At 46.9% G+C, this 57671-nt stretch carries 48 protein-coding genes (2 of these 48 only partly in view); 30 read left to right on the forward strand and 18 right to left on the reverse strand.

Annotated elements, in window-relative coordinates:
* From ACZ2XM_RS04090 to ACZ2XM_RS04110, 5 genes are all read left to right on the forward strand, one after another.
* A protein-coding gene (locus tag ACZ2XM_RS04090; RefSeq protein ID WP_490587111.1) for a capsular polysaccharide export protein, LipB/KpsS family crosses the window boundary here: on the forward strand, positions 1-1009 show its final stretch. The gene continues 2393 nt to the left of window position 1, outside the view; the window shows 1009 of its 3402 coding nt (coding positions 2394-3402); its start codon lies beyond the left edge, outside the window; the stop codon is at positions 1007-1009.
* Positions 1010-1144: 135 nt separating this feature from the next.
* Positions 1145-1432 (forward strand): glycosyltransferase family protein, encoded by a 288-nt coding sequence (locus ACZ2XM_RS04095; RefSeq protein WP_490587112.1) that lies wholly within the window; start codon positions 1145-1147, stop codon positions 1430-1432.
* 35 nt (positions 1433-1467) lie between these two features.
* The gene (locus tag ACZ2XM_RS04100; RefSeq protein WP_490587113.1) at positions 1468-2352 is read left to right on the forward strand and encodes a UTP--glucose-1-phosphate uridylyltransferase; all 885 of its coding nucleotides are present in this window, start codon (positions 1468-1470) and stop codon (positions 2350-2352) included.
* A 74-nt stretch (positions 2353-2426) separates the two neighbouring features.
* Positions 2427-4076 carry a glucose-6-phosphate isomerase gene (gene pgi, locus ACZ2XM_RS04105; RefSeq protein WP_490587450.1) on the forward strand — a complete coding sequence of 550 codons (1650 nt, stop codon included), beginning with the start codon at positions 2427-2429 and terminating at the stop codon, positions 4074-4076.
* An 82-nt stretch (positions 4077-4158) separates the two neighbouring features.
* Complete coding sequence (locus ACZ2XM_RS04110; RefSeq protein WP_490587114.1) at positions 4159-5538, forward strand: UDP-glucose/GDP-mannose dehydrogenase family protein; 1380 nt, start codon at positions 4159-4161, stop codon at positions 5536-5538.
* A 160-nt stretch (positions 5539-5698) separates the two neighbouring features.
* Here ACZ2XM_RS04110 and ACZ2XM_RS04115 read toward each other — a convergent pair whose 3' ends face one another.
* Together ACZ2XM_RS04115 and ACZ2XM_RS04120 are read right to left on the reverse strand one after the other, a co-directional pair.
* Positions 5699-7138: a phosphohexomutase domain-containing protein gene (locus ACZ2XM_RS04115; protein ID WP_490587115.1), complete on the reverse strand. Its 1440-nt coding sequence runs from the start codon at positions 7136-7138 to the stop codon at positions 5699-5701.
* Between the two features lie 293 nt (positions 7139-7431).
* Entirely contained in the window at positions 7432-8745 is a 1314-nt protein-coding gene (locus tag ACZ2XM_RS04120) for a nucleotide sugar dehydrogenase (protein ID WP_490587116.1), read from the reverse strand.
* A 171-nt stretch (positions 8746-8916) separates the two neighbouring features.
* On the opposite strand from ACZ2XM_RS04120, the gene mazG reads away from it, so the two are divergent.
* The 8 genes from mazG (at position 8917) to yjgA (ending at position 16974) form a co-directional block, all read left to right on the forward strand.
* Positions 8917-9792 (forward strand): nucleoside triphosphate pyrophosphohydrolase, encoded by an 876-nt coding sequence (gene mazG, locus ACZ2XM_RS04125; RefSeq protein WP_490587117.1) that lies wholly within the window; start codon positions 8917-8919, stop codon positions 9790-9792.
* Positions 9793-9864: 72 nt separating this feature from the next.
* Positions 9865-10251 carry a ComEA family DNA-binding protein gene (locus tag ACZ2XM_RS04130; RefSeq protein WP_490587118.1) on the forward strand — a complete coding sequence of 129 codons (387 nt, stop codon included), beginning with the start codon at positions 9865-9867 and terminating at the stop codon, positions 10249-10251.
* Between the two features lie 302 nt (positions 10252-10553).
* The gene (gene pcnB / locus ACZ2XM_RS04135) at positions 10554-12857 is read left to right on the forward strand and encodes a polynucleotide adenylyltransferase PcnB (protein WP_490587119.1); all 2304 of its coding nucleotides are present in this window, start codon (positions 10554-10556) and stop codon (positions 12855-12857) included.
* 16 nt (positions 12858-12873) lie between these two features.
* Positions 12874-13419 (forward strand): 2-amino-4-hydroxy-6-hydroxymethyldihydropteridine diphosphokinase, encoded by a 546-nt coding sequence (folK, locus tag ACZ2XM_RS04140; protein ID WP_490587120.1) that lies wholly within the window; start codon positions 12874-12876, stop codon positions 13417-13419.
* A 123-nt stretch (positions 13420-13542) separates the two neighbouring features.
* The gene (gene panB, locus ACZ2XM_RS04145) at positions 13543-14343 is read left to right on the forward strand and encodes a 3-methyl-2-oxobutanoate hydroxymethyltransferase (protein WP_490587121.1); all 801 of its coding nucleotides are present in this window, start codon (positions 13543-13545) and stop codon (positions 14341-14343) included.
* Positions 14344-14377: 34 nt separating this feature from the next.
* The gene (gene panC, locus ACZ2XM_RS04150) at positions 14378-15277 is read left to right on the forward strand and encodes a pantoate--beta-alanine ligase (RefSeq protein ID WP_490587122.1); all 900 of its coding nucleotides are present in this window, start codon (positions 14378-14380) and stop codon (positions 15275-15277) included.
* A 138-nt stretch (positions 15278-15415) separates the two neighbouring features.
* Positions 15416-16357: an RNase adapter RapZ gene (gene rapZ / locus ACZ2XM_RS04155; protein WP_490587123.1), complete on the forward strand. Its 942-nt coding sequence runs from the start codon at positions 15416-15418 to the stop codon at positions 16355-16357.
* A gap of 104 nt (positions 16358-16461) precedes the next feature.
* On the forward strand, positions 16462-16974 hold the full coding sequence (yjgA, locus tag ACZ2XM_RS04160; RefSeq protein ID WP_490587124.1) for a ribosome biogenesis factor YjgA: 513 nt from the start codon (positions 16462-16464) through the stop codon (positions 16972-16974).
* 182 nt (positions 16975-17156) lie between these two features.
* Here yjgA and ACZ2XM_RS04165 read toward each other — a convergent pair whose 3' ends face one another.
* Complete coding sequence (locus tag ACZ2XM_RS04165; protein ID WP_490587125.1) at positions 17157-17777, reverse strand: thiol:disulfide interchange protein DsbA/DsbL; 621 nt, start codon at positions 17775-17777, stop codon at positions 17157-17159.
* Between the two features lie 433 nt (positions 17778-18210).
* Between ACZ2XM_RS04165 and ubiG the strand changes: the two genes are divergently transcribed.
* The 4 genes from ubiG (at position 18211) to ACZ2XM_RS04185 (ending at position 21150) form a co-directional block, all read left to right on the forward strand.
* Positions 18211-18984: a bifunctional 2-polyprenyl-6-hydroxyphenol methylase/3-demethylubiquinol 3-O-methyltransferase UbiG gene (ubiG, locus tag ACZ2XM_RS04170; RefSeq protein ID WP_490587126.1), complete on the forward strand. Its 774-nt coding sequence runs from the start codon at positions 18211-18213 to the stop codon at positions 18982-18984.
* Positions 18985-19035: 51 nt separating this feature from the next.
* Positions 19036-19740: an HAD family hydrolase gene (locus ACZ2XM_RS04175; RefSeq protein ID WP_490587127.1), complete on the forward strand. Its 705-nt coding sequence runs from the start codon at positions 19036-19038 to the stop codon at positions 19738-19740.
* 191 nt (positions 19741-19931) lie between these two features.
* On the forward strand, positions 19932-20717 hold the full coding sequence (locus ACZ2XM_RS04180; protein ID WP_490587128.1) for a YciK family oxidoreductase: 786 nt from the start codon (positions 19932-19934) through the stop codon (positions 20715-20717).
* A 166-nt stretch (positions 20718-20883) separates the two neighbouring features.
* Positions 20884-21150 (forward strand): DksA/TraR family C4-type zinc finger protein, encoded by a 267-nt coding sequence (locus ACZ2XM_RS04185; protein ID WP_490587129.1) that lies wholly within the window; start codon positions 20884-20886, stop codon positions 21148-21150.
* Positions 21151-21348: 198 nt separating this feature from the next.
* Here the strand turns inward: ACZ2XM_RS04185 and ompR are convergent, their stop codons facing one another.
* Entirely contained in the window at positions 21349-22089 is a 741-nt protein-coding gene (gene ompR / locus ACZ2XM_RS04190) for an osmolarity response regulator transcription factor OmpR (RefSeq protein WP_490587130.1), read from the reverse strand.
* A gap of 329 nt (positions 22090-22418) precedes the next feature.
* Here ompR and ACZ2XM_RS04195 point away from each other — a divergent pair, with 329 nt between their 5' ends.
* Positions 22419-24989, forward strand: a complete 2571-nt coding sequence (locus ACZ2XM_RS04195) for a Tex family protein (protein WP_490587131.1) — start codon at positions 22419-22421, stop codon at positions 24987-24989.
* Positions 24990-25160: 171 nt separating this feature from the next.
* On the opposite strand, the gene ACZ2XM_RS04200 is transcribed toward ACZ2XM_RS04195, so the two are convergent.
* From ACZ2XM_RS04200 to ACZ2XM_RS04230, 7 genes are all read right to left on the reverse strand, one after another.
* The gene (locus ACZ2XM_RS04200; RefSeq protein ID WP_490587132.1) at positions 25161-25781 is read right to left on the reverse strand and encodes a hypothetical protein; all 621 of its coding nucleotides are present in this window, start codon (positions 25779-25781) and stop codon (positions 25161-25163) included.
* 327 nt (positions 25782-26108) lie between these two features.
* Complete coding sequence (locus ACZ2XM_RS04205) at positions 26109-26948, reverse strand: hypothetical protein (protein WP_490587133.1); 840 nt, start codon at positions 26946-26948, stop codon at positions 26109-26111.
* A 144-nt stretch (positions 26949-27092) separates the two neighbouring features.
* Positions 27093-28409 carry a saccharopine dehydrogenase family protein gene (locus ACZ2XM_RS04210; RefSeq protein WP_490587134.1) on the reverse strand — a complete coding sequence of 439 codons (1317 nt, stop codon included), beginning with the start codon at positions 28407-28409 and terminating at the stop codon, positions 27093-27095.
* A 244-nt stretch (positions 28410-28653) separates the two neighbouring features.
* Entirely contained in the window at positions 28654-28947 is a 294-nt protein-coding gene (locus ACZ2XM_RS04215) for a 4a-hydroxytetrahydrobiopterin dehydratase (protein WP_490587135.1), read from the reverse strand.
* A 262-nt stretch (positions 28948-29209) separates the two neighbouring features.
* Positions 29210-29485: a GNAT family N-acetyltransferase gene (locus ACZ2XM_RS04220; protein ID WP_490587136.1), complete on the reverse strand. Its 276-nt coding sequence runs from the start codon at positions 29483-29485 to the stop codon at positions 29210-29212.
* A 255-nt stretch (positions 29486-29740) separates the two neighbouring features.
* The gene (locus ACZ2XM_RS04225; protein WP_490587137.1) at positions 29741-31231 is read right to left on the reverse strand and encodes a fatty acid desaturase family protein; all 1491 of its coding nucleotides are present in this window, start codon (positions 31229-31231) and stop codon (positions 29741-29743) included.
* 230 nt (positions 31232-31461) lie between these two features.
* Entirely contained in the window at positions 31462-32748 is a 1287-nt protein-coding gene (locus ACZ2XM_RS04230) for a flavin reductase family protein (RefSeq protein WP_490587138.1), read from the reverse strand.
* Positions 32749-33296: 548 nt separating this feature from the next.
* Here ACZ2XM_RS04230 and ettA point away from each other — a divergent pair.
* The gene (gene ettA / locus ACZ2XM_RS04235) at positions 33297-34958 is read left to right on the forward strand and encodes an energy-dependent translational throttle protein EttA (protein ID WP_490587139.1); all 1662 of its coding nucleotides are present in this window, start codon (positions 33297-33299) and stop codon (positions 34956-34958) included.
* A gap of 186 nt (positions 34959-35144) precedes the next feature.
* Here ettA and plsB read toward each other — a convergent pair whose 3' ends face one another.
* Entirely contained in the window at positions 35145-37838 is a 2694-nt protein-coding gene (gene plsB / locus ACZ2XM_RS04240; protein WP_490587140.1) for a glycerol-3-phosphate 1-O-acyltransferase PlsB, read from the reverse strand.
* 397 nt (positions 37839-38235) lie between these two features.
* Here plsB and ybaK point away from each other — a divergent pair, with 397 nt between their 5' ends.
* Together ybaK and ACZ2XM_RS04250 are read left to right on the forward strand one after the other, a co-directional pair.
* Positions 38236-38709 carry a Cys-tRNA(Pro) deacylase gene (gene ybaK, locus ACZ2XM_RS04245; RefSeq protein ID WP_490587141.1) on the forward strand — a complete coding sequence of 158 codons (474 nt, stop codon included), beginning with the start codon at positions 38236-38238 and terminating at the stop codon, positions 38707-38709.
* 138 nt (positions 38710-38847) lie between these two features.
* The gene (locus ACZ2XM_RS04250) at positions 38848-39225 is read left to right on the forward strand and encodes a tautomerase family protein (RefSeq protein WP_490587142.1); all 378 of its coding nucleotides are present in this window, start codon (positions 38848-38850) and stop codon (positions 39223-39225) included.
* A 76-nt stretch (positions 39226-39301) separates the two neighbouring features.
* Here ACZ2XM_RS04250 and ACZ2XM_RS04255 read toward each other — a convergent pair whose 3' ends face one another.
* Both ACZ2XM_RS04255 and ACZ2XM_RS04260 read right to left on the reverse strand, forming a co-directional pair.
* On the reverse strand, positions 39302-39790 hold the full coding sequence (locus ACZ2XM_RS04255) for a hypothetical protein (RefSeq protein WP_490587143.1): 489 nt from the start codon (positions 39788-39790) through the stop codon (positions 39302-39304).
* A 200-nt stretch (positions 39791-39990) separates the two neighbouring features.
* Positions 39991-41811, reverse strand: a complete 1821-nt coding sequence (locus ACZ2XM_RS04260; protein WP_490587144.1) for an acyl-CoA dehydrogenase C-terminal domain-containing protein — start codon at positions 41809-41811, stop codon at positions 39991-39993.
* 840 nt (positions 41812-42651) lie between these two features.
* Between ACZ2XM_RS04260 and ACZ2XM_RS04265 the strand changes: the two genes are divergently transcribed.
* Positions 42652-43779 carry an FUSC family protein gene (locus ACZ2XM_RS04265; protein WP_490587145.1) on the forward strand — a complete coding sequence of 376 codons (1128 nt, stop codon included), beginning with the start codon at positions 42652-42654 and terminating at the stop codon, positions 43777-43779.
* 43 nt (positions 43780-43822) lie between these two features.
* Here the strand turns inward: ACZ2XM_RS04265 and aroE are convergent, their stop codons facing one another.
* Complete coding sequence (gene aroE / locus ACZ2XM_RS04270; protein WP_490587146.1) at positions 43823-44656, reverse strand: shikimate dehydrogenase; 834 nt, start codon at positions 44654-44656, stop codon at positions 43823-43825.
* Positions 44657-45165: 509 nt separating this feature from the next.
* Between aroE and ACZ2XM_RS04275 the strand changes: the two genes are divergently transcribed.
* Together ACZ2XM_RS04275 and ACZ2XM_RS04280 are read left to right on the forward strand one after the other, a co-directional pair.
* Complete coding sequence (locus tag ACZ2XM_RS04275) at positions 45166-45894, forward strand: hypothetical protein (protein ID WP_490587147.1); 729 nt, start codon at positions 45166-45168, stop codon at positions 45892-45894.
* Positions 45895-45940: 46 nt separating this feature from the next.
* Complete coding sequence (locus ACZ2XM_RS04280; protein WP_490587148.1) at positions 45941-46966, forward strand: aminotransferase class IV; 1026 nt, start codon at positions 45941-45943, stop codon at positions 46964-46966.
* Here the strand turns inward: ACZ2XM_RS04280 and ACZ2XM_RS04285 are convergent.
* The gene (locus ACZ2XM_RS04285; RefSeq protein ID WP_490587451.1) at positions 46906-47151 is read right to left on the reverse strand and encodes a DpnD/PcfM family protein; all 246 of its coding nucleotides are present in this window, start codon (positions 47149-47151) and stop codon (positions 46906-46908) included. The two genes, ACZ2XM_RS04280 and ACZ2XM_RS04285, sit on opposite strands and share 61 nt — an antisense overlap.
* Positions 47152-47254: 103 nt before the next feature.
* Between ACZ2XM_RS04285 and ACZ2XM_RS04290 the strand changes: the two genes are divergently transcribed.
* Entirely contained in the window at positions 47255-47749 is a 495-nt protein-coding gene (locus ACZ2XM_RS04290; protein ID WP_490587149.1) for a hypothetical protein, read from the forward strand.
* 39 nt (positions 47750-47788) lie between these two features.
* Here ACZ2XM_RS04290 and ACZ2XM_RS04295 read toward each other — a convergent pair whose 3' ends face one another.
* Positions 47789-48553, reverse strand: coding sequence for a DpnI domain-containing protein (locus ACZ2XM_RS04295; protein ID WP_490587150.1), 765 nt, complete (start codon positions 48551-48553; stop codon positions 47789-47791).
* 169 nt (positions 48554-48722) lie between these two features.
* Here ACZ2XM_RS04295 and mltG point away from each other — a divergent pair, with 169 nt between their 5' ends.
* Both mltG and tmk read left to right on the forward strand, forming a co-directional pair.
* Positions 48723-50033 (forward strand): endolytic transglycosylase MltG, encoded by a 1311-nt coding sequence (mltG, locus tag ACZ2XM_RS04300; RefSeq protein ID WP_490587151.1) that lies wholly within the window; start codon positions 48723-48725, stop codon positions 50031-50033.
* Positions 50034-50197: 164 nt separating this feature from the next.
* Positions 50198-50869, forward strand: coding sequence for a dTMP kinase (tmk, locus tag ACZ2XM_RS04305; RefSeq protein ID WP_490587152.1), 672 nt, complete (start codon positions 50198-50200; stop codon positions 50867-50869).
* A 121-nt stretch (positions 50870-50990) separates the two neighbouring features.
* Here the strand turns inward: tmk and ACZ2XM_RS04310 are convergent, their stop codons facing one another.
* Positions 50991-53093, reverse strand: coding sequence for a cation:proton antiporter (locus tag ACZ2XM_RS04310; protein ID WP_490587153.1), 2103 nt, complete (start codon positions 53091-53093; stop codon positions 50991-50993).
* Positions 53094-54040: 947 nt separating this feature from the next.
* On the opposite strand from ACZ2XM_RS04310, the gene ACZ2XM_RS04315 reads away from it, so the two are divergent.
* The 3 genes from ACZ2XM_RS04315 to dapA all read left to right on the forward strand — a co-directional run.
* Positions 54041-55414: a Do family serine endopeptidase gene (locus ACZ2XM_RS04315; protein WP_490587452.1), complete on the forward strand. Its 1374-nt coding sequence runs from the start codon at positions 54041-54043 to the stop codon at positions 55412-55414.
* A gap of 248 nt (positions 55415-55662) precedes the next feature.
* A complete protein-coding gene (locus tag ACZ2XM_RS04320) occupies positions 55663-56802 on the forward strand; it encodes a hypothetical protein (RefSeq protein WP_490587154.1) in 1140 nt (379 codons plus the stop codon).
* A gap of 381 nt (positions 56803-57183) precedes the next feature.
* A protein-coding gene (gene dapA, locus ACZ2XM_RS04325; protein WP_490587155.1) for a 4-hydroxy-tetrahydrodipicolinate synthase crosses the window boundary here: on the forward strand, positions 57184-57671 show its 5' portion. 418 nt of this gene lie beyond the right edge of the window; only the first 488 of its 906 coding nucleotides appear in the window; the start codon lies at positions 57184-57186; the stop codon falls past the right edge of the window.

Here is a 57671-nt window from a genome sequence, read left to right on the forward strand (position 1 = left end):
AGTAGGTAAGGCTTTTGAAACTTTCAAAGAGCTTAATATTGCATTGTTGATGAAGAATTATTTTCCAAATAAATATTTTAATGATATGAGGCTTTTAAAAGATAAAAAGAAGGTTTTATTTATCAGTATATTTGGACCGGGAGATGAAATCAGATTTGCAAGTATATATAATAGCTTAAGAGATAATTTATCAAATTCTGAAATAATAATATCTTGTAGTCCCAGGTTAAAAAATATCTTCCTAAACTCTTTCCCAGGCTTAGATTTTGTTGCTGTAGATAGACCTAGGAATGATGATAAAATTATCGTGAGTAATTATTCCCAAGTACCTGGTTCAGATTTAGTGGGCATTATTGATGATAGTGCTATGGGCATTATCGAAAGTGTAGATGCGATGTCATTAATAACTAGCATGTTATATGACGTGCTGCCTGATTATAAAAGTTTTTCAGGTGAAAAGTATCTGTCTTATGATATAGACTTAAAAAATATGTTTATGCGAAGATTGTCTGCGATTTCATCTAAAATCCTTATTGGAATAAGTTGGAGAAGTAGCATTACTACTTCAGCTAGAAATGAGCATTATCTAAGTATAGCAGAGCTTGAATGCCTATTTAAAATACCTGAGATTCAATTTGTTAATTTTCAATATGATGAGTGTGAAGAAGAAGTAAATTGGATTAATCAACGTTATCCAGGTAAGCTTCTAAATTTTAATGACATAGATCAATATAACGATTTTGATAGTGTTGCTGCTTTAATGTCCTGTATGGACTTGATACTAGCTCCAGCTACAACTGTTGCTGAGCTAGCAGGCGCTTTAGGAGTAAAAACATGGCTTTTTTCAAATTCCTCCGAAATTGATTGGCGGAAAGTAAGTGAGTCAGCTACTGATGTTTGGCATAAATCAGTTACTATTGTGGATGTGCCTGAAAAAGGTAATAAAAATTTACTTATAAATGAAATAAAGCAAAGGCTTGAAGGTTTTGTACATGAAAATATAAAATAAGAATTTTTCGTTGACTTCTTACTAATAATTATTTTTGTTAAGCTGTATCTTATGTAAACATAAAATACAGCTTTTATCATAATCAGAAAATTAATTAAAAATTATTTTTTTAATTAATATTTTAACTATCTCAATGTGAATAAATTAACTGACTCCCCAAGTATGTTTTCAAGGCGCTTAATCGAGATTATGGCCTGTGGTCGATTAGCGGTTACCAATCCTAGCTTGGCGGTTAGTACTCGCTTTGAGGGTATGTGTGAAGTTATAAACTCTAAAGATGAGGCAGACGAGCTATTCGCACAGCTTGCGGAAGGCTATACCAAACAACAAAAAGAGATGATACGTTATGCTAGTCAGCATGTATTAGAGAATTACAATTATGACGCATGGTTGCAGCGCATTATCGATTTTATTGAGCTATAGTTATTACTTCACCTATTAATATAATAAACTTTCCTATGAAAAACAAAATAACCCACGCCGTAATCCCAGTAGCCGGCTTTGGCACCCGCATGCTGCCACTCTCAAAGTCTGTGCCTAAAGAGTTACTGCCGCTAGGCAATCGTCCTGCCATTCATTATGTCATTGAAGAAGCTATCGCCGCCGGTATCAAGCATATTGTGCTAGTAGGCCATGCGCAAAAAAGCGCTATTGAAAATTACTTTGACCTCAATGCTGAGCTGGATACGCAGCTGCGGCAAAAGGGTAAAGATGAATTGGCCGATAGTCTGAATTGGTTGCCACAGGATGTGACTATTTCTATGATTCGCCAAGGTAAGCCACTAGGACTAGGTCATGCCGTATTAGCAGCGCGGCCTATTATTGGCGAGCACGGTTTTGCGGTCTTACTGCCTGATGTGGTGCTTAATCCGTTTACCACCGATATGAGCACGGACAATTTAGCGTTTATGCTGGGTGAGTTTGCTACCGCTAGCCATTCGCAAATTTTAGTCGATGAAGTGGCAGATAGCGATGTGCATAAATACGGTATTGCGAAGCTCAAAGCGGCAGAAGATTTAAGCCAAGTTGAAGCCGATAGCAATGCTAGCTTTGCGGTAGCGGGCTTTGTCGAAAAGCCTAGCTTAGCCGACGCTCCCTCTAAATTGGCCGTCGTTGGCCGTTACGTGTTTAGCAACCGTATCTTTGATTATCTCGCTGAGACTAAACCCTCAGTCGGTGGTGAGATTCAGCTCACTGATGCTATCGATGCTCTGATTAGTACTGAAGGCGTCAATGTGACGACCATGCGCGGTGATAGCTTTGATGCAGGCGATATGACCAGCTATATGCGCGCCTTTATCTATTTCGCTGAGCGCCAGCTCAATGATGCGACTTCAATATAATGACCTCTTCAGCCTATTCGCCCCAAGCTCCTACCGGTTCTGTTACCCAGCAACTTACCTCGTTGCCGGATCAACTGCCTGCTTGGCAGACGCTAAAGACTTTGGGTCAGCAGCATTGGTCCTTGGCAGATTTGTTTGCCACAGATGCTGAGCGGGCGCAAACTTTTAGTACTGCAGCTGAAGGCATTTATTTTGATTATTCCAAACAATGTCTAGATGCTGAGGTCAAAAAGGCGCTACTTGAGCTGGCCCAGCAGAGCCAACTGACTGCTAAAATCAATGCCCTATTTTCGGGTGAAAAAGTCAATATTAGTGAGCAGCGGGCCGCCTTGCATACGGCGCTACGATTGCCTAAATCAGCGCGTTTGTTGGTAGAGGGGCAAGAGGTGGTTGCCCAGATTCACGCCAGCCTTGAGCATGCGGCGTACCTGGTTGAGCGGATTCGTAATGGTATTTGGCGGGGGTTTTCTGGCAAGGCCATTACCGATGTGGTGAATATCGGAGTAGGGGGTTCGGACTTAGGACCCTTAATGGCCGCCACTGCTTTGGATGAGTGGGCAGATAGTGATATCCGCGTGCATTTCGTCTCAAACATGGATGGCACCCAGCTGGGCAGTATATTAGCGCAATTAAATCCGGAGACGACGCTATTTATTGTCTCGTCGAAGTCATTTGGCACCATTGATACGCTATCGAATGCCAAGACCGCCCTAGCTTGGTTATTAACCACCAAAGCCAGTCGTGAGGCCGTATTGCATCGGCACTTTATTGGCATCTCTGCCAATTTAGAAAAAGTCACAGCCTGGGGCATTCATCCTGAGCATCAACTGTCCTTATGGGACTGGGTTGGCGGTCGGTTTTCCATGTGGTCGGCGATTGGATTGGCGGTAGCGATACGTATTGGTATGGCGCAGTTTCATGAGCTGCTAGCGGGGGCTCATGCGATGGATGAGCATTTTCGCACAGCTGACTTTGCCAATAATTTGCCGGTATTACTAGGGCTGATAGGAGTGTGGAACAGCACTTTTTTGCACATTAATGCGCATACGGTATTGCCATATGATGGTCGGCTTTGTTACCTGCCCAGTTATCTGACCCAGTTGGAGATGGAGAGCAATGGCAAGTCGGTGACGCGGGCAGGCGAGGTCATTCAATATGCGACTTCTCCCGTATTATGGGGTGAGATCGGCTCCAATGCCCAGCATGCTTTCTATCAATTGCTGCATCAAGGTACTCAACGGGTTTCTTGTGATTTTATCGCTTGCGTGCAGCATTATTTAGAGGATGAGCATGGCGAGGATTTGCGTCATCAGCATGATTTGTCCTTAGCCAATTGCCTAGCGCAGAGCCGGGTCTTAGCTTTCGGCAATCATGCAGTGGCGGTAGCAGAGGATGCGGTAGTGTGTGATTTAGATAAGTTTAAGCGCTATCGGGGCAATCAGCCGTCGACGACTATGCTATTGGATGAGCTCACCCCAGCCAGCTTCGGTGCCCTAATTGCGCTGTACGAGCATAAAGTCTATGTCATGGCGAGCATTTGGGATATTAACCCTTTTGATCAATGGGGCGTAGAGATGGGCAAGCAGGTCGCCAATGATGTCTTTGCTGAGTTGAGCGCGCTGCATGATGGAGCTGGCGAGTCCGAATCTGCTAGCTCGGCCGTTCAGTTTGACGCCTCGACGCAAGCGCTATTAAGCCATATAAAAGCTTCCGAATTCTCTTAACTGATTTGAATTATTCTTGTTTTGTCCAATCTTTACCTAGCTATAATAATCAACGACTATAACTATTAAGGACGCCTTGCGTATGCCTGCTCATCTTACTTCGCAACCTATGCAGCACAAGGTTTGTGTCATCGTTGGTCACTCTATTGATGCATTAACCACCGCTACCGTGCTGGCTAGCCTAGCGCAAACCGTGCATTTATACGCTGATGAAGCCGTGCTGCAAGAGACGTTGGCTACCTATAAGTTTGAGTATCAATTACAGGCTCTTTGGCAGTTGTATCATAGTCAGCAGCAGATTGTCGTCTATCCGGTACCTGCTGATGCCAGTGGATTATTGGCGGCTACCTCGGTATCCAAAGCTGCAGACAATATAAAGCATAGCACCGACCCACAGGCACAGGCCGCTTTATATTGGTTATTTTATCCTGAGTTACCTGAGAGTTGGCGCCAGCAGCAGGGTGGTCAAGACTTGTGGGTTAGCAAGTTTAATGAGAGTGCGCTATCGACGCAGGTACCGCTAGTATTGAGTGGGATTGAGGCGTTAAGTACTTTTAATAGGGTGGCGCAGCAGTGTCAACGCGCTTGGGTTTATTATGTGCCGTTTGTGTTTTTGCAAGATGGTCATTCTTACGCCTCCATGTTATCGCCGACGCTATGGTTGATGGGTGAAAAGACGCCTAATTCTAGCCACAAACTGGCGATATTACAGCCACTGATGGCACAAGCTAAACAGACCTTTATCACCGATATCGCCACCACAGAGTTTGCGCGCAGTGCCATTATGAATATGCTCGCCACCCGAGTCAGTTTTATGAATGAGTGGTCAAGACTCGCTGACCATCAAGGCGTTGATATTAGCGAAGTGGCCAATATTATGGGACTCGATGAACGTATTGGTAAGAGCTATCTGAAAGCCGGTTGGGGTTTTGGGGGTCAAACATTGCCAGCAGAGATTGCTGCGCTACAGCAAACCTTGGGCGTCGCCGGTAAAGAAAACCGCTTAATGCATGCGGTCGATCAAATTAATGACGACCAAAAAGAGCTCATATTCCGCAAGTTTTGGCAGTATTTTGACGGTAAGATTGAAGGCAAGACGGTCAGTATCTGGGGCGCAAGCTACAAAGAGGGCTCAGGGCGTACTTCATCTTCAGCTATTCATCCGCTACTGAATTTGCTTTGGTCTTATGACATTACCACGCAGGTATACGCTGGCGAAGCAGAGGCTGAGTTGGCCGGCCTGTATCCTAATCAACCTCTCCTACAGTTTATTCCGCAGCCCGCAGCGGAATTGGAGCAAGCCCAAGCCTTGTTTATCCTAGTGTGGTCGGCTTATCAGCAAATCCCCGTTAGTGCTATTAACGAAGTAGCCTTACCCATATTTGATGCGCAGAACGCTCTTAGCAAAGTACAGATAGCGGCATTGATTGGTGATTATGTGGGTATTGGTCGTGGTAAGTAGGCGGGTTAAATTGATTGAATAAAGGCTCATGATGATTAAGAGGCGTCAATAATATCGCTAAAAAAGGGCACAGGTCTCGATTAACTCTGTGCCCTTTTTCTGTAGGGATTTGCAAAAAGTATTATTAGCAATAGCTTTAAGAGGGTTATAGATATAACGATTAAGCCAATACGGCCCCTTGGCCCTCTAACCATTCTTGAATCTCATCCATTTTATCTTTGAGCAAGGCCTCATCTCCTTGGGTTTCGATATTTAAGCGTATTAGCGGTTCAGTGTTGGAGGTGCGCAGATTAAAGCGCCACTCGCCAAAGTCGAGGCTTAAGCCATCGAGTAAATCTTTATTAGGGTTAGCATGCGCAAACTGATGTTCAATACGTTCGATGATTTCTGTCGACGCAACGTCAGTTAATTTAAAGTTCATTTCCCCTGAGCTTGGGTAAGCCGCGATACGTTCATTGACCAATTGGGTCAAGGATTTGCCGGTAGTTGATAAAAGTTCGATGGCTAATAACCACGGAATCATACCGCTATCGCAGTAAAAGAAATCACGGAAATAATGGTGCGCCGACATCTCACCGCCGTAGATGGCGCCGGACTCACGCATGACTTGCTTAATAAACGAATGGCCTGATTTACTAATTTGTGCTTTGGCACCGGCTTCTGCCACGATCGCTTCAGTGTTATAAATCACTCGGGGGTCATAGACAATGGTCTCTTGCGGATGCTTTTGCAAAAACGCTTGCGCGAGCATACCCACCACATAGCTCCCCTCGACAAACTCGCCAGCAGCGTCAAACAAGAAACAACGGTCAAAGTCACCATCAAAGGCAATGCCTAAATCCGCTTTATGCTCAAGTACCGCTTGCTGCGTCGAGCGGCGGTTCTCATAAATCATCGGGTTAGGGATACCATTAGGGAAGGTGCCGTCGGGGTCATGATGCAGCTTTATCACGGTAATAGGCGCGTTAGCCGCTATCAGTCGCTGCTCTAATAGGTCGACTACAGGACCTGCGCTACCATTTCCGGAATTAATAACGATAGTTAATGGCTTTAAATTGTCCGTATCGATAAAGCTCATGACATGGTCAATATAGGCTGTTTTGTCGAGTTTTGGTAGTAAGGCCCCTTGGCTCGCAACCGTACTAAACTTACCGGACTCCGCCAACTTTTGAATATCGGCAAGACCCGTATCACTACTAATAGGTCGTGAGCCTTCACGGACTAATTTCAAACCGTTGTAATTGATTGGATTATGACTGGCCGTCACTTCTATGCCGCCCAAGGCTTGGTAATGACTGGTCGCGAAATAGACCTCCTCTGTCCCTGCCATGCCCAAATCGATCACATCAACGCCACCATCTAGAATCCCCTGCGCTGTGGCCGTCTTTAATGACTCACTAGAGTCTCTAATGTCGCAACCAATCACGATGGCGCGAGTTAATTCGTTTGTAGCATCGTGACTGGCACGCTGCTGTAGCAAAATCTGCGCAAAGGCTCGGCCAATACGGTAAGCGATATCTTCATCAAGATTGACGCCCAGCTCTCCGCGGATGTCATAGGCTTTAAACGAGGTAATTTCTCTAACAGGGTAGGCGGTCATCGCAGTCACTTATATTATCAATAGAGAGTAGGTTATCGGCTATTCATTTTTAGGTTATTAAATAGCAGCAGTTATAAAATTGTACGATAAGAAGCTAGGCTCTAGAGTAGCAAAATTTCACTATAAATAAATAACTTTGCTAGTACTCCATAGGGCTACTAGTATTCCATAACCCTAAAGTTAAACGCGATTCTGGTATAAATTTTCTAGCTTGCTTTGTCTGCGCTGACAAAGGCACAAAGAATTCGTACTAGCACCGTTATAACCTTTGCAGAGTATATTCTCTACCGTCATCAGCTATAGCCAAATACATCACGGCTATAGACCTTATCTGCGACATCGCTTAATTCGTCATGCCAACGGTTGGCGACAATAAGATCGTTTGTATTTTTAAAGGTCTCTAAGTCGTTAATGACTAGACAATCGGCAAATTGCTCAGTGGCTAAGGCGGGTTCAAAGACCGTCACTGTCATGCCGTGTTGCTTTAAAATTGCGATAATATCGAGCACGGCGGAGTCGCGGAAATTGTCGGCATCTTTTTTCATGCTTAAGCGATAAATGCCAATACTGGTAGGGTTTTGATCAATGATACTGCGGGCGATAAAGCGTTTGCGGGTGTTGTTGGCATCGACAATAGCGTGAATCAGATTGGCGGGGATGCCGAGATAATTGGCTTTAAGTTGTTGGGTGTCTTTTGGCAGACAATAACCGCCATAGCCAAAAGAGGGATTATTATAATGTTGACCGATACGCGGATCGAGCCCCACACCGGTGATAATGGCTCGGCTGTCTAGGTCGTGCTTTTCGGCAAAGCTATCTAGTTCATTAAAAAAAGCTATGCGCGTTGCTAAATAACTGTTGGCGAATAATTTAACCGCTTCGGCTTCGGTCGGCGGCATCAGTAAGGTAGCAATGGGATACTCTGCAGTATGGGCGCTACTGGCTTGCTGATATAAGGCCATTAACGCTTGCGCAAACGCACTTTGCTCACTCGTGGCCCCAACGATAATCCGTGAAGGATACAGGTTATCGTGCAGTGCTTGGCCTTCTCGAAGGAATTCCGGCATAAAGACAATATTGGCGTCAAACAGGGTGTGCATCCGCTCTGTAAAACCAATCGGTACGGTCGATTTAATCACGATAGGCACAAAAGGGTTTTGCTCGCGGATAGACTCAATGCTGGCCTGCACCGAAGCCGTATCAAATTTACCGGAAGCCACATCGTAATTGGTTGGAGTAGCAATAAGCAGCAAATCGCAGGACTGATAAATACCTGTAGCGTCAGCGGTAGCCTTTAAATTAAGTGGTTGTTCTGCTAAAAAATGACAAATCTCCGTATCTTGCAGCGGTGAGATGCCCTGCTGTAGTAGGCCAATTTTTTGCGCATCAATATCGAAGAGAGTGACCGTGGTTTGCAGGTGCGCTTGCGCCAATAAAATAGCATTAGACAGCCCCACATAGCCGGCACCAATCACAGCAATATTGCGTAAGCGGATAGGGTTAGCAGTGGAGATAGGCGATGAAGAGGGGGAAGGTTTAGCGTCTGCGAAAGGGGTCGGTACCGTTGTAGGCGTAGTCGTCTGCTGTGGGCCTGCCATTATTGTCATGATTACCCTCTAGGGTTATGGTAGATTAGGACTGAGCGTCGTATTGGCGATGCTACCGCTTTTAGATGACATTTAGATAACAGTGCCATGACAAGGCTGCCAGAAAGGCTTTAAATGACCACCCCCTAAAAAACCAGGCAATAACCTTACTAGAAATTTTGGAAATAGATAATGACTGACACCGCGATCACCAAAGCAGCGCAAAGACCAGTAATAGCCCCAACACCGGTAGCCGGTACCCCAAGCGCGACAGCAGAGTTAGCCGATTTATTAGCCCTGATGGCTCGCTTGCGAGCAGAGTGCCCTTGGGATATTAAGCAGAGCAACCACAGTTTGATTCCGTATGCCATCGAAGAGGCTTATGAGCTTGGCGAGGCGGTGCAAGAAGATGATGATGAGGACATAAAAGGCGAGCTTGGCGATGTCTTACTGCAAGTGGTGTTTCATTGCCAACTCTATGCTGAGCAAGGCCGCTTTGCTATGGGTGATGTGATTGCGACCTTGCAAGAAAAACTCATTCGTCGCCATCCGCATGTGTTTGATAAAGAAAATTTGGCTGACGATGCAGCGGTCAAGCAGCGCTGGGATGAAATCAAAGCGATTGAAAATGCAGAGCGCGAGGCACGAGGCAAACCTAAACGCCGTTTGGACAGTGTCAAAGCAGGCAGTGCGTTAATGCAGGCGCAATCGCTACAAAAGGCCGCCAATAAACTGGGTTTTGATTGGCCGGGGGTAGATGGCGCGGTAGAAAAGTTAGAAGAAGAGCTTGCTGAGTTAAAAGAAGCCTTACCTAGAGAAGGTCAGGTTCAATCCGAACAACAGCGGGCTGAGCTAGAAAAAGAGCTTGGTGACTGTGTCTTCGGTTTGGTCAACGTAGCGCGTAAAGTTGGTCTGGATGCCGAGGCCGCGACCCTCACTTGCGTGCATAAGTTTAAATCGCGCTTTGGCTATATCGAAGCCAAGCTGGCCGAGCAAGGGAAGACGGTGGAAGACAGTACCCTAGAGGAAATGGATGCGTTATGGGAGGCTGCGAAAACGCAAGAGTAATGAGCCCACAAATAGCATCACAAATAGCAAGCATTCAAGTCAAATAATCAGACCGTATAGGGAGCTGCCAACTTGCGACAGTGTATTGCCATGCTAGTAATGATGCTGATCAGCGCTGTTTATACGACGGCAACTTTCGCAACGCCTAATCCACGGGCTGTGCAGAATGCCACGCAATGTTTTAGTGACCCTAAGGCCGCTTATGCTTATTTACAGCAGCAGCAAGACCAAGCCACTTCGGAGCGTCAATTTGCTAGCGACCATGCGTTAGTGAATATCAATAGCGCAACTGAAGGTGAGCTGACGGGGCTAAAGGGTGTTGGCAGCAATAAAGCGCAAGAAATTATTCTTTATCGAGAAGCCTTTGGCGACTTTGAGCGGGTAGAGGATCTGACCTTAGTCAAAGGTATTGGGGAAAAAACGCTGGCCAAAAACCGCCATAGGCTGCGTGTGAAATAACTTGGTAGTACGGCCTGAAATTCATCTGTAGCCACTGATGGCAGGGTTTACGTCAGGGCGTTACCCATTTTGGCAGCGATTAGGGGCATTTGGCCGCTATTTAAATCGCTTTTAATTCGGCTATATTGGTAAAAACAGCTCAATTTCATGGTTAAAAACACACTTTAACGCATAAGCTACGCCCCTTGACAGGCGAAAATTTGCTACACTAGCGTCTAAATATGTCTCGCATTTCTTATCTATAGTCCTATTAGTGGCTTGAAAGACTGCGCGGCTCTAGATTGTCCGTAGGGAGTAGATGCATGGCAGAACGATCAGCCAAGCAGTTGGGGTTAAGCAAAGCTGACTTGCCCAATTCGATTATAGAAGTAATTGCCACCTTAACTAAAAGTGGTTATGAGGCGTATATTGTTGGCGGCGGGGTCCGCGATAATTTGTTAGGACTGGATCCTAAAGACTTTGACGCCGTGACCGATGCCAAGCCTCATGAAGTAAAAGACTTATTCGGTAAGCGCTGCCGCGTGATTGGCCGCCGCTTTCAGTTGGCGCATGTGTATTCAGGCCGTGACATGATTGAGGTGGCGACTTTTCGTGCGCCGCCAAACGGCGATGCGCATACCACCAATGACGGTATGATTGTTCGCGATAACGTCTGGGGCGATATCGAGCAGGATTTTGTGCGTCGTGACTTCTCCATTAATGCGCTTTATTACGAGCCGCTAAAAGGGATTGTCCACGATTTTTGCGATGCCTTAGGCGACATCGAGTCTAAGACCTTGCGTCTGTTGGGCAATGCGCCTGTGCGTATTGAAGAAGATCCAGTGCGGTTGCTGCGAGCCCTGCGCTTTAAGGCCAAGTTAGGCTTTGATTTTGATCGTGAATTGTCTAAGCAGTTCCACGATGACAATTGGTCACTGTTAGACCAAGTCTCACCGCATCGCTTGTACGATGAGTCGCAGAAGATGTTTACCGGCGGCTATTTGGTGCCTTTATTGCCGCTACTTTTTGAGTATGGGGCGATCCGTCACCTGATTATCTATCCACCGGAAGCGCCAACGGCCTTAGTGACTCAAGTCGCTGTCAATACAGACAAACGCATTGGTCAGGGTAAAAGTATTAACCCGGCGTTTTTCTATGCCGCGCTGTTATGGGACAACTACCTGTATCAATTGGCAAAGCTGAAAAAGAAAAACATGCCTTTCCACGATGCGCAGCTGCAAGCGGCCAGTATCGTGATCGACCGTCAGCGTATCAAAACCGCCATTCCAAAATTCGCTGAGCAGTTTATCCGCGATATCTGGTTAATGCAGCCAAAACTGGCCAACCCTCGTGTCAAACAAATTACTCAGCTGGCTGAGCATCCTAGATTCCGGGCGGCTTTCGACTTCTTATTATTGCGCGAGCAATGTGATGATGAGTCCAATCCTTTGTCCGAGTCGACCAATGGCATGGGCGAGTGGTGGCAGACTTATCAGACCTTGTCGGAGAAACAAAAGCAGCAAGCCATCGATGACTTTGGTGGCGATGCTCGTCGCGGCAGTAGCAAACGCAGTCGTGGCCGTAACCGCAATCGCAACCGCGATGACGACTACAATGATGCTGCAAATCAGGTCAGCAATCAAGCTGCGAACGATAACGTCAAATCGTCGCGCCAATCGGACCACAAGCCTATGCGTGCGCGTCAGCCAAAATCACCTGATACTGCGACACAACACTCGCAAAACACGCAGTTTGCTCAAGAACGTGAGCAGCTACAGCGGTTGTCACTAGGCGAACTGGCGGGCGAGCAGCATGCAGCGCAATTGGCTAAGCCGTTGTTTACTATTGATGCCGCGAAAATGGCAAAGCAAGTGCCTTTGCAGAAAAAAGCAGAGGAAGCAGCGGCCAAAGCGCAAACCCAAGCTAAAGCCCCTGCAGCGGATAGAAAACAGCCCTCAGCCCAGCATAAACAGCCAGCGGTACAAAATGACCAGCCGGCCGCTAATGGTAAGCCTGCGGCTAAAGCAAAACCTGCCGCCGCTAAGCGTCCGAATGGAGGCAGTAATAACGAAGCTGTGCTATTGCCTAAAGTGGAGACTGTACCGAGTAAGCGTCGCCGTCGTTTGCCCACCTCAGAGGTGACGCAAGTAGAATTGGCCAAACAAGCCGCTAGCTCTGCCGCTAAGCGTGTAGATAATGCGCAAGTTGATGGCCGTGCTGAGGTTGCAAAACCTGCTCCAACTAAGAAACCTGCTCCAACTAAAAAACCTGCTAGTAACGCTAAAGCCAATACTGGTAATACAGCCACTAATAGTGCTAAGGCTAAAAACGCTGAGTTGGATGCCGCTCAGGCCAAGCAAAATGAGGCCAATAGTAAGGCTAGGTCTGCAGCAAAAGCACAGTCTACATCCGATGCCAAGGCCGATACGAACTCAGTGGCTAAATCGGACACGAAGCCAGTGCCTGCGCGTAGGTCTAGAAAAGCGGCCAGTCCGACTACGCCTGCTACCCCTGAGCAAATAGCCACAGGGGTGGTGAAAAATAGCGAGCGAGTCCCCGCTACCCGTCGTCGTCGTGCTCCCACCTCAGAGCAAACCGTGAAAGAGCGGTTGGCTACTGAGTCATAAGACGCAGGCACCTATCATGACCAATCCATTGGCAGCTCAATTTAGCGACCTCAGCGGCGACCAAAACCAGCAACCACAGCGTTGCTATTTGGGATTGGGTGGTAATCTGACCAATGAGCTGGGTACGCCGAGTGAGCATATTCACCAAGCGGTGGCCACGTTGCAGGCGCACGATGATATCAGTCACGTGCGTCTCTCTTCCCTCTACGCCTCCAAGCCGATGGGTCCGCAAGACCAACCTGACTTTATCAATGCGGTGGTGGAGATAGAGACTAGCTTAGCGCCCTTGGCATTATTAGCCGTTTGCCAGCAGCTTGAGCAGGACGCCCAACGCATTCGTTTGCGTCGTTGGGGCGAGCGCAGTTTGGATGTCGATTTATTGCTCTATGGCGATCAGCACATCTGCTTGCCCACGCTCACGGTGCCACATGCGGGTATTCGCGAGCGTAACTTTGTGTTGGTACCGCTAGCAGAATTAAACCCTAGCTTGGTCATTCACGGTAGCGCTATTGCTGAGCATGCGGCCAGTCAAGACTGGTCGGGGCTAACACGGCTGACCTAAATATTGCTATTTTTCCCAGACACTCTACTTTCGCTAGCACGGCAGCCCTCGTGCTACTCATCCGAAATATCGTAGGCTGCGGCGCAAGCCCAGCGTTGACACCCGTTTAATAAGTGAGCCGCTATGATTACCTTATCTACGCTAAATAAATATAAAAAAGACGGCAAGAAGTTCAGTTGCTTGACTTGCTATGACGCCATGTTTGCCAAAATGATGGAAAACGCCGCCGTTGATACTATCCTTATTGGTGACAGCTTGGGCATGGTGGTGCAAGGCCACGAGTCTACTTTACCGGTCACCATCGCTGACATGGCCTACCACACTGCCAGCGTCGCTCGCAGCAATAAACACGCGTTAATCATGGCCGACCTGCCTTTTATGAGCTATGTGACACTAGAGGACGCGATTGCTAATGCTCGTACTGTCATGCAAGCCGGTGCTCATGTGGTCAAGATTGAAGGCGGTGCTGAGCTGTGCGAAATAGTCGCTAAACTTGCTGCTGCTGGCACGCCGACCTGTGTGCATCTTGGCCTCACCCCGCAGTCTGTCAACGTCTTTGGCGGCTATAAAGTTCAAGGAAAATCAGACGATAGCGCCACTAAATTACTTAATGATGTGCAAGCACTAGTCGCAGCCGGTGCCGCTATTATCCTACTCGAATGCGTGCCAGCGGCATTGGCCAAAACGGTTACTGAAACGGTAAATGTGCCTGTGATTGGTATTGGTGCCGGTGGCGATACCGATGGTCAAGTGTTGGTAATGCACGATATGCTGGGCGTGACCCATGGCCGTACCGCGCGTTTCGTTCATGACTTTTTGACCGATGAGCGCAATGATAAACGCAGCGTTGAAGGGGCTTTTGCCTTATACCATCAGTCCGTGCAACAAGGCAGCTATCCTACCGAGGTGCACCAGTTTAACTAAAGCTATTGATAGACCGACATTGCGGAAACCGAAAATGACCACCACCTTTACCACCATTAAAACGTTGCGGGAGACGCTAAAACCGCACCGTCACAACCAAAAAATTGCCCTAGTCCCGACTATGGGCAATTTGCATGCCGGCCATATCGAATTGGTCAAGCGCGCAAAAGCGCAAGCCGATATCGTGGTGGTGAGTATCTTTGTCAACCCTACGCAGTTCGGCGTTGGCGAAGATTTAGACAGTTATCCACGCACCTTGGCAGCAGATACGCAAAAGTTGGCTGAAGTGGGCGCGGACTATATCTTTGCCCCCAGCGTCGCCGAGATGTATCCGGTTATGCCACCGCCGACCCAGGTTTTGGCAGGCGAGATCAGCCAGCAGCTGTGTGGCCAAACTCGGCCTACGCATTTTGATGGGGTAGGGCTGGTGGTCAGTAAGTTGTTCAATATCGTTCAACCGGATATTGCCATCTTTGGTCAGAAAGACTACCAGCAATTGGCCATTATCCGGCAATTGGTACGCGACTTAAGCTATGATATCGATATTATCGCCGCTCCAATTGTGCGTGCGCAAGACGGTTTGGCTTTGTCGTCGCGCAACCAGTACCTTAGTGAGGCCGAGCGAGCGATAGCACCGACCTTGCATCGTGAGGTCGAGCGACTAGCGACTGAGCTTGCCCAAGGGCAGCATCTGGCAGCAAGTAATGAGACCGATAAAGCGAGTACCGCTCAGTTGCAAGCGTTGATTGATGAGACCATTGCCCGTATCAATGCGACGGGCTTTAAAGTGGATTATCTTGAGGTGAAAAAACAAGACTTGACCGAGATAACTGAGGCCGGCACGGATACTGAGTTGGTCATTATTACAGCAGCTTGGTTAGGCAAAGCGCGCTTATTAGACAATCAACAAGTCACTGTGCAGCAGCAAGTCTAAGCGCAAATGTGCTCAAAAAAGTGCGCTTAAATACTATGTAAAGTGCGCTCAAATACTGTGTCATGCTATTAGCTAATATACCATTTACGACGATTACGCCAGTTTATAGAGTCATGTTGTTGACAAGGATAAGAACTCATGTCGCCGAACCACCAGCTCGCTAGTACCTCTACCGCATCGCCCGAAAAGGATGCGATATCGCTGCTCATCGTCTCAGGGCGCTCAGGTTCGGGTAAGACCTCAGCCCTGAATATTCTAGAGGATCTAGGGTATTATGCGATTGATAATATGCCCTTGTCTTTGGTGCCCGATGTCGCAGCCAAACTGATAGTCGATGGCAGCATTGCCAAAGTAGCGTTGGGGGTGGATGTGCGGTCCCCGCGGGCTGATTTGTCTAACTTTGCTAATATTCTCACTACCTTAGTCGAACGCTATGGCAGTGAGTCGGTCAAAGTGCTGTATGTGACCGCGCAAGAACCGGTGTTGATAGCCCGCTTTAATGCCACCCGCCGCGTGCATCCGTTAATGGCAACGGCAGAAAACCCTGTCTTTAATTTGCCAAACGCTATTAAAAAAGAAATCGAGCTGTTAGAGCCCATTGCCAGTCATGCCGATATCAAGATAGACACCAGTCATTTGAATATCCATCAGCTCAAAGAGCGCATCCGTGAGCACACAGGTATCGAAAACCAAGTCACGATTAATTTGCTGTCGTTTGGTTTTAAATATGGCTTGCCGATCGATGCCGACTTTGTCTTTGATGTGCGTATTTTGCCCAATCCGCATTGGAATCCGGAGCTGCGCGCCAAGACCGGCCGCGACTTGGAAGTTGCTGAGTTTTTTGCAGAGTATCCTGAAGTGGATGAAATGCAGACGGATATCTATAAATTTTTAACCCGTTGGCTGCCCGATTTCTTAGACAATAACCGCCATACCGTGACCGTCGCTATTGGCTGTACCGGTGGCAAGCATCGCTCGGTCTTTATCACCGAAACCTTGCAAAAGAGCCTCGGTGACAGCTTGCCTGATGGCTTAAATGTTATTGCTAAACACCGTGAGAAACCACGTTGGTCGGCATAGCCTACGCAGCTTTACCGCTGTTATTTGTAAATCCTGAGGTTATAGGCCTTATTGATGGGCCTTAATACCCGATAATTACCATCCCCGCTATTTGAGAATACATTATGATTAATTGGTCAGAACAGGACATGCGCGTCTCGCGTACCGAGCTAAAAAAAGCTCACGAGCGCTTGCAAGACCTATCGGTACCGCTATCGGAGCTGTCTAAAAAACAGATGAAGAAGTTGCCTGTCAGCGAGTACTTTTTAGCCGAACTAACCGCGCTAGCAGACATTACCAGCGCTATCGCAAAAAAACGCCAGATCAAGCGCGTGGGCAAACTGATCAGTGAGGAGAACCGTCATGAGCTGGTCAATGCCTTGTTTAAAACCCGTTTTAGCCCTGAGCAAGTGGCTAAGATCGAAGCTTGGACCAGTCGTTTAAACATCAATGACGAAGGCACCATGAAGCAATTTTGCAAGCAATATAAGATGGCAGAGCGCAACAGTATTTATCAGCTGCTGTTATGGATTGAGTATGCTAAGCATATGAATGACGATGAATTGCTAGAAGAGTCAGAGCAAGATTTGATCAGCTATATCAAAGAAGTGGCGATGTTGACACTGATTAATGAGTAAGCACTAGCCGCTCAATAGCACCGTTAATACAGACCCTATTTATCCGTGCTGCTTTATTAGTGCGGGTTTATGACTACTGATTGATTCACACAGCTGCTTGGCTGGACTGAAAAATAGACCTAAAAAAACCGCCTATCTCAACAGATAAGCGGTTTTTTTATAATTATAGCAGTGGTGCTGAATTATTTTTTCTCAGCGCGGGCTTTATCGACTAAGTAATCCACCACTTGAGTCACTTTGGCGCCTTCGCCAGTCACCACATATTTGCCTTGAACGACTACAGCAGGGACTCCGCTAAGTTGATAGCGCTTGGCACCGGCTTGTGAGCGGCCGACTTTGGTACTTACTGCAAAAGAGTTGTATAAGCTATTGAACTTTTTACGGTCCACACCTTGGCTTGCATACCATTTACTCAATGAGTCTTGGTCAAATAATTTTTTGCCATCATCTTGAATAGCTTTGAATAAAGGAGTGTGGGTCTTATCTTCAAAACCTAGCAACTGCGCTGCATAGAAACCACGAGCATTGGCTTCCCAGACCGGGTTTAGGGCAGCAGGGGTTCTAAAGAAGGCCACATCTTTAGCTTTAGTTTTGGCCCATTTCTGCATGTGGGGCTCTAGGTTATAGCAATGCGGGCAGCCATACCAAAAAAACTCACGGACGATAATAGCGTCACCGCTTATTTTTTCAGGGTTGTCTAGCACTTTGAAGTCTTTGCCGGCTTCATAGGTGGCGGCATTGGTCGCCATGCTGGCAAGACCGATAGCGGCAGCAAGGCCGGTTAGAGCTGCAATACGTTTCATGCGCGATCCTTACTTAATAAAAAAATATAACTATGGTATCGTGATTGTATTCGGGGTTTCAACTTATACTCATACCTTAAGCTGTGCTGTTAAACAATATTTTCACAGCTCTAGACAGTATTTATCACAGGCTTAAATGGGTTAAAGCTATGATAGCGTATCTTATCTTATTTTGAAGCATGTTTATCCCGCTAATTCTTAAGTAAGGGTTGTGACTTTGTTAGGAAGTCTTATTTGGCTACCCACCTAAGCAATAATAGCAACAATCCTTTACCCGAATAGCGCGGGATGGTCTTATAATTGAGCGAACCTATAATATAACGCTAAATCGCCAATCAATAAGTGCAGTAGTGATTTTATACGCTTAACCGTTATTTAGCCTAATATTTATTTATCTTACTTTTATTAATATTGCCAATCACAAGGGCCTTTTATGACCAGCGCCACTAGCCATACTCAGAATACTACTAGCCAATCTGCAGCCAGCCCCAATATCGATCCTAACGAGGTGGCGAAGTTCACCAAGCTTGCTGACGAATGGTGGGACCAGCAAGGGGCATTCGCGACCTTACACGAGATTAACCCGTTGCGTCTCAATTGGATTACTGACGCCGTTGCCGAAATAATGGGCACGGATCTAGAGGGTTTGCGAGTCGTAGATATCGGCTGTGGCGGGGGCATCCTAACCGAATCTATGGCGCGCCGCGGGGCTGATGCTACCGGTATTGATTTAGGGGAAGAAAACCTGAAGGCGGCCTCAGTGCATGCGGAGCAGAGTGGCTTATCGGCTACTTTGCGTTATCAGCATATTGCTGCCGAGAGCTTTGCTGCTGAGCATAAGGGCCAGTTTGATGTGGTCACTTGTATGGAAATGCTAGAGCATGTGCCTGACCCCAGTGCTATCGTCCAAGCTTGTTTTGACTTGCTAAAGCCAGGCGGTGTTTGTGTGCTCTCGACCATTAACCGCAACCCTAAGTCTTATTTATTCGCTATCGTGGGGGCAGAATACGTGCTGCGCTTACTCGACCGGGGTACCCATGACTACGCTAAGTTTATCACCCCTGCCGAGCTCGATAAAATGGCGACCACCGCCGGCTTTGAGCGCGATAATATGATTGGTCTGCATTATAATCCTTTGACCAAACGTTACTGGCTCGCGCAAAATGTCGATGTCAACTATATGATGTCGGTGAAAAAACCCAGCTAAATTTTATTTTGCCGCTTAACGCGAGAATCCTTGATTAATTAGAGTAGAGCTATGGCCCAGTTTGTAAAAGCAGTCTTATTTGATTTGGATGGTACTTTAATCGATACCGCCGCTGATTTTGTTCGTATTATCCGCCGTATGAGCGCTCAGCACGGTTGGCAAGCGCCCAACGATGTGGACATCCGTGAACAAGTCTCTGCAGGCGCCTCGGCGATGGTCAAGCTTATTTTATCGCACAACGAGCAGCCGATTAATGAAGAGACGCTGCAGGACTATCGTCAGCAGTTCCTAGATGAGTATGAGGCCGATATCTGTGTCGACAGTCGTATCTTTGCCGAGCTTGAGCCCTTATTGAGAGACTTAGAGGCTAAAGAGACGCCTTGGGGCATCGTCACCAATAAGCCGCGCTATTTGGCTGAAAAGTTATTGGATGCGTTGGACTTAACCGAGCGCTGCGCAGTCTTGGTGTGTCCCGATGATGTTCGCTATACTAAGCCGGATCCTGAGCCAATGTATCTGGCATTAGAAAAATTGGGCTTACCACGCGGTATTGCGGAGACGGTCATTTATGTCGGCGACCATCTGCGGGATATCGAAGCGGGTAAATCCGCTGGTATGATTACTGTGTTGGCCAGTTACGGTTATATTCCCCCAGAAGATCAGGATACCTTAGCAGATTGGGGGGCGGACTATATTACGGAGACCCCTGCGAAATTAGCCAAGCTATTACAGTCTTCCAAGTTTGACTATTTATAGGTAATAGGCTCTGCTAGTGAGTCGTCTTTAGTCCCTAATTAGAGACTACTGTTTTAGTTAAATTTTAGTTGAAATAAATACTGTTGCTGAAGTAAATACTGGTGCTACAGATGGGGAGGTTTGTTCAAAGCTATCCCCTGATTCTTGTTTAATTTTCTTTGATACTTATTGTCTTATTTACGAGCCTTGCTATGACCTCTACTACTGCTAATCCGCTTACTCATGATCAAATCCGTGCTTACCAAGCCCCAGCGAACTGTCTGGCGGGCAAGATAATTTTAGTCACGGGTGCCGGCTCTGGTATTGGCCGAGTGGCTGCCCTCACTTATGCCCAACATGGCGCTACAGTCTTGCTACTAGGTAGAACCACCAGCAAGCTCGAAGAGGTCTACGATGAGATTGAAGCCTTGGGAGCACCGCAACCAGCTATGCTGCCGCTGAATCTAGCCAGTGCCAGCTATACAGAGATGCAGCAATTAGAAAACCTGATCAATAAAGAATTTGGCCGACTCGACGGCATCTTGCACAATGCGGGGATTTTAGGCGAATTGACCCCATTAGAGATGTATGATGTTGATACTTTTGCCAAGGTGATGCAGGTAAATTTCACTGCGGTGTTTATGCTAACCCAAGCCTTGTTACCGCTAGTCAAGGCTTCGGCCAATGGCTCAGTGGTGTTTACCAGCAGTAGCGTCGGCACGCACCCTCGAGCATTTTGGGGCGCTTATGCGCTATCGAAGCAAGGGGTTGAAGGGATGAGCGATATCTTTACTCAAGAGACGCAAGCGACCACCAATCTGCGCTTTAACTGTATTAATCCGGGCGGCACCCGCTCTAACATGCGTGCTCATGCTTTTCCTGGGGAGAATCCTATGAGCCTAAAGACCCCTGAAGATATCATGCCAGGCTACCTGTGTTTGATGGCGGATGACAGCATTGGCGTGCGTGGTCAAGTGGTGGCTTTACAGCCTAAGTAAGGTTTATAAGAGCAGTTGTAGTCCTTTAAATTCTGCACAATCTGTAACCAAACAGAGTGCCGTAATTGATTGAAAATTAGGCAAATTCTCCCCATATACTATAGACAATCTAGTACTAATCAGATCATATAGTACAGATAAATAACGAATATAAAGGGGAGAGGCTATGGCAGGCGGCTGGGCGCGAGATGGCGCTGAACACGAACAGATGGACGCAACGGTTAATGATGCTTTAGAGCGGGCAAGACGCTTATTACCGCAAGGGGAGAGTGCTGAATTCTGCGATGAGTGCAGTGAGCCTATTCCGGAAGCACGGCGTCTGGCACTACCGGGAGTGCAGCATTGTGTGCGCTGTCAGACTGAGCTTGAGGCTACGGTAAAGGCGGGTGAGTTGTTTAATCGCCGCGGCAGTAAAGACAGTCAATTACGGTAATAGCCGCCAATAGGTTGTCTCTAACAGCGTAGGATCGCCGCTCAGCTTAACTCAGTAGTGGCTGACACAGGGGCCTGCACAATACCGCAGTGAGTAGTGAACGGGGAGTATTGGACGGGACAATCCGCATAAAAAAGGCGCTCCATGGGAAGCGCCTTTTTTACGTCTAATTTTTCATACTAATTGGCTAAGTTGACCTTAATGACTATCGGCTTCATCAGGAACGAACACATAACCCACGCCCCATACGGTCTGGATATAGCGCGCTTGCGAAGGATTATCTTCAATCAGACGACGCAATCTAGACACCTGCACGTCGATAGAGCGCTCCATTGCCCCCCATTCACGGCCACGTGCTAAATTCATCAGCTTATCGCGGGTCAATGGTTCACGCGGATGTTGGACTAGGGCCTTTAATACCGAAAATTCACCCGTGGTCAAAGTCACTAGGTTGCCTTCACGTTTTAGAGTACGCGTCGAAAGATCTAACGTCCAAGGGCCAAATTCAACCACCTCTACTTGCTGGCTAGGCGCCCCCGGCAATTCACGGCTTTGACGGCGTAGCACTGCCTTGATACGGGCTAATAACTCTTTTGGGTTAAAAGGCTTGGGTAAATAGTCATCGGCACCGGCTTCTAATCCTGCAATACGATCAGCATCACCACCTTTTGCCGTTAGCATAATAATAGGAATATCGCCATTATCTTCGCGCAGGCGTTTACAGATACTGATACCGTCTTCGCCGGGCAGCATCAAATCCAATACCACCAAAGAGAATAATTCACGCTGCATCAGTTTATCCATCTGATTGCCATCGTGGGCAGTACGGACGACAAAGCCGTCATCTTCCAAAAAACGCTGTAATAGTGAGCGTAAGCGCGCGTCATCATCCACTACCAAAATGCGTTGGGTGAGGGTGTCTTGCATGGTATCTGCCATAATGCACGTCCTTTTATCCGTGGTTTGTCAATTATAATAGCTATACTGGGTAGTGTATAAGATTATGCCAACAAATACACTGATATTGCAGGGTAATGCTGTATGGCTTTGTTTAATAACTTCTAAATTATCTAAGCTGAGCGAATTTGTTTGATAAGGTTTTTTAGTATTTCCGCACCTTTTTGGTGTTTTATCACGTTTTTTGCCTAAAATGCCGCTGTCTTTTGCTCATAATGAGCTTCAGTAACGATGCAGCGAGTAAAAAGGATTTCTATTGTCCATACTTTTGCTATAATGCAGACCACCTTTAAAGCAACATTGATACGGATATGAGCTTGACTGATACTGTTACTACTCAAGATACTGCCAATTCTGCTGTGAATAATACAGTGGCAAACGCATTGGATGCGAAGACGACTGCGGCGATTCACGATAAGTTGGCCAAAGACATCGGCGTAAAGACTGCGCAAGTGAATGCTTTCGTCAAACTCATTGACGAAGGCGCAACGGTGCCGTTTATTGCCCGTTATCGCAAAGAGAAAACGCAAGGTCTCGATGATACGCAGCTGCGCGCGCTAGAAAAAGCCCTCAGCTACGAGCGTGACATGGCCACGCGTCGACTCAAGATTACGCAGCTGTTGACCTCTCAAGGTAACTTGACGGACGAGCTCCAAGCCCGTATCGATAAAGCCACTTCTAAACTTGAGTTAGAAGACATCTATCTGCCTTACCGCCCACGTCGTCGTTCGCTAGCCGCCAAAGCACGTGCGGCTGGCCTAGACGTCGCTGCGCAAAAGCTTAAAGCGGAAGAGATTACTCCGATGCAAGCGCTTGAAGGTTACGAGATGCCAGCTACCATTACCGATGATAGCGGCAACGAAATCGAAGTCGACTTTGCAGATACAGAAAAGCAGTTGGCCGGTGTGCAAGCGATTATCATTGACGAGTGGACGCAAGCTCTCGACTTATTAGACACGCTGCGTGTAGGCTTTGCCAAAACCGCGACTATCAACTCAGCCCTAGCGAATGAAGAAAAGCGCGAAGTGGGTGAGAAGTTCGCAGATTATTTTGAGCACAGCGAGCCATTAGCGCGATTGCCAAACCATCGCCTATTAGCTATGCTTCGCGGCCGCCAAGAAAACGTCTTGGTCTTAAAAGTCGCTGGTGAAGATGCACCGTTTATCGAAAAGATTATTAGCCGTTTTGATATCGATGCGGCAGCACCTGCTGAACGTCGCGAGTTCTTGCGTGAGGCTGCGACCAGTCTGTGGCAAGACAAATGGCGCCCGCATATCGAGCATCGTTTGCTGACTGAGCGTCGTCTGACGGCAGAAGCAGATGCCATTGATGTATTTGCCAATAACTTACAGCATTTATTGATGGCCGCTCCTGCAGGCCGCAAAGTCATCCTAGGCGTAGATCCTGGTATTCGTCATGGCGTTAAAATGGCTGTGATTGATGATAAAGGTCAGGTCGCTACCGATGCTGATGGTAAACTAGCTACAGCAACTGTATACCCGTTTGCCCCAGACAATAAAATGGCTGAGGCAAAAGCCGTTATCCATGACTTGCTGAAAAACTATCAAGTTGAGCTAGTAGCTATTGGCAATGGTACGGCGAGCCGTGAAACGGATGCGATGATTAAGACCGTTATCGATGCCGATGAAGCCATCACTGCTAAAGCGGTGGTTGTGAATGAATCTGGTGCGTCTGTATATTCAGCGAGCGAGTTGGCCAGCGATGAACTAGCTGGCTTAGATGTATCGCTACGTGGCGCGGTATCTATTGCGCGTCGCCTGCAAGACCCGCTATCAGAGTTAGTTAAAGTTGATCCAAAAGCGATTGGTGTTGGACAATATCAGCACGATGTTAATCAGAGCCAATTAGCGGATAGCCTAGATAAAGTCACCCAAGATTGCGTGAACGCCGTGGGCGTCGACGTCAATACGGCAAGCCCAGCTATCTTGACGCACATTGCGGGTCTGAACCGCAACGTCGCGCAGCAAATCGTCAATTATCGCCAAGAGCACGGTGCTTTCGCCAGTCGTGAGCAGCTTAAAAACGTCCCACGCTTAGGGGTGAAGACTTTTGAGCAAGCCGCAGGCTTCTTGCGCGTACGTGACGGTGAAAACCCACTTGACGCTACCGGTGTGCATCCAGAGAGTTATGCGCTAGTAGAAGAATTGCTAGCAAAATCGGGTAAGTCGCTAGCAGAGTTGCTAGGCAATGACAGTGCTCTTAATACCTTGGATACCACGAATCTAGCTGCCGCAAACGATGACGTTAGCGTCTCAGCTGTCATTCAAGAATTGGCGAAACCGGCTCAAGACCCGCGTCCTGAGTTTAAGACCGCTAATTTTAGAGAAGATGTCAGCAGTATCGGTGATTTAGAAGAAGGCATGACTTTAGAAGGCGTCGTCACCAACGTGACCGCTTTCGGTTGTTTCGTCGATGTGGGCGTCCATCAAGACGGTCTCGTGCATATCTCACAAATGGCCAATGATTTCGTCGAAGACCCGATGAACCGCGTTAAGCCAGGTGACATCGTCAACGTGCGCGTATTATCAGTCGATGAAAAGCGCGGCCGTATCGGTTTTAGTATGAAGCCTGAAGCTGCGCCTAGAGCAAAGCCAACGGGTGAAGCTCAAGCCGCAGTTGGCGAGCAAAAAGACAACCGTCGTGGCGCGCGCAGCGGTAAGCCTGCAGCAAGAGGCGGACAGAATCGTGGTACGGGTACAGACAACCGCGGTGGCGCCCGTCGTGAGCAATCACGCGGTAAAGACAAGCCCCGTGGTGCTCGTCCTGATGCGAAAGCGGCTGCTCCAGCTAAATCTGATAAGGATGACAATAAGATTGGTACTTTAGGCGCGCTATTAAAAGAAGCGGGCCTGAAAAAGTAAGGCTTATTTTTGCTAATTCAGCGCTATTCTTAAAGTAGCTAATGCTGCAATAAACAGTGCAATACAAAAAAGGCAATCCGTAATGGATTGCCTTTTTTATTGTCAGGGTCTCGTCCTAAAATAAGTTTATGAAAAGCAAGCTTATGATGGACAAGGTAGCCACGCTAAAGCTTAAGGGGCTTTAAAGCGGCGGTTTTCTTGCACTTGTACTTCACCAGGCTGGGTAGCTAGTAACTCGCCATGCGGACCTTTTACCTTCTTCTGTAAAGTGTTGGGGGCGGGTTGTGCGCTTAAGTCAGCTGGGCTGACGTTGCCACGATTAGCTTCGCCTTGGATGAGCGGATTATAATCGGGTGAGCTGTGCTGTTGATTCAGAGTAGCGGGCTGTTGATTGGCTGTCGGTGCTGCGGTCGCCATAGTAGGGTCGGCTACATCTGCACCATTGGCTTCAGCCACCCCTTCTTCAGCCATATCCTCTTCGGCCATAGCTGCGACATCATGGCTAGGGGCGGCGCGGGCAGCGGCTACCGTTACCGTACCGACAGCAGCGCCTGCTGTAGCATAGTCTTGTTCTTGATTTTCTGGTTGTAAGTCTTCTTCCGGCATATCTACTGCGCCAGACTGATTTGCCAGCTGTGCAGCGCTGTCGTCTTGTAGAGCGCCTTCTTGTAGAGCGCTAGGATTAGCAGACTCAGCAATAGCAGCTTCCATAGGAACTGCGGCTAGCGCTACTGCAGGAAGGGTGAGTGCCGCCGAAAATAAAGCCATTGGTATTAGTGAATAACCCTTCATAATCTTTCTCCTTAAATAATAGATATGTGATGAATTCACTAGGTATCGATAATAGAATCAATTAAATGCTATGTATAATAATACTAACAAATATTTTAAGTTAAAATAATTATTTTTAACTAGCTTGTTAGTATGTAGGTTTTATATTTTAGGTTTATTAACCCTATGTAATAGTTTTGCTATTTAAAATGAATAGCGTCACGCGTTTGTTTTTTCCAAAAAAAAGAACACCTTAGATAAAGGTGTTCTTTTAAAGCTATATTTTAGAATTTAGTCTGTCGGGGCAGACTTAATAAAAGACTAATAAAACCTTAATCTGCTAGAGTCTTAATCTTCTAAAGTATAGTCGGTCTCGATTTCGACAGGATTCTGCTCGTCTTCATTAGGCACTTCAATGACTACTACCGGCTCATCGACTTCAACTTGATTAAGAATACTAGGGTCGGCTTGATTGCCCAGATAAGCCGTACCACCAGCGCCTTCTACCGTTATGGCAGTCCCTTCAGCAGTAGCAATACGCTGTACTTGGTCCTGCGGTGCGATTAGGACCTGCTTCACTTTATAGGTGCTAGGGCGAATGACGCGCTTCACTTCAGTGGTAATTGCTTCGACACTGCGTTCCTCGTTAACAGCTACTTGAGCTTCAGGCGGCGCCACAGTTTCAGTAGTGGCTATTTTGCTGCCTATAGGCATAGGGAACTTGCTGCCAAAGTGGTTATCGCACTGTTGCATTGTAACGCGTACTGGTTCGCCTTTACTGTTCATATAGACGTTCACCGGCATGTCAGCAGCAAACGGTACGTATTTGCCTACCAGCGCCCCTGAAACACCATAACGGCCTTGTGATTGGCCCACGCCTTTATCACAAGCGCCCGCACTGTAATCAGCATTTTTAATCGGCATCTCGCCCAGCATAGCGGTCGGGATAGTCACTTCTGATAAAGCCATCTTTTTGACAGCAGCTTCACCCGCTTGGCGCTTGGGATTTTGATAAGTATAAGGGGTATAAAATTTAGCAGAACCCTCATTTACTGCGGCAACACATTCATTATAACTGTCATAGCCTACGTTACCATGATGATCGGTAGTCATACCAGCATTAGCACTACTGGCAAACATAGCAAAGCCTGAAGCAACGATTGCGGTCGTAAGTAGATTGAGTTTCATTATTATTCCTTTAGTATGATTTAGGGTTCTGATAAATTTTTATAAGTAATACAACACCCAATAAATGTTACTTGAGGTCAGCTAATATGGCTGTGTCATTAAGCTAACAAAATGTAGTCTTATGTATCATTCTAAGTGAATGTGTTAGTCCGTAATAACGGCAAAAGCTAAACCGGCGTGTTCAGTAAGCCGAGTCAGCAGCGCCTCTCCCATGGCAGAAGCTGGCGTCCAAAATCCGCCACCGACCGCAGCTTTGTCGATATCTTCTACCAGACACAAGGCCGCTTGTGCCAACATCTGCGAGGTACTGCCATAGCCTGGGTCTTTATCGCCGGTCACTTTCGTTATTATCTCTTGACCCGTAGCGGTGGTACCAAAGAAGCGGATATCAAAGTAGCCATTTTCTTGCTCATCTGGGGTAGGGCCATCGCCTGACTTAGGCAACACATGCTCCGAGAGCAGCTCACGACTCTTCGCAAAGCTCATGGCTACGGCAAACCCGCCAATACCAGCCGTCAGCGCATAGCTCATAGCGCGACCTTTAATACCCGCGGGCATCCACATGGCCTCATCGTATTTAAAGTCGCGGCTATAAGCATAATCCAATAATTGGTTGCTGCGATGCACGATACGAGTGTTAATGCTGTCCATAATGAAAGGAGCTAGCCAGCGCTCTTGCTTGGCGTCAAAGGTAGGTTTAGCGTGGGAGGTCTGACGGACATTCGGAGCATCGTTGTCATCATTGAGCAGGTAAGGGTTGGCCAGTTGTTTACGGCGGGTTTTATCTTGGCCGACCTCAGCGAAGATAGTGGCCATCGACGCTACTGTACCGCCAGACAAACCGCCTTTGGCCGCCTTAACGCGCATATTAATCTCGGGGCAGACAGCATCAAAGCGTTCTCGAGCAGCTTGTTGCGTAAAATACACGCCTAGGTCTGAAGGAATGGAGTCAAACCCGCACGAGTTGACAATGCGCGCCCCAGACTGCTCAGCTATATCTTGGTATTTATCCATCATATCTTTGATAAAGATACTTTCACCGGTTAAATCAACGTAATCGGTGCCATTTTCCGAACAGGCTTTGACCAGCGGCTCACCGTATTGCAGATAAGGCCCTACTGTAGAAATAACCACTTGGCCCTGCTCACACATTGTACTTAAACTTGCCGCGTCATCACTATTCGCAATAATAGTCGCTGGCATTGATAAACCCTCGCTTTTATTAGTATTGCCAGCTTTGCTCAGCTCATTTTTTAGACCCTCAAGCTTATCAGCATTGCGCCCAGCAATAGCCCATTGGGTGGGTTTATCGTGTAAGAATTTAGCTAAATAATGCGCAGTAATTTGACCCACAAAACTGGTGGCGCCATATAAAATAACGGCATAGGGGCGCGAGTCTGTGCTAGCTGACGTAGTGGCTGTAGTGGGATTCGTAGAATTTTTACTAGTATCTGAAGTCATAAAGTTAATCCTTTATCAGTATAAGAATGTGAGAATACAGCGGAAGCAGTAAAAATAAATTATATTAAAATCATAAATATAGAATGTTATAGCATGCTGCTTTTATGAGTTGTTGTAAAGTTTGAGGTAGGAGTTGTTGTAAGGCTTAAATAAAAGTTGTAAGGCTTAAATAAAAAATGGCAGGATAACTTGGTGTCACCCTGCCAATGCTTGCTCTATGAATGTGGAACTAATAGGTTGGCTACTAAAAACGTTTAGGTTGTAAGATTTGCTCCATACGTCTGGCCAACTGAATGTCACGACTGGTAATGCCGCTGACATCATGAGAAGTTAGGCGTACATTGACTTTATTATAAAGATTGCTCCATTCAGGATGGTGCTCTAGCTTTTCAGCATAGAAAGCCGCCTGAGACATAAAGCTAATAGCTTCAACAAAGTCATTAAATTTATAGGTCTTGATGATGGCGTCACCTTCGTGAGACCAGCCCGCTAGATCCTGTAATTGCAAAGCAACTTGAGCATCGGTTAAATGGCTCATAGAACCCTCCTTAAGGTAATGAAATAGCAGTAAATAAAGCCATAATTAAGCGTATTTACCGCAATATATAGGACAGTGACGACCAATATAGTTCAGCTTAGCCACTGTAGCGAATGCTATAGACAGTCATTTTACCAGACCTCGTTAACGGCTCGTTAGTTATTATTAATAGCAGCAAGTTAATAATGGACTGGTAAATTTATTGTTATAAAAAGAACTATTTTAGAGATTGGCAATGGTAACAAAGGCTAAAACTGCTGCACTATTTTAATAAATCTTTATATTCAGGCCGTTTTTGAATATAGGTTGCGACAAAAGAGCACTGGGGCACCACTTTCTTATCGTGACTGCGCGCATAATCTAACGCATGTTTGACCAAAGCCGACCCGACCCCTTTGCCACCAAGCTCGCTAGGCACTATAGTGTGGTCATACACCAAGGCATCGCCTTGATTTTGATAGCTAATATATCCCGTATGGCCGTCGATGGTCGTCTCAAAGCGTTGGGCGTTCTCATTATGGGTAATATCGATTGACATAATAATCTCCAGATAAAAAAGGCAATAGTAAGTCAGGGTTAAGTGACTTACTTAGAGCTTTATTATAACGAGATTAAAAATAAAGTTAATGTATAAACAGTAAGTTACGTACACGGTAAACCCTTTAAGTGTTGCAATTATAAGAGTACGTAACTTAACTGCTTTCAGTAGCCGCTAAAGAATATGACCCATGAGCACTACCATGTTTTTAAACTTACCTATAGTGCTCAATAGCGTCTCACCAATAAGCAGCTGTTAAACATAGGCGAGAGTTTGTGCCAAAATCGGTGGTAGTTTTTTGATGAAGCGTTTGCGCTTATCTGACACAAACCGAAAGCCACTTTTTAACTTAGGCTTTGAGCTAGCCGCCAACTCAACATCAGCCGTTAGCTCGTCGTTAAAGATAGCATTGCTAATCGCAGGTTGCTCTGCGGTAGCCTGGGTTTTGGCCTGATCGCTTGCCAACTTCTCAGCTTCGGTCTGCCAGCTAAAATGATAAATACGACGAATCACTTGGCTCAATTGGGTAGAGAAAGGTCCCGTGTTATACGATAGATTATACTTTTTACAGATCGCAGCGACTCTAGGCGCGATGCTGGCATAACGATTCGCTGGCATGTCCGGGAAGAGATGGTGTTCAATCTGATGCGATAAGTTACCGGTCATGATATGAAACAGCTTGCTGCCCGTAATATTGCTAGAGCCGAGCATTTGCCGTACATACCAATCGCCACGGGTTTCATTGTCGTCGAGATGGGTAAAGATATGCGCCTGCTCGGTAAAGTGACCACAGAAGATCACGCCCCATGTCCAAATATTACGTACGATGTTGGCGGTAATATTGCCTGTTAAGGTATAAGCTGCGCTACGTGTGCCGCCCACAACCCCTGCAGCTAAAGGTAAGGCGAAGTAGTCTTTGCCGACCTGCCGAGCTACCTTAGATAATAGGGCGCGAGACTTCTGCCGCATGATAGTGGGGAACTCATCGCTCTGCTTATACTCTTGAAAGCTGATTTGCACATCATGGAAGCCCACGGCCCACTCAAAACCCATCGCTAAAAAGACAATTTTCAGCAGATTAAAGCGGTCGTGTGGCTGCCAAGGCTGCTCATCCGTGATACGCACTAGATGATAGCCCACATCATGGTCGCGACCGACGATATTAGTAAAGGTATGGTGTAGATAATTGTGCGAGTGCTGCCAGAGTGGCGCTGGGCACATATTGTCCCAGTCAAACTGACGGCTATTCAGATGATTGTCCTGCATCCAGTCGTATTGACCATGCATGACATTATGGCCTAGCTCCATATTGTTTAGAATTTTACTCAGACTGAGCGAGGTGACACCGCTGAGCCACAATCCTAAACGTGCGCGCTTGGTTTTAGGCAGTGCCGCTGCTAACAACAATAAGCGTCCGGCAATCTCAGAGTAGGCGACTGCCGCGTAAACTCTACGGATATAAAGCGCATCTTTTTCGCCTAAATCTGCCATAACCTCGTCACGGATAGCATCTAGCTCAGCGGCCAGGGCTGCAGTCTCTTTCGCAGATAATGGCGTCTCGGATAGCGTAGGGTATTTATCCGGCATGGCGCTCGCTGCGATAGACTCGGCAGCAGCCACAAACTTAGATTTCGGCAGAGTTTTTGTCGCGTTCGCCTTATCGATAAAGGGCAGGTTTAACGGTAGGTTCAATAAAGCGGCGCCAGTGGTTTTGCTTAGCGTTGCTAAAGTAAAGATAGTGCGCATAAGAGGTCCTTTTTGATCCATTATGAGTAGCGTACGTGGCGAGTACTGTCACTGCATGATGCTGTCCGGCGCTTGACCAACAGCTCGAGCCTGTCTGGCGAATAGCGGGTAGGCAACTGGGCACTCTTCACTTAAGGGTAGATGGTTAGTTAAGCAGTTAAATGCTTAATAAGATGGAATAAAGCTAGAACTAAAACTGATATGAAGACAAGTACTTACACTTAGTAGCGTTAAGCATCCAACACTACATCGGTTAAGGCGATGCTGATACACGGCTTAATCGACTCTTGACCGCCATGAGTGATTTTGCCGGTTACTAAGTCTTTGACCACGCCGCTAATTTTATCGCAGCGGCAGGTATTACAAATACCTTGGCGGCACCCATGGGGCAGTTGGATGCGTTCTGCTTCGGCACACTGCAAAATACTTTGTGAGGCAGTGAGCACGGGTAAAACACGTCCACGACGGCGCAGATGAATATTCAATGGCGGCGCAGAACTGGCGGCGATGGCGGCATTGTCTAGTAATGACTCAGCACCCTCTATAGGCCGACTCGGTGCCAATACTTGATCGAAGCTCTCGACGGCTAAGTTGGCTATAGTCGAAGTAGATAATTCCGTATTCGCTACGGGTTGCTCGCCTTGCTTAGCCGCTATTTTATTATGCTCAAGCTGCCCTAAGGAGTCGGTCAGCCCTGCTAATAGCGAGGTAGATCCGCAAGCAAACAGGTGGCACTCTGGCTTATCTAACTGCGTTTCTTTTAATACAGCCAAAGAAATATAACGGCTATCAGCAATATAACTGTCCGAGTCGTTGGTATTGACCAAATGACAATGAAAATTGGGATAACACTCGCTAAGGTGTTGCCAGAAGTCTATAAAAGCATGTTGATGATGGTAATACAGTAGAGTCACCGGGCGCTCGTCAGTGCCTGATTGCAATGCATCGGTAATCAACCCGGGCATAGGGGTAATACCACTGCCTGAGGCGACAAAACCTAAGGGCTGGTCGGCCGTCACTTGATGACCCGCTAAAGTAAAGCTACCTTGGGGTAACGAGCAGTCGTAAACCTCACCAATCTCAGCATCATGGGCCAAATAATCAGAAATCTGCCCTTGAGGTCTAATCACTAGGGTTAAAACCTCGAGGGGTGGTCGAGACTTTTTAGCCGCTGGCTTCGCGAACGGCGTCAGGCGACTATAAGTCTCTGGTGCTAATAAAGAGATGTCAGGCGTACCCACCAAAGAATAAGAGCGATTATGACGAATACCGCCCAAAGTCACTCCTAAGGTTAGATTTTGTCCGGGCTGCCAAGGTGCGAAACCTTGCGCAGACCTTCCTAACTGCTTTAGCCAATTTTTGTTGGGGCGTAATTGTAGAGCCACCAAGTCATCCGTCAGCCAATAACGGTTCACTAACTGAACCTTAGGGCTTAGCGGGGAATGGAATGGGCTGATACGCTCGCTAATAAAATCAACAAAGGCGTTCTCAACAAGTTTCGGGCGATAAGTAGTCATAAACGCACTATAGGGTATTTTTCGACAACAGTACAACTCTATTATTGACCTAAATAAGCGATATTTTGGCTAAACTAAAGACTTTATTAATTAGTTCAGCGCTCTAAGGGTAGTAAAATAAATTTACGGCAGTTGATAAAGAAAACCTGTCTATAAGGTCAATTTAATGGTCAGTACTCCACTATTGCAGCGCAAGGCATAGCCTATAAAGGTCGTCCTAATACTCAGGTTATTCCAGATAAAAAAGTAGCCTCTGGTGGCCTTATAAGAGGCGGCGATAATCTACCTTGCAGGGCTATCAGCACAATGCGATAATAGCCGCAGTTTGTCTTTATATACGCAGGTCTAACTGCCCAGTTTTTTAATATTTAATTTTAAACTTCTGTTTTTATTAATATCTATTGCTAGTTAAAGTCAGTTTTAGCGCTACCAGTTTTATGGATAGCGAGCGACTCAATCGCTATTTTTCTCGCCCTTTGGGCACCTTATTTTTTTATCACTATCGTAGGCTTATCCCTACGTAGCAGTTATTGTAAGACGGAGTGTCAATGGCACAATATATCTATACGATGAACAACGTGTCTAAACTTGTTCATCCTAAGCGTGAAATTCTTAAAAATATCAACCTATCGTTTTTCCCTGGTGCCAAGATTGGTGTCCTCGGTATCAACGGTTCAGGCAAATCCACCTTGCTGCGCATTATGGCCGGCGTAGATACTGACTATAGTGGCGAGGCGCGTGCGCAGACCGGGACTAAAATTGGTTATTTGCCGCAGGAACCGCAGCTCGATGACAGCAAAGATGTCCGTGGTAACGTCGAAGACGGTATGCGTGAAGCGCTTGACGCCTTAGCACGACTGGACGAAATCTACGCTGAGTATGCGGCACCTGATGCTGACTTTGATAAGTTGGCTGAAGAGCAGGGTAAGATGGAAGACATCATCCAATCTTGGGATGCGCATAACTTAAGCACGCAGCTAGAAAAAGCAGCGGATGCTTTGCGCCTACCACCATGGGATGCCGATGTTAGCAAGCTATCTGGCGGTGAAAAACGTCGTGTAGCCCTATGTCGTCTATTGCTATCGCGCCCTGATATGCTACTTCTCGACGAACCTACTAACCATTTGGACGCCGAATCTGTCGCCTGGTTAGAGCAGTTCCTACAGAATTATAGTGGTACCATCGTAGCCATTACCCATGACCGTTATTTCTTAGATAACGTGGCCCAGTGGATCCTTGAGCTGGACCGTGGCCATGGCTATCCGTACGAAGGCAACTATACCGATTGGCTAGAGCAGAAAAACAAACGCTTGGAAGAGCAGAATAAGCAAGAAGAGTCGTTTGCTAAAGCCTTGAAGAAAGAGCTTGAGTGGGTACGTAAAAACCAGAAGGGCCAACAAGCCAAGTCTAAGTCGCGTGTACAGCGTTTTGAAGAGTTGAACTCTAAAGAATTCCAGCAGCGCAATGAGACCTCCGAAATTTACATTCCACCTGGTCCACGTCTAGGGAATAAAGTGGTCGAGGTCAATAACATCTCCAAGTCATTTGGCGATCGTTTGTTGTATGAAAACCTGAGCTTCACTGTGCCGCCAGCTGCTATCGTGGGTATCATTGGTCCAAACGGTGCGGGTAAAACCACCTTATTCAACATGATGACCGGTAAAGATACGCCAGATACCGGTACGGTCGAGTTGGGTGAAAGTGTCAGCGTCGCTTATGTCGGCCAGGTTCGTGATAATTTGGACGATAATAAAACGGTCTGGGAAGAAGTGTCTGATGGCTTAGATATGATCACCGTGGGCGATTACCAAACGCCAAGCCGTGCCTATATCGGCCGCTTTAACTTCAAAGGTCAAGACCAGCAAAAACGTGTCGGCAGCCTATCGGGTGGTGAGCGTAACCGTCTGCAGCTAGCGAAGACCCTAAAGCAGGGTTCAAACGTTATCCTACTCGATGAGCCGTCCAACGATTTGGACGTCGAAACCTTACGTGCGCTAGAAGATGCGATTCAAGTCTTCCCAGGTACGGTATTGGTGGTCTCGCATGATCGTTGGTTCCTAGACCGTATCGCCACGCACATCCTAGCGTTTGAGCCAGAAGGTCCAGTTTGGTACGATGGTAACTATTCTGAATACGAGACCTATCGTAAGAAGACTATGGGCGCGGACGCAGGTCCTAAGCGTATGAAGTATAAGAAAATTACCAGCTAGTTTTCACATTACCTAGACCAAAAAAAAGCAGACTTCTCGGAGTCTGCTTTTTTTATGGGTGTTATAATAAGGTCTTATCAACGTTATCAACGTTATCAAAGTTATCATGGCTTAGCGGCTAACGCAGCCTTAAGCCCCTGATATTAGGCTCAAGACTGCTGTTAGGCTAAAAACTGAATGACTAAATTAACGCTTACGACCAAATTTACGCTGTTTTTTATCATTAATCTTGGCGATAGCATTGGCAATCTCTTCGTCTTTGAGACTTGCGACGTTTTGTAGAATTTGCATAACATCCGGGCTTAAGACATAACGAGCATGATGCGCAATCGCTTGGATACGCTGATCAAAATGTAAAGCCTTAGTCTCTTTATCTTCTTGTAGATAGTTGAGACGCACTAGCGCATTCACGAAGCTAGCAAACAAGGCCGGGTCAAAGAAGTCAGGAATATTATCGGCATACAGCACCGAGAGACGCTGACCTAGTAAATGACAGAGATCCACGACTTGCTCTGAGGTCAGGTTACCTGAGCCTTGTTGGGCGAGTAGGGCCAAGGTCATAAAGTAACGCTCAAGACTTTGCTCAATCGGCGTCGCTAATACTAACAGCTGCTGATAATGCGCACTATTAATCGACGGAACGCTAAGCATATCATTGCCCATATCGACTATCAGACCATGCTCGATAAGGTTATCGATTTTCTTTTGCACGGTCTCAGCAAGCGTACGAGCGGGATAGTATAAGAATAGCTCAGTCTGCAAGAAAGGATACAGCTGCGCCACGATAGTATTTAAACGGTTGCGCTCAATACGACCATTACGCGCCACTAGCGCGGCTAAGAAGGACAGTAGGATAAACACGTGCAGTATGTTATTACGGAAATAACTTAACAGTGGTGCCTGTTTATCCGCGACCTGAATAATATCGCCTAGGATATGCGGCGTGCGCTCGATGAGTTTGAGTTGGATACCATAGTCGATAATCGCTTGCGGCGCCATATCGGTGACGGTGGTATCGGCATCATACGGCTGCAGAGTCGCAATACGTTGATACAGCGCAATCTGTTCGCGGCAAATGTCTTCGTCTAAGGCCGCTTTCGGGGCAGAAAGCAGTACTAATGATAATAAGGAGACGGGGTTTACCACGGCAGCTTTATTGATATGCTGCATGATTTTTACGCCCAGATTATCAATCATAGCCGAGGCTTTATCGTCCAATGGGGTATCAGTACGATGGGCAGGCAGACTCTCCGCTGGCACGTCAAACTTTTCCATAAAGTCGGTCATATGCAGTGGCGTGCCAAAACTGAGATGCACGTGGCCAAAGATACGCTCGATTTTACGGGTGACTTTTAACAGCCCCATTAAAGATTCAGATTCTTTTGGCTTGCCCTTCAGCTCACCGATATAAGTACCGCCTTCCATAATGCGCTCATAACCAATGTAGGTCGGAATAAAGACCACTGGTTTATTGCTATAGCGCAGTTGGCTGTGCACCGTCATGGCCAGCATACCCATTTTCGGCGGTAGCAAGCGGCCTGTGCGTGAACGGCCCCCTTCAATAAAGTACTCGATAGGGGTGTTGCGGGTAATCAAGGTGTGCATGTATTCGCGTAACACCGCGGTATAAAGAGCATTGCCTCTAAAACTACGGCGGATATAGAAAGCTACTGCACCTCGGAGCATAGGCCCCAATACTGGCACATCTAGGTTATTACCAGCAGCAACATAGGGAATGCTTAAGCCGCGCTTATAGATGACGTACGACAGTAATAGATAATCGACGTGGCTACGATGACAAGGGACATAGACTATTTCATGGTCAGTGGCTAGCGCCCGCACACGCTCAAAGTGATGGACTTCTACGCCGTCGTACAACTGCGTCCATAACCAGGTCAAAAAGCGATCGAATACTCGAATAATAGGGTGCGAATAGTCGTTGACGATTTCTTTGGCATAACCCCGAGCAGCTTGGCGAGCCTCTTTAATGGTGATGCCTTTTTCTTGCGCTTCCACTTCACAGGCGTGTTTCAGGGCGGGCGAGTAGATCAACTTATCGATTAAGTTACGCTTATCTGATAAATCAGGCCCCAACATACTGGCGCGCTGCTTATCAAGATAGGTATTGAGCTGCTGATTCACTCGCAAGGTTAATTCGCGATTGGCCTCGGTCAGCGGGACTAAGGCAGTAGATTTTTGCGCGGTCGTTAGGTTGAGCGTGTCTGCCTCATCCTCTAAATCGACGCTTAAGTGGGCATCACGAATGACACTCTGCAAATCTTGTGGCGGATGGAATTGGACGAAAGTATCGCGGCCCATCACCCCAATATTGAAAATCTGCTTGGTAATCGTAGGGTCTTCCCAGTTATCCGCTACCAACAGTTTAAATAAAGAGTCTTCTTTTTCAGGAGCACGGCCCCATAATATAGTGACGGGAACCAAACGAATTTTGAGCTCGGGATATTGAGTACAGGCATCGATTAGACGGGCCAATCTTGGCGATATTTCACCATTTTTAGCACTAGGATGATTTAAGAAGATAATCGCCGCGTTTTCATTGATATTGTGGCTGCTGTCTTCGACATTCTGTAGGGCAGATGGGAAATGATGCTCGCGAGTCTGCAAATCGATTAAAATACTGTTCGAGCGCGAGTATTCTTGGAGGATATAAAAGGTCAACGTGTCGTCGTCAGCCTTTAGAGCTGGCAGTTCGCCAAACACGCTAGGCTTGACCGCGAGATCGAGCGCTTGGCCAGATATCTTACGGTATAAACGGGTTAACGGATGGCTGGAGCGTGCAACTCCCGTCGGCGGCTGACCAGATTTGGCCGGCTTATTTTTCGGGGTTAACGTCCGTGTCTCAAAAAGTTTTTTTATCATATTAGATTGTCGAAATTCGCCAAAAATAATGCGCTTATCATGCCATAAAATAGAATTAAGCGATATGCCAAAGTGTTACAACTGTTCGCTCAAACGGATACTGGCAAGGTGATAAAAGCGCTAAAAGTGTTATTATTGCATAAAAGATTAAGGCACTAGCATCGGGCAAGCTAGCGGCATAACTACCTATCCTATATAGTTATCTACCTGGTTATCTACATAGTTAATTGTCCTACATAATTGCCTATGCCTAGATAGCTACCTATATAACAGCCTATATAGTTACCTACAGCGTGACCTAATAATTATACCGAAACTGGCTACTGAAAAGGTGGCTAAACGGCCAAAATAATCTTACAGTATGCTGAATTCATACTAATACTTACAAGAGCGTATTATGACCCCAGCCATCAACCTGGCCAAAAGCCTTGGCCTTGATTATCAAGTTCACGAGTATAGCCATGACCCAAGTGCAGAGTCTTATGGCGAGGAAGCGGCCGACAAACTTGGCGTAAGTCCTGAACAGGTCTTTAAAACTTTAGTGGTCACCGATGAAGCGGCCAAACTGGCCGTCGCTATCGTACCGGTGTGTAGTAAGTTAAATCTAAAAAGAGTGGCCAAGGCTTTGGGCTGTAAAAAAGTACAAATGGCGGACCCTAAAGCCGTCGAACGCAGCACTGGGTATGTCTTAGGCGGGGTCAGCCCATTGGGACAAAAGAAGCGTCTGCCCACAGTAATTGATGCGAGCGCAGAGCAGTCAGCGACGATTTATGTCAGTGGCGGTAAACGCGGCTTAGAAATTGAGCTGCCCGCTGCGCAGCTGGCCACCACTCTGCAGGCTAAGTTTGCCGATATTATGGAAGCCAGTTAACGGCTTAGCCCCAATATAAATGCTGAATATAATGGCTGAATAATTTATAAACCCCCTTTCTAGGTCTAGGCCAGTCGCCAAAACAAACGCCCTAATAATCATCATCTACCGTCATAGCCACTTTAATAGGATACTTTTATGCCGCACCTTACCGTCCAAGCCACTCCCAACGTCACCATTCGTCAGCCAGAGAGCTTACTCAAGGCGCTTAATACCGTGTTATGGCAGTCGGGCGAATTTAAACAACCAGAAGATATTAAAGCCCGCATCTTAGATGTGGAAACCTTTTTAGTCGGCATGGAAGACGATCAGCAGGAGCGTGGCTTTATTTCGGTAGAATTGCGCTTAATGCCATGCCGTAGCGACGATACCAAAAATGCATTGGCTGCTAGTCTGTTGGCCTGCCTACAGAGTGAACTTGCCGCCACCAAGTCTAGCCGAGTCAAGATACAATGCTGTGTGGAAGTGCTCGATTTAAATACGGTTTATCAAAAAGCCATGCTGAGCGCTGACTAAGGTTATTTATTGATTTTATAAGCCCTCATTAAGCCAGAAGCTTACGAATGGTAAAGCCCGTTACTCAAACAGCCCGTTAATCGCAAAGCTCGCTACTAGCAGAGCGCGGTAAAATCATGACTTCAGTATGATAACCTGCCTTACCGCCGTTAGTAGCCATGAGGTTGCGTGCCATTCGGAGCTTATAGGTGCCGGTCTCAGGCAAGCAGCCCTGATAGATGATGCCGCCTTTGGTGCCATCTTGTGCCCCTGATGGGAATTGCAAGACGCCAACATTCGCGGTCTCAGTAGAGCCTGATTTGGCACTGATATTAATTACCGTATATTGACCTTTGCTCGCACTAAACTGGTACCATTGGTCGGTGGCCTTGGCAGGAAGAATACCTTCCACAGCCGTACTAATGTGACCTTGGGTAAAATGAATAGGGGTGGGGTGCTTCTCTGTGCCAGTTTGCGTCGCAGCTTGTGCGGCCATAGTGCCGAGCGCTGCTAAGCTAAATAGTAGCGCATATTGGCAGGCTTTATGAGCCCGGTTTTGCTTATGGTTTGGGTAATAAAAAGTCATGGGATAGCCTTATTCGGGTGTATTTACCCTTATTTATTCTACGCTTACCCTTTTACAACTTTAGAGCAGTTTTGTATAAGGTTATTGAGGCTTTACTGCTATTACTCTAATTATTGCCATAATAGTTAACCAAAAAAAACGCATCCTAAAGGATGCGTTTTTATTTTTTAAGCTATCAACTTAGACTAGATGTTGAGGGCTTAGTCTAGGAAAGAAAAGCTCTCGATGTCCATAGAAGTCATAGACTCGCTTGGGGCAACCATGCTCTCAGCATGACCTGAAGTGCGGGGTAAAATCTTATCAAAATAGAACTCAGCGGTTTGGATTTTCGCTTTGTAGAATTCTGGAGATTCCGTGCCGCCATTTTCTAACTTGTCATACGCTACGGCTGCCATACGCGCCCAGTGGTAACCCATCATGACGTAACCGGCATACATTAAGAAGTCATTTGACGCAGCAGAGATGATTTCACGGTCTTTACGCGCCATCAACATCAGACGGACAGTCAACGTGTTCCACTCAGCACAAAGCTTGGTCAATGCCCAAACGAATTTGCGCATATCTTTGTCTAGAGCGTACTCACCACACCACTTCATAACGCCAGAGGTGTAGTCACGGATGATTTTACCTTTAGACTGCAAAATCACCTTACGACCTAATAAATCTAGCGCCTGTACGCCAGTAGTACCTTCGTAAAGAGTAGCAATACGAGCATCGCGAGCGATCAGCTCCATGCCCCACTCTTTGATATAGCCATGGCCGCCGTAAATCTGCTGACCATCTTTAGCGGCTTCGATACCAAGCTCAGTCAAAAAGCCTTTGATGATTGGAGTATAGAACCCTAGCTTGTCATCCCATTTTTCGAATTCAGCGTTATCACCATTGGTGATGCCTTCGCCCATCTTATCCGCATAACGAGCAGCGTGATAAACCATCGAACGACCACCTTCAGCAAACGCTTTCATGGTCAACAGCATACGACGGACATCCGCGTGATGGATGATCGCATCCGCTACTTTTTCAGGGTCTTTCGTCCCTGATAGTGTGCGCATTGAACGGCGCTCTTTGGCATAAGGAAGTGCGTTTTGGAAAGCCAATTCCGTGTGGGCTAAGCCTTGGATACCAGTACCGATACGCGCTGTGTTCATAAAGGTGAACATAGCTTTAAGGCCTTTATGCGGCTCGCCAATCATATAACCGACAGCGCCATCAAAGTTCATAACACAAGTCGCAGATGAGCTAATACCCATTTTGTGCTCGATAGAACCACAAGTCACGCCGTTACGCTCGCCCGCTTCACCGGCTTCAGTAGGGGTGAACTTCGGTACGATGAACAGAGAGATACCACGGGTACCTTCAGGGGCACCTGGCAGACGCGCCAGTACGATATGGACGATGTTTTCGGTTAGGTCGTGGTCACCGCTTGAAATAAAGATTTTGGTACCGCTAATTTTGTACGTACCATCTTCTTGAGGCTCAGCTTTGGTTTTTACTTGACCCAAATCCGTACCACACTGCGGCTCAGTTAGGCACATCGTACCTGACCAAGTCCCTTCAACCAGCTTAGGCAGATACAGCGCTTTTTGCTCGTCTGTACCGTACTGGAGTAGGGTGTTAATACAACCGGTAGTCAAACCTGGGTACATTGCCCATGGCCAGTTAGCGGTGCCCATCATCTCAGACTTCACTAAGTTTAGCGACATCGGTAGGTTCATACCACCGAACTCTTCTGGATAAGAAATCCCCTGCCAACCCCCTTCAACGAATTGGTTGTAGGCTTCTTTAAACCCTTTTGGCGTAGTGACTTCACCGTCTTTAAAGTGGCAGCCTTCCGCATCCGCATCTTGATAGATAGGGGCTAGAACATTTTCAGCGAAATCGGCAAACCCTTGCAAAATCATGTCGACCGTCTCGGGATCGGCATTCGCGCCATTACTCAGGCCTTGGTAATGCGTTTGGTAATCAAACACGTCATTTAGCAAAAACTTAATATCACGTAAAGGGGCTTTATAACTTAACATAGTAGGTTCTCTTATCCGATAGCGGTTTAAAAAGATGATAAATTCATGGCTAGTGCATGATGCGCGCGGGTCGCTACGTAAGTTATGCTTATAGCGAGGGGCTTATAGAGTAAGCTTGCGCAGTGGGATGCACTGACAGGAATAATAATGTTGAGATGAACTCATATAAGTCAGGCCATCTAAGTCCTGCTTGCTGCCTATCTGCCAATGGCTTGCAGTGATGCAAACACCTGATAGGTGAAATGACCACCTCTTCACTAGCTTATTTATCAATATGATGAACGACTTAACAGGAACACTTGTACCGATTATCACCGGCAGTCGTCAGAATCGAATGATGTAATGAGTATAAAGGGAATTCAGGGAGAAACCTATTATTAATAACTATAATTCATTGGTGAACAAATGAAACATAACTATTTATTATAATAAAGTCGCAGTTACTGATAGCATTTATAGCCATTGTGCTAGTCTTTCGATAGTGATGAATAAGCAGTAACTGCTAACTTAGCATAGTTATCAAACAAAGTTAAAGCAATTACTGTCACTGCAGCTATATCCGTCGTAATAACTTGTCTTCTATCGATAAATAGCTGTTAGCCGCTAGGATTTTTCGTAGGACAACGCCTAAAACCTATTAAGTGTTATACAATAATAAAACATTATAACGACCACCGTTATCGCCTAATTAGCCTCTTTAGTCATACGATACTCTATAGGCTTTAGCGCCTATAGCTTAGCTATTATGCGTGTCTATTATGTCTTCTTTCGGCCCTGTTTATTATCTGCTTTAAACCCTGCTTGCTACCTGCTCTAAACCTTATTCAAAAAAGTTGCCTTATGTCCCAGCCTCCCATCAAACAACTCATCGATGATGAACTAGCCCATTTATTAACCGTGAAAGCGAGTAACCGCCCTTGGCATTTGCCGTTATTGGCCGCGTTGACTATTAGTCTCCCTGTATTGATAGGGGCGTTAACGGGGGCATTGGCCATGGGTATCCAGTCGTCCTTAGGGGCGATGGTCATCCTAAATCTACCTACAGTCGGTAGTCTGTGGCAGCGGCAACGGACTTTATTGTATTGTGCCTTGGCGATGAGCAGCAGCTTTGGTTTAGGGTTATTGGCGCAGAATATACCCAGCCTGCGTCTGCCTATGTTTGCGCTGATTACCTTCAGTCTAGTCATGGCGGGGCGTTACTGGCGCTTACCACCACCCGCAGGTTTATTTATAGTGATGGCCGGTGCCATAGCGCTATTTATGCCTATACCTTTAGCACAAATTCCCGCTAAAGTTGCTGTGGTAGCTACAGGCAGTATATTTGCTTGGCTATTGGCATTGGCTTATAACGTCCTGTTGCTCAAGCTACTGCCGCAAGCTAAGGCAACGACGACTACGGCATCAAGCATCGGTAATAATAGTGCCGCGAATAAAACAGCGCGAGACCCCGCGTTAATACCGGAGAGTCTCATTGTCACCGGCTTTGTAGTGTTGGCGCTAGCCGTAGCGTTATGGTTGGACTTATCGCATCCGTATTGGGTACCGATGAGCTGCTTTATTGTGATGCAGGGCATGCATTTACGCACTATGTGGATTAAGCAATTACACCGTTTACTAGGCACGCTGGCAGGCATATTTGTCGCGTGGGGGCTGCTGTCCATAGCGCTACCGCCCATCGGCGTGGCAGTGACTATCTTTTTGATGATAATTTGGATTGAGACGATGATTACCCGGCATTATGGGTTGGCCGTTATGATTATCACCCCACTGACCATTTTCATTGCTGAGTTTGGTGGCGGTCATGCGCCTGGGTTAGCAGGGCAGGGCAGTGTGGCCGCCCAAGCTCTGATGGAAGCGCGTTTATTAGACACGGCTTTAGGCTGCTTTATTGCCCTACTGGGTGGTGTGTTTATGCATTCTAAACTGGTTAAGCGTGCGGTGGCCGCTACGGCTGCTAAAGTCAATTAAGTGGGCTGCTGAGTTCGAATACTTAGACTTCTTTATAAATGGGCTAAGCCATAGCGGTTAATTTTGGCATCACTGTGGGCACGTCAATCGTCTGTCCGGTCCATTGGGCAAAGCTCAAAGCGGCCTGCCCAATCAACATGCCATAGCCTGCCGAAGTCGTCGCTCCTAACGCGGCAAAATGCTGTAAGAAGGGTAACTCGCGGCCATACATCATATCGTAGGCGTACCGACAGCGCAGCGTTGGTGCGAGTGGCAGGGTATCGCCGGATAATCCGATAGAGGTCGCATTAATAATTAGGTCAAAGTCACCGTCTAACTCTTGGACAGTCGTGGTACTGAGCGAGGCCGCTGCGATGAGAGGGTGAGCTGCCCGTAGCGACTGCACTAAGTCATCGGCTTTGCTGAGGGTGCGATTGGCCAGCGTAATAGCGGTCACACCCGCTTCTAATAAAGGCAATAAAGTGCCGCGCGCTGCCCCACCGGCGCCAATAATAGCCACCTTAGCGCTGGATAACGGCCAACCTAATTGCTGTAAATGATTGACGAGGCCTTGACCATCCGTGTTGTCACCGTAAAGCTTGCCGTCTTTGAGCAGCAGCGTATTGACCGCCCCCGCTACCGCCGCATGAGCGGATAGGCCGCCTTGATCACGGCACAATTCATAGGCATATTGCTTAAAAGGTACCGTCACATTGGCACCGATACCGCCGCCATTAAAGAATGCTGCCACTACCGCAGTAAAGCTGGTGCTATCGTCCGGACAATATTGCCGCTCATAGCGAATATCAAGCCCAACTTCGTCTGCAAACGCTTGATGAATACCAGGAGACTTACTGTGGGCGATTGGGTTGCCGATGACAATAAAATGTTGAGTCACGAGAGCTTATCCGTATTGGTGAAGGAGTTGACGGGCATTGACAGATGTCATATACCTCGTGAAATAGCTGAGCTATTCCTAGTAGGTGACGATGCGAAGTTGCCGTAACAAAATTCGTCAAACCGCGTTGCCTAATGGCAATCTTAAGGGTAGTCAATGCTCAATCAGTTGGGTACACTGTAGCTAGTTTTAGCGGTTTATCATAGCAAATATAGTTAGTTTTATATCAGACGCTTAGCGTGCAGATTGCGCGCCCTTACGGTTTACTATTTAAGCAGTCTCACTAGTAAAGCTAAAAAATTAGACGTTGCCCGCCAGAGCTTGTCTAGGTGACGTCCCACCCTTATAACCGCAGTATAACTAACGATAATGCTAATGGTCTTTATTATAAAGGCCTTTATTAACAGAGCTATGTATTCAATAGCGCCTTATTCGCAGTCACTTATATCAGCGACTGCCCGTTCTAATCAGTATTAGGCCCGTCAAATCGGCCTATTTTAAGGACCGTTATGTATAGTAACACTAACGACAGCGCCGCAAATTCTGTAGCTATTAGTTCTACTGAAGCTGCTACCGTGCCGGCCAGACCTCATCGTTTAGCAGCGGTATTCGCTGCAGGCTTGATGCTGGGCAGTTTGGCGTTGACCGGCTGTAATAAAAGCGAGCAAGAGCCGGTGATTGATGCCGCCCTTACGCAACCTGAAACCGAAAAAGGCGAGACTGTGGGCGCAGCCATATCTAAACCACAGCAAGCGGTACAAGGAGAAAGCGCGGGATCAGCAGGCACGCCGGTACGCTATAACGTCGCCGCTTGGGGCGCTAAACAGGTCAAACCTATCGCTATCGATGAGCTGGATAAAATCCAAGCTACCTTTGGCAAAATTGTCTCTACCGATCAAAATAGCTTGGACTACGCCAGCAACCCTGCGACTAAATTTCGCTTTATGGCGGATGATGCCGCCTATCTAGATGTTATCGACTCGCAAAAGTATCTGGAGCTAGGCTGGTATTACGCCAATCCGACGGATACCGATGCGGAAAAAGACACCAGCGTCGCTCATGCCAAGAAAGTCTATAAACTGTCTCGCCAGCTGATGGGCGATGAAGGCGGTAAGCTCGTTGCGGATATGCTTGGCGGTCAAATCGTTAAGAATAAAGTCGTGGGTGAGCAGAAAGTTGAAATTGCTAAATGTGAGTTTTATAGCTGTATGTTGGTTTTAGCAAAGCCTAAAGCCTAAGGTAAATTAAGGCTGAGTCGCTGACCAATAGAGTAAAGGTATTTATATGAGTAAGCCGTTGGTTCAGCGTGCCCCGTCTAGTCCTAATAATACTGCTATAGCTGATAAAGCACCATTACCAAGCCAGTGGTATCAGCTGAATCAATCTAGCGAGCAGGCCGAGTTTTTAGCTATCACGGCTGCGGCGTTGCCTCTGTCTAATCGCGGGTTTGCTTACGGTGATGGTTTTTTCACCACTATGCGCGTCGCCCAAGGCAATATTTGCTGGCAGGCGCAGCATCTCACGCGTATTTTGAACCATGCGGAGGCCTTATCGTTCGCTATCGATACTCAGACTATCTCTCAATTGGCGTCACAACTACTGCAACAAGCTCAAGCTCTTAAAGACGGTATCCTTAAATTAGTGATTACGCGCACGACTCAGAGTATGCGTGGTTATGGCTTTGCTGATTCAGAAGCGGGCCAAGCGTGTGACTACTGGCTACAAGCCGTTCCGACGTCTTCCGCTACCCTGACTGCTCAATCTAAAACGCTAACCTTACCGGATGGTACAGAAGTCACGCTGCATGAGCCTATCAAAGCCGTGTGTCTAGAGGCGCAAATTGCTTGCTTGCCGCCTACCTTGGCAGGATTAAAAACCTTAAATCGACTCGATAGCGTGCTCGCCAGTGCCGAACTGCAGCGTGCAAAATCCGCTGCACTCATAAATCCGCCTGTAGAAGGGCTAGTCAAAGATATGGGCGGTGATTGGGTCGAAGGCACGATGAGCAATGTGTTTTATCGATTAAAAGACAGCCAACATGAGCACAAAGGCCATTGGTATACGCCACCACTCACACGCTCTGGGGTAAAAGGGGTGATGCGCAGCGTTATCATCGAGGGCTTTGCTAGTTATAAAAAACCGGTCATTGAGCGTTATCTCACCGATAAAGACCTACCGCATATCACCCAGATGTTCTTCTGCAATGCGGTGCGAGGGGTTATGCCGGTCGCGCAATTAGCGTTAGATGCTCAAATGCAGCTGGGCTTATTGCCCATCGATTCGGCGAGTTTAAATTCGGTTATTACGTAGTCTTGGCTATTTAGTACGATTGCTTCATTAGCATATAAATGCTTTGCCTTAGTTAGGGCACCTAGTTCATCTTCAGCTTTGATACGGACCGTCCTACTTAAGGTCTCAATAATTTCTACGCTGTATTCTCTAACGTTCCCCATAACAATCCCTTTTAATAACCCTGTTTTATCCATTGTGACCATTTCTACAAACGGAAGTGATCGCTTTTTGTTATGTCTGCTTGTAAGGGTGCAGAAATCGATCAAAGATAAGTGACTCGATTATCACAATACAAGCAGCGTGCACATGCGGATAAATCCCATAGAATGTGAGAGTAAAGTAGCTCATTTATTAGTAACAAATCGACTGTCAAAGTTGTATAAAAAAATTGATGCATTACCCAATCATATTGTCCGTTATGATGGTAAAGACTTTAGCGGTAATGACATTGCAGTTCCTTGTGACTCTACAATTAAGCACTGGTGGGAAGAAGTAGATTCCGAAGGTAATCCCACTGAAAACTATTCAGAGTTTACTTGTCCATTTGGCGCAGTGTCTGATTTTTTATGGGTACAAGAGCCTTGGATAGCTATAGATGGACGGCTTTATTTCGAAGCAGAATTATTGTCACCATCGAAAATGACGCAGAATGATTTACTGCAGATAATAGAGGCTATTGGTTGGCGTTCAGCTAATACCCTTGAATTCTCGCAAGCTAGGATATTATTAAAAATAACAGACCTTGAAGTGGTTAATATTAATAATATCTGGTTATGGAAACTGACAGTCACAAGGGTGTGAGGTCAGGTAAGGTTCAAGATAAATATTTTCGAGCATTGTTTAATTAATTTTCCGATACTGTCCTCGAGCTAAAAATTCAATAAAGCCTCTATCCCGTAATATTTGTAATTGCTGGCGAATTTTAGCCTGAATATTATTATTGTCAGGATGTTTCATTTGCAATAAGTCACTAAAGCTGTAGACCTCGGATAATGAAAAGCGATTTGCCAATTGGTCCACACACTTCATCACGTCTAACGTCCAGCCGCGTGCTTGTAAATTCTGCTCTCGTAAAAAAGCTGTCTGTGCAAACTGCTGTTTAACTTGCTCGGGCGCCAATACTTGCTGCTGCCTCACTAAAAATACTTTGCCGCTCTCAGGTACTTGCCGTAAATCAATATTACAGCCCACCCAACCTGCGCGCCTAGCCGTAGGAGCGAGTGGCGGCCGCTTCACAATAATATCTGCGGTAAAAAAATGCTTGGGAATAATCAGAAAATTATTCACTAATAAGTCTTTTGAATAGGTCAAAAAGAAGAAGTTTGGATTATCTTCACTATTAATACGAGCCAACATGGTGGCATAAGCACCGTCGTTAATAATTTGGCTTAATTGTGCCTTTTTACTTTTTAATTCGTATTGTTCAGCGCAGCCCTCACAATAGAAATCAGCTACCGGCTTATTATTCGCAAACGCTTGTAATGGCGCCTCACCGCAACTGGGACAGTACCCTTGGCGTGATACCCAGTCTTCGCTCAATACCCGTATGATTTGACTGGGCGAGGTATAGTTTGCCGCAAGCGCACGATTAAAAGCTAAATCCATTAAGTGATCATCTTTAAATAGGGGTTCGTGGTAGAATTGGAGCTAGGTAGCAGGTTCAGGATAAGCGGTAAACCATACGGTATACTAAACCTAGCCACCCAACCTAATTTGATTGAAAATCAAATGATTCAATGCTAGATTCTAGCAAACTTTTGCCCCGTGAGCCGCCATGACTGATCCCAACTCGAATAAGCCTTCTTCACTGCCCGGTGACCAGCCAGATACTACTGTTGACGCTGCGGGTACCCAGCCGGATACGCCACGCCAACCTCAGGCGGATATGGAGCCCGGCAGACCAACGCCAGAGATAAAGCGGGCGACGGATATTTCCTTGATTAGCGAAAGCAGCCGGGCGCAAAAGCAGCAGAAGATTGAAAAGGATTCACCGTCGTTTTTTATGATGCGCGGTTATCAGATATTGTTGGTATTGGCCTTAATCGCTGCCTTCTTACTCGCTATGGTGTATCAGACCTTATTTGGTCGGTTGGATCAGCCGCAGAAGATGGTCACTATTGAGCAGGGCGAGACTTATTACGGGTTGCTGCCGCAGTGGCAAAAAGAGATTCCGCTATTTTCTGCCAGTATTGCCAAGGCTTATATCAAGTCACAATCATTGACTTCATTGCATGCGGGTACGTATCAACTGCCTGCTAATCCTACGATTACGGAAACCTTAGATATCCTGCAGCAGGGTGCGAAAGTCGCGATGGTCAAAGTGCAGATCATCGAAGGCAAACGCGCAGCAGACCTCTATCAGACCCTACAAAATACTCCAGGTATCAAGCTAGAAGTCTTGGATAAAGTGAAGACCGATATGGGCGATGTGGATAACGCGGCCATTATTGCAGGGCTGGGTTTAACGGAAGTGTTGCCGCAATCGGTGCAGACTAGTGGCGACCCTATCGTTACGCAAAATTTAGAAGGGTGGTTTGCACCCGATACCTATTATTTTGGCGAAGGCACTAGCGATAAGCAGATTTTGCTCGACCTTTATAAGCGTCAGCAAGAAGCTTTAGATAAAGCTTGGGCGAGTCGTGACTCTGGTGTGCCTTATAAAACGCCGTATGAAGCGCTAGTGATGGCCTCTATTATTGAAAAAGAAACTAGCGTCGCAGAAGAGCGTCCGTTAGTAGCCGCCGTATTCGCCAATCGCTTGAATAAAAGCATGCGCTTACAGACCGACCCGACCATTATTTATGGTATGGGCAGCCGTTATGAAGGTAATATCCGTCGCAGCGATATCAATGAAAAGACGGCTTATAATACCTATCAAATCGATGGCTTACCACCGACTCCGATTGCATTGCCTTCAGCCGCGTCTATTGAAGCCACGTTGCATCCTGCCGATAGCGAAGCGTTATATTTCGTCGCAACAGGTAATGGTGGCCATAAATTTACCAACAGTTTGGCTGAGCATAATCGTGCGGTGCAAGAGTACTTAAAAGTTAGAAGGGAAAAGCGGGCTGCTGAGGCCAATTAAGCACGTACTTCTTTATAAAAGCTATTGTGTAACTTGTTTTTTATTGATCTAAGCGGCTTCTTGGTTTCGATATTCGCTGTCTTTGTTGTTAGCTGTCTTCGTCATAAGTCAGCTTGGTTATTAGTTATCTCAACTATTTTTAATTTTCGCCCATGGAATTTGCTATGCCAGAATCACAACCGCCGTCTAACGTACTCTCTGAAGCCACTGCACCAGTGGTGAAAGGGCGGTTTATTAGCTTTGAAGGCACGGAAGGGGTCGGAAAGACGACGGCGATCGAGCAACTGTGCGCGAGATTAGAGCAAGCGGGTATCGACTATTTACGTACGCGTGAGCCAGGGGGTAGCGAGTTGGCGGAGCAGTTACGGCAACTGCTGTTGGACCCTGCGACCGATATCAACGATGATACTGAGTTGCTGCTGATGTTTGCGGCGCGTTGTGATCATCTGCATCAGCGTATTTTACCGGCACTAGCGGCAGGGCAGTGGGTCATCTGTGATCGCTTTATCGACTCGACAGTCGCTTACCAAGGCTTTGGCCGGGCGCAAGGTGATAGGGCAGTGTTGGCAAAAATTCAGGGCCTAATCGAGGCCTTTATTCCGCGCTTACCAGAGCGCACGCTTTGGTTAGACTTACCGGTAGCGGAAGGGATGGCACGGGCAGGCAAACGCAGCGCTGCTGATCGCTTTGAACAAGAGGCCATGGCGTTCTTTACCCGCGTGCACGAAGGCTTTGCTTATATGGCCGCCCAGTCGTCTGAGCGCATCGTACGCATTGATGCAACCGGTAGTGAAGATGAGGTTAGCGCTAGGATTTGGCAAGCATTAGCAGTTTAAATAAAGCTACCACTCCTTTTAATTCAAGCATAAAAAATGCCAGCATCTCGCTGGCGTTTTTTTATGGCTAAAGCCAATTTCAGATAAAGTCGAGCCCTACTAAACAAACAGAATAAGACCCTTAGACATTATCCTTTTTGTCCTTATCCGCTTGTGTATCCGGCAGACGCTGCGGGTCTAGCGAGCCATCAGCAGTCTTTGGTGCTTTGCCACTGCCATTACCGATACTTTTTTCACTGACCTTGGCCTCTACGGCTTTGTCTGTATTGGCCAGTTCTGCGTTAGCTTCTGCTTTCGCCGTAGCCATCGCGGCATCGGTCGTGGCAGTCTCAGCGAGGAGCTCTTTGTCCTTACGCTTTTCGGGTGCTTTTGAAGTATTATCAAAATTAGCATCCGCTAGCGCCCGCGCTTGTTCTTGCTTGGCGGTCACATCGACAGCTTTAGGTTGTACTTCATCATCCACCACCAATGCGACTAGACGACGATCACGTGGAATCTCATTATCAAATTTATTGGTGATAACGTGCAGCTTGCCTTCTTTATCAAGGGTATACAGCGGCACAAACTGCTTATTGTCCGCTTTATACTGCGCATAGGTATAGCTGTCAGTGATGTTGGTAATTTTGATACGTGCCTTTTTCGACAGCATACTTGCCAGCTTAGTGTAAGTGACATCTTTGCCAAATAGCCACTGTGACTGAAAGTTTGAGGTCTTATCTTGGCGCTCACTTTTGACCTTTTCATCGCTGAATTTTAACCGATAGATCTTCTGCTCACTAAACTCGTGGCGGTATTGAATCTCAGAGAGAGTATTCAATTCTTTGTCCATACTCATAGCAAACAGATGGCCGATACCAATCAGGTCGAGATGGCGATCGGCATGATCCGAGACTGGGTTACCAAAGTAAGTACGCAGGCCGCTCATCCGGGCTTTAGCGATATTGGTATAGTTGTTATGCGCCACGATGACGTCAAATCCTTGCTCTTTTAATGAGGTCGCAACCATTAGCGCAACGGGGTTTGAGCCGACCACCAAGATGCCATTGGTCTCGGGCTCACGCACACCCAAGATATTACCGACCATTTTGGCACCCAAGCCCTGAATCATTACCGTACCGATAATCACCATGAATACCAGCGGGACTAACAGCTCTACGCCTTGGATATCATACTCTTGTAAGCGGATAGCAAACAGCGAGGAAATAGCCGCTGCCACGATACCACGGGGGCCAATCCAACTGATCATCAGCTTTTCACTGGTCTTTAAATCAGAGCCAATGGAGGAGGCCCAAACCGCTAACGGACGCGCAATAAACATGACGATGGCGAGCAGGACCAAACCAGCAAAACCGACACTGACCAGACTGTCTAGCTCAACGCGGGCGGCTAAGACGATAAACAGGACGGAGACCAATAGCACGGTCAACGACTCATTAAATTCTAGAATATGATCGCGGGGGAATTTTGGCCAGTTGGCTAGAGCGACGCCTAATACCGTCACCGTTAACAGTCCAGACTCATGCTCCAGATGGTTTGATACGGAGAATAATAGCAGGACAAAAGCTAGGGTAAAGACGTTGCGCAGAAACTCCGGAATCATGTGACGGCGCATTAAGAACGCAAGGACATAAGCCCCAGCCATACCCAGTGCTGTCGCTAGTACGACAATCTTACCAAAGAGTAGAAGACTGTTAGCCTCACCGCCCGAAATGATATATTCGTAGACCAAGACCACGGCGATAGCACCGATCGGGTCGATGATAATGCCTTCCCATTTTAAGATGTTGGAGACGGTTTTATTGGGCCGCACACTGCGCAGTAGCGGAATAATGACCGTGGGTCCCGTCACACAGACCAGCGCCCCAAAGAGTAGGGCGATCTTGGGGTCGACATCAAACAAGAGATAGGTGGATAAGGCCACAATGGCAATGGTAATCACCACGCCGAGCGAGACCAGCATTTGCACGACTTTACCATGCTGCTTAATCTCATCGAACTCTAGGGTCAAAGACCCTTCAAATAAAATAATGGCGACGCCCAAGGAAATAAACGGGAACATCAACTCACCGAGTACCAAGTCCGGATCAAAATAATGCAGGACGGGGCCAATGAGAATGCCAATAAGCAATAAAAATAAAATGGACGGTTGCTTTAAATACCAAGCCAACCACTGCGCTCCAATACCCAGCGCTACAACGCCGGACAATAATAGGGCGGTATCCATAAAGTGATCCTTTTATAAATCGATTGTAGCCAGCTGTGCAAGATGACTGAATATGACGGCCTTGCTATGAGAGCCAAGGGCGCATAAAGTATAGGGACAGTCTTGCCAACGCTTATAACAAAAAATCCGCTGACAACCGTCGCCCTGTTAGTCCTAGCGCTCTACTGTCCTTTAGAGCGTTATATATCTGAGCAGTAGAGATTGCGATAAGCAACTACTGTCTCTGGCATAAGATAAGGAGTGGTGCGCGGATAGCAGCGGAAAAAAGCAAACAATAAGAGCCTTAATCTGACCGCCTATCACTAGACGATGAGCGGTAGCAGAGAGCCTACAATCGAGATTTTTATTAAAAAATTAAATTAAAATTACAGGGACAGTATAAATTAATAATGACATTGTTTGTTATGATGTTTAGGACAATGACCCTAGCGCTTACATACGGTCGCTGTTATAGCCGTCAACCGGGTATTTAAGGTGAGCTATCGCAGCCGTTGCCTTGCTTAATCAGCAGGGTTACTAACGACATCAGCAGGCTTACTAAGACCATAAGCCACATAATCATAGCATGATTCATTAAGCGCTAAAGCGACTGCCAAGCTCAGCAGCGTAGTGCTTAATCTAGATAGCGGCTTAGGTAATAAAGCTATCGGGTCAGATCATAAAGCTATAAGCGTTGAATTATAAAAAATAACCCTTACAACATTATGGCTACTACCGAGCTGGTTTAAAGCCGATAATGAGAGCTATATAGACAGCCTAAAGTTAACATGGTGAATTCGTCGTCTAATTTTATAGTCGCCTGAATCTTTACCTAATCTGATATCTACAATAATTCATACTAAATTCTAATTTGCGCCAACGATATTAAAGAGGAAGTTATGAGTGTTCATCCGCGCTTTATTAAGCTACGTGTCCAGCAGTTACTCCGTACCAGCCTGCTACTGGCGATGACCAGTACCGCCATGGTGCTGCCCGTTACCGCTATGACCAGTGCCCAGGCAGCGGTGACGACGGCTGACTTCTCTGAATTGGTACAGCAAGTGACCCCTGGGGTTGCCCGGGTGAACGTCACGAAAACCGTTAGCGAAGCGGAACTGGCCAAAGCGCAAACGGCAGAGCTGCTCCGCCAATTCTTTGGGGATCGCCTGCGCCTACCCGAGCAGTCGACAGCCCCAGCCGTAGAGCATGCTTATGGCACAGCCTTTTTTGTGACGGCTGACGGCTATATGCTGACCAACCATCATGTGGTGGCCGGTGCGGATAACGTTACCGTGACTTTGAATGATCGCACAGAGCTCGATGCCGAAATCATTGGTAGTGATGAGCGCTCAGATGTGGCGGTGTTAAAGGTGAAGGGTGCTAATTTCCCAGCCTTGCCCATTGGTGACTCTAATGTGTTGAAAGTTGGCGAGCCGGTGTTAGCGATTGGGTCTCCATTTGGGTTTGACTACTCAGCCTCTGCGGGTATCGTCAGTGCCAAATCACGCAACTTTTCTCGCGAGACCAGCGTGCCCTTTATCCAGACCGATGTGGCCTTAAATCCGGGCAACTCAGGCGGGCCATTATTTAATCAGCGCGGTGAAGTGATAGGCATTAACTCGCGTATCTTTAGTGGCACCGGCGGCTATATGGGCTTGTCGTTCTCTATTCCTATCGATGCGGCGATGGATATCTACGAGCAGCTGAAAAATAATGGGGAAGTCACTCGCGCCTACTTGGGCATCTATCCACAAGATATTGACCGTAATCTCGCTGAGGCTTACCAATTGGCGCGACCTCAAGGGGCACTATTAACCCGCGTGACCCCAGACTCGCCTGCACAAAAAGCGGGTCTAAAACAAGGCGATGTCATTTTGCAATATAATGGCAAAACTATTCAGCAGGCAGACGATTTATTAAACCTAATCAATCGCGCTAAGCCCGGCGATAGCTTTACAGCGGTGGTGCAAAGGGCGGGTAAGCCGTTAGAGATTACAGGTAAATTGACCGTGGCTCCAACGGATGTACAGGCGCAAGGTCGCGATAAGCAAGACAATGAAATCCGCTTGGGGTTACGCTTACGCAATCTGACCCCAGATGAGCTTAAAGAGTTGGCTAAGGATGGTAAAGTTGGGGTATTGATTACCTCAGTCGATCCGACCGGTCTAGCGGCTCGTTCAGGGCTGCAAGCTGGAGATGCTATTACCAACCTACACCAGAAGTCGATTGGTAATGTGAGTGATTTTTCTGACGCCCTGTCCTCCTTACCTAAGCAAGGTGTAGTCACTATAGAGATTATTCGCCAAGGTATCCCAGCGATTATTGGCCTAAGAATTGAGTAAAGCGTTCATTAAAGCACTGTGTAGACCCAAAACTCAAAGTGAGTTTGGCCACTAAAAGCTTTAGTAACAGGTTCAGGTTGCGTTAATGTTGCGCTGCAAGGTTAGGATAATCCCTTGTAGTCATAGCCCTTACCACCCTATAATGGCGTGTTTTTAGGCACGCAATCTGTGATTATGGCAGCCGTCATGATAAGCACGGATTATGAGCAGAAATTTTTAGTAGTTATTTTGCTGCTGACAAGGTGAGTATGGTCAACCACATTTTATATCACGCCAGTACTAGTATCAGTATTTTGATGCTGGTCTATGTGGTGCTGTGGGCCTTATTACAGACCTTTAACGCCAATCCTTTGCATCATTTTACCCGGGTCTGGGCGCAGCTGGTTTTGTATTACGCTGCTTTCACCATGCCTTGGTGGGCTTTGATGGCACTGTACGCAGCCATAGTCGGGCTGATACCGAGTTTAGGGGCAGTCTTATTAATAGGCATTGCCAGCATCTATTTTTACTGCACCGTGGTATTGCCCAGTCAATTGCGTACGGCGGAGCAAAAGATAGATTTAGGCTTAGAAGCGCCGTGGCGGGTGGCAGTGTTGGCCAATCTGAAAGTGGGTATCTATGGTGGTAAAGCTCGCCATTTGCAGAAGTGGGTCAAGACGCTTAATGACTTAGATGTCGACGCTATTATGATTACTGGGGATTGGTTATATCATCCTGGCGCGGACTTAGTGGGGCAGTTGATGCTGTTTAAAGGCTTAAATAAACCGGTCTATACGGTCATGAGCCGCTCAGATTTGGCTTATCAGTCGCTGAATCTGACCAAGCAAGGTCAGCCCTTGCTAGAAGACACGTTAAGCAGCACCTTTAGAGCCTTAGACATTATCGATATTAGTCAGGCGTGCGTGGATGTGCCAGTAGTATCGTTATGTGGCTGGCAAGAAGATAAGGCTATTGAGCTGACCGCACAGCGCCATCAGCCCCAACAGGACAATGCTATAACAGAGATGCTGGTCAATGACTGCGCGCCCAAGAAAAAGGGCATGGAGACTCCAGTCCTGACGAGTGCTACGGTAGGGTTAAAACAGCGGATGACTCGCGCGACGAAACCAGTAGTGATTTTGGCCGCGCACTATGATTTATTACAAAGCCTGCCAAAAGCGCAGCCGCGACCCCTAGTGATTGCTGGCGATGGACCAAGTGGCCTAGCTGCCAGAGTCACTGCTGATAAAGGCTCGCACCCGCTCACCAGTCGCCATCCTTTATTGCCGCGCCATCAAGGCTTGCACCAACATGAGCGCGCACAAATCTTCGTGGCGCATGGGGTAGGGATGAGTCGTTGGCCTTTTCGGGTCAGCAAACCTACTATTGATATCCTGCATATACGCTAATCAAGGTTTGGCCGTGACAGCAAGCTTGGCTGTTACCGCTAGTCCAAGGGTTACTAGTTTAAGGGTTACTTAAGGATTAAAAGCCACTCGTTTATTATCAGTCTGCTGGGTACGAATAGCTTTATCAGCACCAAAGTTGCAACTAAAAATAGCCTTAGCGAATCAACCGCTAGTTTTAAGTCAGGTAGCTACATTATTATCTTAAAATTCTTGGTGATAAATCTTGGTAATAAATGTTACTCTAGTGACCTAAATAGGGTGTGTTTAGAATCCAATCATGACGCTAATAAAGTCTATGGTTGTATTCTGTGCAGACCCTAATCACTTGATATCCTACGATATTCCACGATAAAAGACACTATTTGAGAGTAAGGCAAGGTTATGAGCACAGCATTCAACGACATCAAATCCCAACTTCAAGGCTCAATGGTGGCAATCGTCACACCAATGCACCCCAATGGCGATGTCGATTATAAACGCTTGTCTGACCTCATTGACTGGCATATCGAGCAAGGCACGCATTGCCTAGTTGCTGCTGGTACTACGGGTGAGTCAGCGACTTTATCTATGCAAGAGCACAGCGATTTAATTCGCTATTTCGTCGATTATGTCGCAGGTCGTGTGCCTGTGATTGCGGGTACAGGCGCGAACAATACCGCCGAAGCTATCAAGCTGACGCAAGATGCGAAAGATGCCGGTGCCGATTGTGCGCTCTTAGTGGCCCCTTACTACAATAAGCCTCCGCAAGAGGGTCTATTTCAGCATTACCGCGCTATCGCTGCAGCGGTCGATATGCCGCAAATGCTCTATAATGTTCCGGGCCGTACTGTAGTAGATATCGCTCAAGAAACCGTTGAACGCCTCTCTGA

It is taken from the genome of Psychrobacter sp. CoH-33_TS_01, assembly GCF_058189395.1.

Excerpts from the sequence above, each read along its gene's own strand:
- ACZ2XM_RS04100 (WP_490587113.1), top strand. The coding sequence starts at position 1,468 with ATGAAAAACAAAATAACCCACGCCGTAATCCCAGTAGCCGGCTTTGGC.
- ACZ2XM_RS04110 (WP_490587114.1), top strand. The coding sequence starts at position 4,159 with ATGCCTGCTCATCTTACTTCGCAACCTATGCAGCACAAGGTTTGTGTC.
- ACZ2XM_RS04115 (WP_490587115.1), bottom strand. The coding sequence starts at position 7,138 with ATGACCGCCTACCCTGTTAGAGAAATTACCTCGTTTAAAGCCTATGAC.
- ACZ2XM_RS04120 (WP_490587116.1), bottom strand. The coding sequence starts at position 8,745 with ATGACAATAATGGCAGGCCCACAGCAGACGACTACGCCTACAACGGTA.
- mazG (WP_490587117.1), top strand. The coding sequence starts at position 8,917 with ATGACTGACACCGCGATCACCAAAGCAGCGCAAAGACCAGTAATAGCC.
- pcnB (WP_490587119.1), top strand. The coding sequence starts at position 10,554 with ATGGCAGAACGATCAGCCAAGCAGTTGGGGTTAAGCAAAGCTGACTTG.
- folK (WP_490587120.1), top strand. The coding sequence starts at position 12,874 with ATGACCAATCCATTGGCAGCTCAATTTAGCGACCTCAGCGGCGACCAA.
- panB (WP_490587121.1), top strand. The coding sequence starts at position 13,543 with ATGATTACCTTATCTACGCTAAATAAATATAAAAAAGACGGCAAGAAG.
- panC (WP_490587122.1), top strand. The coding sequence starts at position 14,378 with ATGACCACCACCTTTACCACCATTAAAACGTTGCGGGAGACGCTAAAA.
- rapZ (WP_490587123.1), top strand. The coding sequence starts at position 15,416 with ATGTCGCCGAACCACCAGCTCGCTAGTACCTCTACCGCATCGCCCGAA.
- yjgA (WP_490587124.1), top strand. The coding sequence starts at position 16,462 with ATGATTAATTGGTCAGAACAGGACATGCGCGTCTCGCGTACCGAGCTA.
- ACZ2XM_RS04165 (WP_490587125.1), bottom strand. The coding sequence starts at position 17,777 with ATGAAACGTATTGCAGCTCTAACCGGCCTTGCTGCCGCTATCGGTCTT.
- ubiG (WP_490587126.1), top strand. The coding sequence starts at position 18,211 with ATGACCAGCGCCACTAGCCATACTCAGAATACTACTAGCCAATCTGCA.
- ACZ2XM_RS04175 (WP_490587127.1), top strand. The coding sequence starts at position 19,036 with ATGGCCCAGTTTGTAAAAGCAGTCTTATTTGATTTGGATGGTACTTTA.
- ACZ2XM_RS04180 (WP_490587128.1), top strand. The coding sequence starts at position 19,932 with ATGACCTCTACTACTGCTAATCCGCTTACTCATGATCAAATCCGTGCT.
- ACZ2XM_RS04185 (WP_490587129.1), top strand. The coding sequence starts at position 20,884 with ATGGCAGGCGGCTGGGCGCGAGATGGCGCTGAACACGAACAGATGGAC.
- ompR (WP_490587130.1), bottom strand. The coding sequence starts at position 22,089 with ATGGCAGATACCATGCAAGACACCCTCACCCAACGCATTTTGGTAGTG.
- ACZ2XM_RS04195 (WP_490587131.1), top strand. The coding sequence starts at position 22,419 with ATGAGCTTGACTGATACTGTTACTACTCAAGATACTGCCAATTCTGCT.
- ACZ2XM_RS04200 (WP_490587132.1), bottom strand. The coding sequence starts at position 25,781 with ATGAAGGGTTATTCACTAATACCAATGGCTTTATTTTCGGCGGCACTC.
- ACZ2XM_RS04205 (WP_490587133.1), bottom strand. The coding sequence starts at position 26,948 with ATGAAACTCAATCTACTTACGACCGCAATCGTTGCTTCAGGCTTTGCT.
- ACZ2XM_RS04210 (WP_490587134.1), bottom strand. The coding sequence starts at position 28,409 with ATGACTTCAGATACTAGTAAAAATTCTACGAATCCCACTACAGCCACT.
- ACZ2XM_RS04215 (WP_490587135.1), bottom strand. The coding sequence starts at position 28,947 with ATGAGCCATTTAACCGATGCTCAAGTTGCTTTGCAATTACAGGATCTA.
- ACZ2XM_RS04220 (WP_490587136.1), bottom strand. The coding sequence starts at position 29,485 with ATGTCAATCGATATTACCCATAATGAGAACGCCCAACGCTTTGAGACG.
- ACZ2XM_RS04225 (WP_490587137.1), bottom strand. The coding sequence starts at position 31,231 with ATGCGCACTATCTTTACTTTAGCAACGCTAAGCAAAACCACTGGCGCC.
- ACZ2XM_RS04230 (WP_490587138.1), bottom strand. The coding sequence starts at position 32,748 with ATGACTACTTATCGCCCGAAACTTGTTGAGAACGCCTTTGTTGATTTT.
- ettA (WP_490587139.1), top strand. The coding sequence starts at position 33,297 with ATGGCACAATATATCTATACGATGAACAACGTGTCTAAACTTGTTCAT.
- plsB (WP_490587140.1), bottom strand. The coding sequence starts at position 37,838 with ATGATAAAAAAACTTTTTGAGACACGGACGTTAACCCCGAAAAATAAG.
- ybaK (WP_490587141.1), top strand. The coding sequence starts at position 38,236 with ATGACCCCAGCCATCAACCTGGCCAAAAGCCTTGGCCTTGATTATCAA.
- ACZ2XM_RS04250 (WP_490587142.1), top strand. The coding sequence starts at position 38,848 with ATGCCGCACCTTACCGTCCAAGCCACTCCCAACGTCACCATTCGTCAG.
- ACZ2XM_RS04255 (WP_490587143.1), bottom strand. The coding sequence starts at position 39,790 with ATGACTTTTTATTACCCAAACCATAAGCAAAACCGGGCTCATAAAGCC.
- ACZ2XM_RS04260 (WP_490587144.1), bottom strand. The coding sequence starts at position 41,811 with ATGTTAAGTTATAAAGCCCCTTTACGTGATATTAAGTTTTTGCTAAAT.
- ACZ2XM_RS04265 (WP_490587145.1), top strand. The coding sequence starts at position 42,652 with ATGTCCCAGCCTCCCATCAAACAACTCATCGATGATGAACTAGCCCAT.
- ACZ2XM_RS04275 (WP_490587147.1), top strand. The coding sequence starts at position 45,166 with ATGTATAGTAACACTAACGACAGCGCCGCAAATTCTGTAGCTATTAGT.
- ACZ2XM_RS04280 (WP_490587148.1), top strand. The coding sequence starts at position 45,941 with ATGAGTAAGCCGTTGGTTCAGCGTGCCCCGTCTAGTCCTAATAATACT.
- ACZ2XM_RS04285 (WP_490587451.1), bottom strand. The coding sequence starts at position 47,151 with ATGGTCACAATGGATAAAACAGGGTTATTAAAAGGGATTGTTATGGGG.
- ACZ2XM_RS04290 (WP_490587149.1), top strand. The coding sequence starts at position 47,255 with ATGCGGATAAATCCCATAGAATGTGAGAGTAAAGTAGCTCATTTATTA.
- ACZ2XM_RS04295 (WP_490587150.1), bottom strand. The coding sequence starts at position 48,553 with ATGGATTTAGCTTTTAATCGTGCGCTTGCGGCAAACTATACCTCGCCC.
- mltG (WP_490587151.1), top strand. The coding sequence starts at position 48,723 with ATGACTGATCCCAACTCGAATAAGCCTTCTTCACTGCCCGGTGACCAG.
- tmk (WP_490587152.1), top strand. The coding sequence starts at position 50,198 with ATGCCAGAATCACAACCGCCGTCTAACGTACTCTCTGAAGCCACTGCA.
- ACZ2XM_RS04310 (WP_490587153.1), bottom strand. The coding sequence starts at position 53,093 with ATGGATACCGCCCTATTATTGTCCGGCGTTGTAGCGCTGGGTATTGGA.
- ACZ2XM_RS04315 (WP_490587452.1), top strand. The coding sequence starts at position 54,041 with ATGACCAGTACCGCCATGGTGCTGCCCGTTACCGCTATGACCAGTGCC.
- ACZ2XM_RS04320 (WP_490587154.1), top strand. The coding sequence starts at position 55,663 with ATGGTCAACCACATTTTATATCACGCCAGTACTAGTATCAGTATTTTG.